Consider the following 57,671-nt stretch of genomic DNA (forward strand, 5'->3'; position numbering starts at 1 on the left):
AAATCTTGATAATTCTAGATAACGCTAGTTACCATAAAAAGAAAACTATATTGGCAGAGATTGAAAAAAACTTACCAAATATTCAACTATATTTTCTGCCTGAGTATAGCCCAGATTTGAATTTAGCCGAACTTGTATGGCATTCGGCGAAAGAATACATATCTCATCGCCTATTTAAATCAGTAGAGGAACTGAAAAACTTATTAAATAGGTTGTTAAATCAGGGAGAGTTAATAATTAGAGGGGGAAGAAAAATTAAAAATAAAGGTAATGCTGCTATTGCAAACTAAATGTGGAACAGCTTAGCAGCAATCCAATCTAAATCTGATACTTGTGTAATACACTTACACAGTTCGCAAACTAGCAAAGAAGTGTTAGGAATCAGTTCCCAGTTATAAGCACTAATGAGGGCGCGGTGGTACTCCCTCTGGGCGATGATGTATAAATCAAAGAGTCAACGATGATCTAATTTAATTTCTGCTGCGTTGATAAAAAAGATTTCAAAAAATCCTTTTGGGGGCTATATAGGCGCTATATATACCTCAACAACATAGTGCTTACAAGCAATTCAAAAAATCTCTGAAAAATATTGAAAAAGATCCACATCAGATCCAAGAAGCGGAAAGCTTGCTAGTTGATCTTCTCTCTATTTTTCTTTCCCTAAAGTAACAAAAGAGGGTTAATAGTGGTTAACTGTCAAATAGCAGAGGTAGAGGTCAATGACTTGGGATTTGATTTAAATGTCGAAGCATATTTTGTCATTGCAGACACAACAGGTCAAAATCATTTTCGGGCTAACAAGATAGTCCTTTGGTCGAATATATGGGGGGATGAACAACGGCTTTTCGATTTAGAAGATGAACTAGGTGACCAATTCTGGACAAACTATCAAATCCAGTTACTTTTTGATGAAAAAAATCAGCAAACAATTGAACTATCAGTATCTCAAACAGATGATTATACAGCGAGGTTAGAATTTTACCCATCCCTGAAAAGGTTTTTACCATCCATAGTTCCCTTTGCGGATAATGACTTTTAAAAATTATTATCCAAACTGATTATGAATTATCAGCCAATCAAGCAGAATGGCAACCCTGACTCTTCGGAGCGCAAGCTATACCATAGTTAACAGTTAATAGTCAAGCAAGAATCATTGGCTATTTTGATAGCCCATAAGAAGCTTATCCACTTGTACTGTTAGCCATCCGGGAAGGTAGAAAACCGGGGTAACATTCTTTTCGACCTTTATTGCGTTGTTCGATGAGTTTTTCTAAACCTTTGAGACGGTCTTGTAAGCCTCTTAGAACACCAATAGCTCGAAAGTCTTGAAAACTATTCACACCGAAATCTGTAAATGCCTTGGGATCTTGCTTGGTGCCAATTACTGCCATGACGTTAACCTGAGCAAACGTTGCCTCAATGCCAGGTAGGAAACTAGTGAGGCTATTCTCGTCCCGGATGATTCCTTTGATAGTTGGAATAGGCTGGTAGATAGCTCCTGGCATATTAGGAATAAAAGCCATGTATTGGTATTGAATCCAGGCAATAGCTGAGTGTTGTGGTCCAGCAGTAAAAATGATTTGTGTCAGTAAATCAATCAATTGGTCACGGTTGGTAAGACGGGGTGGCAGAGAAGCTACACCAAAACCCTGCTCACTAATGGGTCTTTGTAAAGCTTGTATCCAATTTTGAAGTTCAAAATCCTCACGGATATCTCGGTTGGATTTGTAGTAAATTCCCACATATTGACTAACATATTCTTCTAAGGCTTTCCAAATTAACAACCCGTCATCACGATAGGGAAAATCTCTCAGTACAGAACGGTCATCAACACCTCGCTGGCGTAAATTAGTCGGAAGAGCAAAATTACTAAAGTTATTAAAAACTTGACTAACACCTTGATTTGCAAGGTTGCGCGAGCTTTCAAGAGTGCCTCCTAAAATGATATCTACTAATCCTCCAGGATTGATCAGTACCTGATCAGCAACAGCATTGATTGCCATTGTGAACTCAAAGTGGGGTTTTAGTAGCACATTCACGGGATGACGAGATGCTAGTTCACGAACAGTAGCTAGTGCAATGGGTTCTAAAACAAGATGGGTCTGCCCCAAGTGACGTACTAACTGATGGACATAAAAATCAGCCATCTGAGCGATCAGTTTCGCCAAAGTCCAGTCCACTCCATCCATTGGTGTCAAAAGCAGACTTGTTCCGGGAATTTGTCCTAGTTGGATGGCAATAGGGATTAAGCACGAATCCTTGCGACTCCTATCAGTATAATAGAGTGCGATTGGGGCAGCGAGAAATTTATTCTGTTTGGGGGTAACGGTATCGTTATCAAGTAACGCATAATCGGTGACAAAAAGATTTCCATTTTTAATGGCACTTTTGAGAGTTTCTCTAACGTACCCTCTTCTATATACCCTTCTGAGCACAGTTTGAAAAATCTCATCCGTTATTGAGAGTTTTTGAGTCAGACTGTAATTCAGTGCCAACACATTGGTTAATTCCATTGGGTTGGGGCCGGAAAGCCGATGTTGTGCGAATGTGGCATCGCTTCGGAAGGTCTTAGCAACATCTGGTAAAGGTAAAACCGGAAAAACTGCTGCGTAGTCTTCCAACTTGAGAAATGACTGCGGATTCTGCAAAAATGCTTGTTGATTTGCTGCTATTTTTTCTGACAAAGTTGCACGATTATTGTTATACCCTTCAGAAAAAACCTCTTGAGCAGGTAAAGTTGCCACACGAACAGCAGTCGGTAGCCGCAATCCGACCTGATATTGTTGACGTGTTTGTTCTAGCTGCTGCTGACGCTCTTGCTGGCTTATCAGTGCTTCATGTTGCGGTAAAGTTGGGATCTGCGGATTGGCAGGAGGACTTGGCTTTGAAGAGGGAGTATCGCCTTTGACTAAGTTTTCCAAGCCAGGGGTACAGGCTAAACCTAATAGAGCTAGCATAGTACGGCGCGATAGGACGTATTGCTCTATTAATTGTTGGTGTCGTTGCTGTCGAGTTGGTAAGCCCATTACATTATCCTCCACAAAAACCATACTTTTCACCAATAAAAATCATACGGTGTCTGTCGTTTTTTGTGTTAAACATGATACTTATCTTTAAGCTGCAACATAGTTGATATTGCCTTTATTTTTGATTTTTCGATGCCACTTAATCAGTAACTCACCTTGGTTTAACAGTTTATCTAGTAGCAGGGCGGCCGCGTCATGTTAATAAACAAAGTCTATTCTCAATAGAGCTAAAATTAATGTCATTAACTTTTGCTTATTGCGAAAATTTTAGGCGTTGGCGTAGCCCGCCGCAGGCATCGCTTTAGGGCTTAAAAAATAATCAAGCACGAAAGGAAGGATTTTTTCGTTGGTTCTTAACCTTCGTTGTGATCAAGAGTAATTTAGATGCGTTTGCCCTAGACCTGTCCTAAAACTTGAAAACAAGTACACACAAGGCTTTGAGACCAACCCTTGCAGATTATCTGTCAACATAATAATTAGGGTTTGATATCGTTACTGATAGTTTAAACAAGCAAAATACAGTTTTATAATTATAGGCGATCGCTATTATTGTCTAATTTAAGTAACTCCTAAAATCAGACTACCAATTCTCAACCTTACTAATCCACAAACCGTGAGAACTATATCATTGTAAACATCGCTTTTTAGTCGAAATCTGTGTGATACTATTTGAAAAATTTTCACCAATCTTATGAGATGCTCAATATATATCCGATTACTCAAAAATACTTTGTTTTATTGTTTTTGTGCATAACTTAATTCCTGGTTTCTTTTTTTTTGTAAAGAGTCTTTATATTTTTACCGCCTTGATATCCCTTGTCGCCTCCAAATACTTGTTTAATGTGAAATTTTATTGATTACGAAATAAATTTATGTCCGCAGTTAGTACAGGTAAGCCTACTTATACATCGACAATATCTTGAGCTTCTGGAAGACCAAGAAACTGAGTTTTTCTAGTATGTTGTCTAATATTCCTGAATAGTATTTTTTTTGATCTTCTGGCTGTGATGGTCTATTTACAGGCTGTTATACGCTATCAACTAGTAGCTGAAATTTGGTTAAAATCTCTTGAAAAATTTTCAAAGCGCTATCTTTTTTTGAGACTTGTTCGAGTAAGCTAGCCGACAATATATCCCGGATAATTTTCCTCTAATAATGAAAATTATCATTTGCTTCGGTTTTGGAAATACCAAACAGCATTCCTAAAATTTCAAGTGATGGCATTTGTCTGAGGTAAAATAAGCATAATACTATTTTTTCAAAAATTAAATTCGATTCCTATATAACTCCAGGTATTGTATTGCTATTTAAAGCCTATTAAGGTATTTGCTTCTTATCTCCAACGCCGATTTAGCCGCAGGAAACTTTTTATCCTCTGACAAAATCTTTCTACCAGAGGTCTAGGTTTTGATACATATCTAGGCGATCGCGATCTACGCGTACTCCCCGGATTTCTTAATTCTTCTTCTATTTGTGCAGCTTTATTTAAATCTGAAGCGGCTCTATATTCGTATCCCAATTGTGAGCAAACTAGCCCACGATATTTATATGCGTCAATATAGCGAGGATTGAGACGAATCGCGTGGGTAAAATCTGCGATCGCATCTTCATATCTTCCTTGTGTAGCATTCTCTACCCCTAAAGTATAGAAAGTTTCTGCATCCCAACGATTGACAGATATTTTTGGGGGATTTTTAGGCGAAGATGAAGATGGATTCTTAGGAATAGGAGGCTCAGATGGACTTTCAGACTTGAGCTTGTTGTAAGCTGCGTTGATTAATTTAATTTTTTCCTCAGCTTCCTGTTTTTGCTTTTGTTCAATAAAGCGATCGGGATGCCAAATTTTCACCAGTTGACGATAAGTTCGCTTCACCTGTGCTTGAGACGCACCAGGTTCAAGTCCAAAAATTTCATAAGCATCATTGATATCGAAGCGTAGACCCTTTTGTGGCTTGTCGTCAGACATCGCGCATACTGATAAAATGGCAACTATATCTATGTTAACTATTCCCCTAAATTCTCTCCAAACACCCCATTCTGGCTATCACTGGGATGGCAGTAGTCGCCGCTTCTTTGAAGGCTGGTATTATCGCGTCACCTTACCGGAAATTGGGCAAACATTCGCCTTTATGTACTCCATTGAAGACCCCATCGGCGGTAAACCTCACAGTGGCGGTGCAGCACAAATCCTCGGCCCGGATGATGAATATTTATGTCGTACTTTTCCTGATGTCAACAAATTTTGGGGTAGTCGAGATGTCCTGAGTTTAGGTCATTGGGGTAAAACTAATTTGCAAATTTCTCCGCTATATCTCCTCCCAGAAGAATTTGAGCATCATGTTCAAGAAGGATATCAAGCTACTGCGACTTTGAATCAGGGAATAATTCGCGATCGCGCCACCAATAATTATTGCCGTTGGCAGTATGAAATTCAACCAGTATACGGTTGGGGAAATCAAAATAGCAATCAGCAATCAACAGCAGGCTGGCTATCATTCTTGCAGATTTTTGAACCTGGATGGCAAATTTTGATGGCTCACGGTCTCGCCAGTGGAAAAATTGACTGGAATGGCAAAATCTACGAATTCACCAACGCCCCAGCCTACGGCGAGAAAAATTGGGGTGGTGCTTTTCCCCAAAAATGGTTTTGGATAAATTGTAATTGCTTTGAAGGCGAACCCGACTTAGCATTAACTGCTGGCGGTGGACGCCGGGGTGTGCTGTGGTGGATGGAATCTGTGGCGATGATTGGCTTGCACCATCAAGGCAAGTTTTATGAATTCGTTCCCTGGAATTCACAAGTAGAGTGGGAAATCCAGCCTTGGGGCAGATGGCAAATGAAAGCTAGTAACTCCAATTACGAAATAGAATTGACCGGAACCACCCATCTACCCGGTACACCTCTACGTGCGCCCACAGCAGAAGGTTTAATATACTGTTGCCGGGACACCATGCAAGGAAAGCTAAGTTTAGAGTTACGAGAATTAAATGGAAGTAAATCTAAAATCATTCTGAAAGCAGAAAGCCTTCTTTGTGGTTTAGAAGTAGGCGGCGGCTCTTGGGATAATTGTTGGCAGTCTCGGTAAAACTACTGCTATAATTATATATGCTTCGCAGTTGGGGTTGTAGCTCAGTTGGATAGAGCGGACGCCTCCTAAGCGTCAGGTCGTGCGTTCGAATCGCACCAGTCCCGTTGTCTCAAGAGAGTTATACAGCAATTCGTAGGTTAGGACAGATGTGCTAACCTACCTTGTTTGTGCCTAATTGAAACGAGAATCACTATATAAAGTGGCTAGAACCCTTTGATGAATCGTCCGATACAGGTTAGGATAATCCATCAATTAGAGGAAAAAACTCCAGGCACGCTCAATCGCGCTTTAGCGCAGAAATCAAGAAAATTTATATTTGGGCAGATTATCGAGGAGTTTGCTAATCTACTATCAACTGTTGTTTTTCTTTTAATTTAGAGAAAATTTTGGACTGAGTAAATAAAGTTATTGAGCCTTGAATAAGCTACTCTTTACAGGTAAATCTTTTCGTTTTATGGCTTTTGTCCTACCATTAATCACTTGGTGGGGATACAAAGAAGTACAAAACCAATTTGTACAGCCGCAAGCAGTTGTAGTGTTGGGTGGTTCAACGAGACATTTAGAGCGAGAGAAGTTTACAGCAAAATTCGTTCGTGAGCATCCAAATATACCCATTTGGATTACAGGCGGCAGCCCACGTACATTCACCCAACGAGTGTTTACCAAAGCTGGTGTTGATCCCAAACGTTTACACTTGGATTATGAAGCAGTAGATACAGTTACTAATTTTACCACCTTGGTGGATGATTTGAATGCTCGCGGCATCAAGAGCGTTTATTTGATTACTTCAGACTTTCACATGCGCCGGGCTTGTGTCATCGGCGAAATTATTTTGGGTAGTCGGGGTATTTATTTAAAACCGATACCAGTCCCTTCAGAAAAACCGCCTGAATCTATCGAAAAATCTATTCGTGATGGAGCTAGAGCCATAATTTGGTTAGTAACTGGTTACACTGGTGTGGATGCCGCTAAAAATAAGCGGTAAATCATACTCAATTTGGATTTTTAAATTGAAAATCTTTCGACTCAGAAGGTTTATCGATTAGAAACAAGACAAATTATTCCAACTTTATATTGTATGATTTATTGGCATTTGCATATTCGTCAATACAGACAAATTGAGAGAACTAATGCCAATGATCTTGATATTAACTCAGTAACAATAGGCACACCGAAGAATATTGCGAATTAGTGGGACGAACAAAAATTGACGCTCTTAGGGAAATGAAGACAAAACCGTCCTAGAAGTGCGTAGCTCTAAACTTCAAAGCAATTAACAACTTTTCCTCATTTGTTTCCTTAGTACATACTTTGCATCTACCAGAAACTTGAGCGGCGGCTTGGGCTACTCAAATCTATCTCTGTAGTTCCAGAAAAAAACGCCCCAAGTCCTCCCACAATTTGATACCCTAGCTTAAACAGATTTGAGAAAAATTAAAGCGTGGAAATTCAACTTGGGCGGGGAAAAACAGCTCGCAGAGCTTACGGAATAGATGAAATTGCTCTAGCCCCCGGTAACAGAACACTAGACCCCAGTTTGGCAGATACTAAATGGCGAATTGGCAATATTGAGCGAGAAATCCCGATAATTGCCAGTGCAATGGATGGCGTAGTAGATGTTCGCATGGCTGTACGTTTGTCACAGTTAGGAGCATTAGGTGTCCTCAACTTAGAGGGGATTCAAACTCGCTATGCTGATCCAGAGCCAATATTAGATCGGATTACCTCTGTGGGTAAAGATGAATTTGTTGCTCTGATGCAAGAACTCTATGCCGAACCAATAAAACCGGAATTAATTGAACAACGTATTCAGGAAATTAAACAACAAGGTGGCATTGCGGCGGTGAGTGCGACTCCAGCCGGTGCAAGTAAATACGGTGAGGCGGTGGCAAAAGCTGGAGCAGATTTATTTTTTGTGCAGGCTACGGTAGTTTCTACTGCACATCTGTCACCAGAGTCTTTAGTACCACTTGATTTAGCAGAATTTTGCCGTTCCATGCCCATCCCCGTGGTGTTGGGGAATTGCGTAACTTATGAAGTTACTTTGAATTTGTTAAAAGCTGGGGCGGCTGGGGTACTAGTAGGAATTGGGCCTGGTGCTGCTTGTACTTCTCGTGGAGTCTTAGGTGTTGGTGTACCACAGGCGACTGCGATCGCAGATTGTGCAGCAGCACGAGATGATTACTACAAGGAAACTGGTAATTATATCCCTATTATTGCTGATGGCGGTTTAATCACTGGTGGCGACATTTGTAAATGCATCGCCTGTGGTGCTGATGGTGTGATGATTGGTTCCCCCTTTGCCAGAGCCGCAGAAGCCCCAGGACGAGGTTATCATTGGGGTATGGCGACTCCCAGCCCTGTCTTGCCCCGTGGCACCCGCATTCGTGTTGCCACCACTGGCAGCCTAGAGCAAATACTTATTGGCCCAGCAGGGCTAGATGATGGCACTCACAATCTTTTAGGAGCCTTAAAGACGAGCATGGGCACTTTAGGAGCTAAAAATATTAAAGAAATGCAGCAAGTGGAAGTTGTGATTGCGCCTTCGCTATTAACCGAGGGTAAAGTTTACCAAAAAGCTCAACAATTAGGTATGGGGAAATAGAATTGGGGCATGGGGCATGGGTTATTTATTAATTCTTCTCCCTCTGCTTATCCGAACCATATTCTCCCCAATCCCCAATTCTTCAATAAATCTTTCCAGGCCCCTAAACAATTGCTGGAAAAATCCGATATCTCGCTTACAATAGAGATAGCGGAGACGAATGTTTCCGTTCACTCCTCACACCACACTCCGCCCGGACTACTGTTCGGGCGGTTCCTTATGTTTATTTATAAATTTTAGAGCTTCTTTGCAAATGTACACCCTCGCACTGCCAAGCTAAGGTTTTTGCTATGGTAGAATTTTCACCAAGCTCAGATATTATTGGCGAAGGTTTTAGGCATGTCAACAGCCGCACAAGTTACCGATTCTAGTTTCAAGCAAGAAGTACTCGACAGCGATGTACCCGTTTTAGTTGACTTTTGGGCACCCTGGTGCGGACCATGCCGTATGGTAGCTCCTGTTGTCGATGAAATCCACGAACAGTACAAAGGTCAAATTAAGGTCGTCAAAGTCAATACGGATGAAAATCCTAATGTTGCTAGTCAGTACGGCATCCGCAGTATTCCTACATTAATGATTTTTAAAGATGGACAAAAAGTAGATATGGTCGTAGGGGCTGTACCTAAAAGTACATTAGCTTCCACTCTCGAAAAGTATCTTTGAAACTCAATCGGCAATAAAATCCTCTTGAGTTATCCTTGTTGTTCTAACCTTAGGTTAATTTTTATAAACAAGTTTGAGAAACGAGAAATTCGCGCCTCTCAAACTTGTTTACATTTGTATACAGTTTTAGAGTATTTTTAGGAGTTTTCTAGCTCAAAAATAACTCTCTAATTCCCGTACTACCAATTTCCACTGCTAGCGCCGCCAACAGAAAGCCCAAAAGTTGAGTCACAATTACTCCACCTTCTGCACCAATCCACTGGTCAATCAGATTTGCTAAACGCAAAATCAACCAAGTAATCAACATTGCCCCTAAAATACCTACCGCTACAGCAATATGCGGACTCTGTGATTTCGACATCAGCAACATCACCGTCGTCAAAGTCCCCGGCCCCGCTAGTAGTGGTAAAGCTAGTGGAGTAATTGCGACATCGCGTCCTTCCTCAATAATCGGCTGGTCTAATTCTCCCTGTAACATTTTCAAAGCTATTAACAGCAACAATAGTCCTCCTGCTATTCGCAAAGAGCCGATACTGATTTCCAAGTAATTTAAAATTATTTGCCCAGCAAAGGCAAATAGCAAAAGAACTGCGATCGCAACGATAATTGCTTTATCTATAACTTTGTTTCTTTGGTCTGGCATCATGCCCTTAGTCAAAACTAAAACAATCGGTATATTGCCCACGGCATCCGCCAAGACAAACACAGCGATAAATGTTTGAATGAGAATAGAAATATCCACAGTAGACAGCTTTTATCAAGGTTTGATCACAACCTAATCTTTATCTTGCTCAGTTTGCTATAACCCAGAGGAAGATTAAGATCAGTAATAAAACAACTCTGGTAAAGAAAATCTTGGCTGAGGCATTTCTAATTAAGTTCCACAGATGTTGAAGTAGCGATATATTTTGATAATCTCTTTTCCATCAATCAACTGTTCGTTGTTGAATCTATGAAGCCTTATTTAGCCGCCGCTATTCAATTGACCAGTGTGCCTGATCTACAGAAAAATTTGGCACAGGCAGAAGAATTAATAGAGCTTGCCGTGCGTCAAGGTGCTGAATTGGTAGGTTTGCCAGAAAACTTTTCCTATATGGGAGAAGAAAAAGACAAACTCGCGCAAGGTGATGCGATCGCTCTTGAAAGTGAAAAATTTCTCAAAAAAATGGCTCAACGCTTTCAAATTACGATCTTGGGCGGCAGCTTTCCAGTTCCAGTAGACAATACAGGCAAAGTTTATAACACCACTCTACTTATCGACCCAAACGGTCAAGAACTTGCCCGTTACTACAAAGTACACCTATTTGATGTTGATGTCCCCGACGGCAACACCTATCGGGAATCCAGCACGGTTGTAGCTGGTACACAACTACCCCCCGTCCATTTCTCAGAAAAACTCGGTAATTTAGGTCTTTCTATTTGTTATGATGTCCGCTTCCCTGAACTGTATCGACATCTGGCAGATAAGGGAGCTGATATTATCTTTATTCCCGCCGCCTTTACCGCCTTTACTGGCAAAGACCACTGGCAAGTACTACTACAAGCCAGAGCCATCGAAAATACCGCTTACGTCATTGCTCCTGCCCAAACAGGCAATAACTACGGTCGCCGTCTAACCCACGGTCACGCCGTTATTATCGACCCTTGGGGCGTAATTTTAGCCGATGCCGGGGAAAAACCGGGAATTGCGATCGCAGAAATCAAGCCCACTAGGCTCGAACAAGTTCGCCGTCAAATGCCTTCTTTACAACATCGCGTGTTCTAGGGAGTGGGGAGTAGGGAGAAGAGTTTATCCCCTCTGCCCCCCGCACCCTGCCCCTCTGCCTCTTTTCAATGCCCCATTCCCCATGCCCAGCCTTTATGAATAAAACAAAAAACCGGGTAAACACCCGGTTTCTGACAACATTAAAATTCTCAGTTTTTTAGGAGCATAGCAAAACTATGCCCCGATTTATTTGTTGTCAAAATTAAACTTTAGCAGCTGATTTGGTAACAACGTTGAGTTCACCTTTAGCATACTTAGCAGCAAAATCTTCCAGAGAAATTTGCTTAATCTTGCTTGCGTTGCCAGCTGTGCCAAATTGCTGATAGCGTTCAGCACAAACCTTCTGCATGTATGTAATGGAAGGCTTGAGGAAGTGACGGGGGTCAAACTCCTCTGGTTTTTTAGCCAAAGCTTCGCGTACAGCAGCAGTAATAGCCAAACGGTTGTCGGTGTCGATGTTTACTTTACGTACACCACTCTTAATACCTTTTTGGATTTCTTCTACAGGTACGCCGTAGGTTTCAGGAATTGCACCACCATACTGGTTAATCAGTGCAAGCAAATCTTCTGGTACAGAAGAAGAACCGTGCATTACTAAGTGGGTGTTAGGCAGACGGCGGTGAATTTCTTCAATGCGGCTGATTGCCAAAATTTCCCCAGTCGGCTTGCGGGTAAACTTGTAAGCACCGTGGCTTGTGCCAATAGCAACAGCCAAAGCATCTACTTGGGTTGCTTCTACAAATTCAACAGCTTCATCGGGGTCGGTTAGCAGTTGTGAGTGGTCAAGTGTACCTTCAAACCCGTGACCATCTTCAGCTTCACCAGCACCAGTTTCTAGAGAACCCAAACAACCTAGTTCACCTTCAACGCTGACACCCAAAGCATGAGCTACATTTACAACTTCGCGGGTAACATTAACGTTGTACTCGAAGCTAGCGGGAGTTTTAGCATCAGCTTCTAAAGAACCATCCATCATCACGCTGGTGAAGTTGTTCTTAATTGCTGAGTAGCAGGTAGCAGGCGCATTACCATGATCTTGGTGCATGACAATGGGAATGTGAGGATAGGTTTCTACAGCTGCCAAAATCAAGTGGCGTAGAAAGTTTTCTCCTGCATAATTACGAGCGCCGCGTGAAGCTTGTAAAATTACGGGGCTATCTGTCTCTACAGCAGCCTTCAGGATCGCCTGAATCTGCTCCAAATTGTTAACGTTGAAAGCTGGGATCCCGTAACCGTTTTCAGCTGCGTGATCCAGAAGCAGCCGCAGTGGTACAAGCGCCATAGATAGTCCTCCTAATGTGGTTGTCAGCTAGTCGGTCTGAGAAAAGCGTATTTATTACGCTAAATCTTAAGAGTTTTTTCAACTTATAGGAAATTATAACTAGTGTCGTGTGCCTATGCTGAAAAAGTTTACCCCATCGTTATTATAAATGTGTTCTATACTTGCTCTCTACTGCTGTACTATGCCCCATAGTTGCTCTGTGTTGCTGTACATTTAGTTACCCTACAGTTAGTATCTCTGGTAGCCCACTATCCAAAATGGCCATCTCAAAGCGATCGCACTCTTAACTATTTTGGCAAATCTATAAGCGATCGCATCAGGCAAAAGGCTCTAGTCCCTGGACAAATGCTGCGTGTTCAGGAGATTGCAAGCCTGTTTGTAAAACAGTCAACACGGACTGCATATTCCCCGCTAATAACTCTGCAACCCCTAACCACAACCCTGGAAAAATTTGACTTCGCAGAATTCCGTTACTATCAGTAGCCAACTCTAAATACTCACCCTGTTCCAAATAGAACCAGGTCAATTTCTGATCGAGTACTTGCCAGACAATATATTCTTTGACTCCATTGCGACGATAGGCTTGTTTTTTAGCATGGAGGTCGATGGCGACACTACTAGCAGCAATTTCGACAATTAGCTCTGGTGCGCCTTCAATATAATCATCTTCACTCAGCCTTGCTTGACCACCCGCTTCTGGGTTGATTATAAGTACAGCATCTGGTTGGGGTTCGTTATCTAAGTCTAGGCGCACAGTGGGTTCTACTCCCAAAGCTACACCAAGTGTCGCGGCTTCGTAAGTACCGAGCCATGTAAGAATCCAACCGTGCGGTTGACCGTGACTTCTAAAACGTAAAGCAGCAGGCATGATGTAGACAATTCCCTCAATCAATTCCGCTTTTTTCAAGTTAGGCATGGCGTTATAGCGACGCTCAAATTCATAAAGGCTGAGTTTGTCGCCATTTTCCAGAAGGGGAATTGTCCAATGCTGTGGAAGTGTTTTTACCATGACAATGGTGTGTGGGATTTGTCTATGCCTATCCTACCGAATTGCAGAAATTTCTTGGATGCTGCGATCGCCTTCTTTTAATCTAAATATTATGTTGATTTTATGGGTCGCCCGGGATTCGAACCCGGAACTAATCGGTTAAAAGCCGAGTACTCTACCGTTGAGTTAGCGACCCTTTCGCTGCATTTCGCAACTTTGCAATCATAGCATATACATCTATAGATTTGTAAAGGGGTTTAGAAAAAATTAGCAGTCAACCTTATAGATGCTGTATGGCTAGCTCCTGGTGCTAACATAGTCAGGTTATCACCAGTATTGAGAGAGTTACGGGTGGCACTCCACGGTTCTAGACAGTAGAATTCTTTGCCTTTGACTGTCCAAAATACCAGGTAGGTGGAGAAATCATCATAATCCAAGGTGAGTTTTAACTTCCGGCTGCGATCTATTGCATTAGCCGATTTACTCGTTAGCTGTCCAAAGGCAAAATCAATTTCATCACGGCTAAAGTCAAAATTGCCATCAAAAGAGCGAATTTCTTTAGTTTGATTGTCTTGATACTGCTTAGAGGGAATTTCCAGTTCTAATTGAGTTTTATCACCACACAGAAAGTAAGGATGGAAACCAGCCGAAAAGGGCATTGGTGTAGATGACAAGTTTTTATAATGCTGGCGGACTTCTAAAGTATTACCTTGAAGTTCGTAGGTGAAAGCCAACTGAAAATCAAAAGGATAAACTGCCTTAGTTTGCTCATTGCTATCAAGAACGACAGTGAGACTAGCTTTATCTCCAGTTTCTTGTTCTGTTGCTTTCCAGGGCAATTCACGGGCAAAACCGTGTTGTTTAAGAGTATATTTTTGTCCGTTATGAGTGTACGTATTATCTGGTAGATTGCCACAAATAGGAAACAAAATTGGATTTCCACCTCTGACACTCAACTCAGGATGAGTAAAGCGTTCAGTATCCAGATAGAAAATTTCTTGTCCTTGAATACGCCAACGGGTGATGATCCCACCGCGTTCTGGTACAACTTCCAATTGAGAACCAGCGGCTTCGTCAGAAAGAATGTACGTCTTGTACTGTTGCTGTTGAACTGCAATGCTAAACACAAATTTTAGTCCTAATTGGGAATTGGGAATTGGGAATTGGGAATGGGCAATTGGAAATTAGTTATTTCCCTCCTGCCCCCTGCCCGATTCCCCAAAATTTACTCGTCTTCTGCAAACACGAAACGATATAACTCGCTAGGGTCTGGTTCGGGGCTGCTTTCGGCGAATTTAACCGCTTCGTCGATTACATCCTGAATTTTACGATCAATTGCTTTGATTTCTCCCTCATCCGCCAGATTTTGCTCCAGCAAATAAGCTGCCAACTTCTTAATTGGGTCACGGGCAAACCAAAATTCTTTCTCTGCTTTGCTTCGCATTTCATCAGGATCTGCCAAGGAGTGACCCCGGAAGCGGTAAGTAAGCGCCTCAATTAATGTTGGCCCCTCACCTGCACGGGCACGGGCTACAGCTTCTTGAGCCACGGCTCTAACTGCTAGTACATCCATGCCATCTACTTCCACGCCCACCATGTTAAATACACTGGCTTTTTTATAAATCTCTGGCTGAGAAGTGGCTCGTTCGTGAGACATACCAATGGCCCACTTATTATTTTCGACTACAAAAAGAATTGGCAATTTCCATAAAGCTGCCATATTTAGCGTCTCAAAAAACTGACCATTGTTAGCTGCACCGTCGCCAAAAAAGCAAGCTGTCACTTGGTCAGCATTTTTATCTCCCAGCACTTCTCGGCGGTATTTGCTTTGAAAAGCCGCCCCAGCTGCTACAGGAATTCCCTCAGCCACAAAAGCGTAGCCACCTAGCAAACGGTGTTCAGCAGAAAACATGTGCATGGAACCACCGCGCCCTTTGCTGCAACCTGTGGCTTTGCCAAATAATTCTGCCATTACCTCTCTTGCTGGTACTCCCGCACTGAGAGCATGAACGTGGTCACGGTAAGTACTACAAACGTAATCTTCACCCGGTCGCATTGACTGCACAACACCACTGCAAACGGCTTCTTGACCGTTGTACAAATGGACAAAACCAAACATTTTGCCTCTGTAGTACATTTCAGCGCACTTGTCTTCGAACAAGCGCCCTAACACCATGTCCTCATACAACCGTAACCCTTCTTCCTTAGTAATGTGCGTAGTAGCAGGATTAAAAGTGGGTAAAGTACGCTCTTGAACCATTATTTTTGAGTATCCCTGTTGTACAAGTTAAAAGTTACGGTCTTAAATAAGTTGGTCTGATAACACCTCAGCTTGTTAACAGGCTAGCGCTTGCAAGACTCAACAATCAAACTTTATTTATGCACCAAAAAAGGGTCTTAGGGAATAGCTGAATTTTTAATTGCTGATTTTTAGCTTTTCAGCCCATGCCCCATGAGGATTTGACTCTAACAACAATATCTGCCGTTTTGAGTGTTTCTCTCACTATTCCTCTTCATAGACTACCAATCAAGATAGATTGCTTTCTGCATATCCATTAACAATTTAAAAAAAAGGAGGCAAAAATCCATATTACCTAAATAGGTAATTGTAATTAAAGGTTAATTATGATATGATTTTTTTCTCTAGTTATCATGGTCAATCCCCAATAGTAGTATTTTTGTTACTTCCTGGTGGGAAAGTCCCAAAAAAATCATCAATAGATTTTTCCAACCACAACAATTATGCCGTAATTAAAAACGGTAGTTGTGGTTTGTGCTATCGAAGGCTGATAATAGTTGTGTTAAACAAAAATACTAAGAATTAAGACAAAAAATTGAGTATTTCTAGGCGAAAGCAAAAAATTAATACTAGAATGTGACTCAAAATTTCGGGAAGGTACAAAACAAGTTGTTGCAATATACACTTGTAGAGTAAATTCTATACGGTATTGTTATGGCACGGTTTTACAGGCCTGGAACGCTCTAGGTGAATTATGTTGATCACGGTGCAGGGGAAGTAGGCTGTGCGAATTCCGCTAGATTACTACCGAATTTTAGGACTACCGTTGGCGGCAAGTGATGAACAATTGCGACAGGCATACAGCGATCGCATTGTACAATTGCCTCGACGTGAGTATTCTCAGGCAGCAATTTCTTCTCGTAAACAACTCATAGAAGAAGCTTACGTGGTTTTATCAGATCCAAAACAACGCAGTACCTACGATCATCTCTATCTTGCCCACGCCTATGACCTAGATAACCTTGCTGCTGCCGCAGTAGCAAAGGAAAATCGTCCAGAAAGCACCAAAAGGGGTAGTGACATTCAGAGTCTAGGTATCGAAATTACCCAAGACGAATTAGTTGGTGCTTTATTGATTTTGCAAGAGTTGGGGGAATACGAACTTGTATTGAAACTAGGTCGTCCCTATCTGGTAAATAAAAATGGTGCTACAAGTGCAAGAAAGGGCAATAATTTAGCAGACGAAGAAATACACGAAAGTGCTGAACATCCAGATGTTGTTCTCACTGTTGCCCTTGCCTGTCTAGAATTAGGTCGTGAACAGTGGCAGCAAGGTCACTATGAAAATGCCGCCATATCCCTAGAAACTGGTCAAGAACTGCTAGTACGCGAAGGGTTGTTTTCCACTGTACAGGCTGAAATTCAGGCGGATCTTTACAAATTGCGACCATACCGAATATTGGAGTTGCTGGCACTACCTCAAGAAAAGACTGCCGAACGAAACCAAGGCTTGGAATTATTGCAAAATCTGTTAGAAGATCGTGGCGGGATTGATGGCACGAACAATGATGATTCTGGTTTAAACATAGATGACTTTCTGCGATTTATCCAGCAGTTACGCAACCACTTAACAGTTGCAGAACAGCACAAGTTATTTGAAGCCCAAAGCAAACGTCCTTCTGCTGTTGCCACTTACTTAGCTGTTTATGCCTTGATAGCACGCGGATTTGCTCAACGTCAACCTGCTTTAATTCGTCAAGCAAGGCAAATGCTTATGCGTCTGGGCAAGCGCCAAGATGTACATTTAGAACAGTCGCTATGTGCATTACTCTTGGGACAAACTGAAGAAGCAACTCGTGTTTTAGAACTTAGTCAAGAATACGAAGCTTTAGCTTTTATTCGGGAAAAATCTCAAGACTCTCCAGATTTGTTACCAGGGCTGTGTCTATATGCAGAACAGTGGTTGCAACACGAAGTATTTCCCCATTTTCGAGATTTAGCAAACCAACAAGCCTTTCTAAAAGATTACTTTGCTAACCAACAGGTGCAAGCTTATTTAGAAGCACTGCCAACGGACGCAGAAACAACTAATGAATGGGCTGTAGTTAATCCCCAATATTTTCCGCAGGCGAAGACAAAGAATTCTCCTTTCCTTAACAATTCAGCTAGAACTCCAAGGCAATCTAACTACAGCAGAACATCTGACCTAGATTTGCCAGAAACACCCGAATATTCAAACTTCTCACCACCAATATGGAATTCATCTGAGAGTGTAAAATCAGATGTTCCTGCTGCCGAACGGATGAGCAGAGGTACTAATCAGCATTTAAATGGTTCAGGTAAGACGGCAGCACCTGGCCATAACCAAAAGCGTCGGCGGAGAAAACCTACTCCATCTGCTAGCCGAGAGCGTATACCAGATAATCGTCCTCATTCTCGTCGTCCTCGGCGGCGGCGAACTTTTGCTAACACCATCGAAGGGAAAACACGGCTGGTATGGAGAGTGTTTATTTCTTTGGTGAGTATATTAGTTTTCTGGGTGTTAGCGACAACAACTTTTGGATGGTTAAAAAATCTGTTTTTTCCTCCACCCTCTCTGCGTGGTATAGAGTTGTTTGTACAGATAAATCAACCACCAATATCTATTCCTGATCCAAATAGTAAACCACAAGCAACAGATGGGCCTTTAACAAATGCAACGGCAGAGGAAGTTATTCGGACTTGGTTCTCGACCAAAGCCGCAGCTTTAGGGCCCAATCATGAGATTAATAATTTAGATCAGATTTTAACTGGTTCAGCTTTATTTCAATGGCGGCTGATTGCTCAACAGTATCGGTCAGACAATCGCTACGGCAAGTATGACCATAGCTTGAAGATAGAATCTGTTGAGAAAATTGATTTATTTGCAGATCGTGCCGCAGTGGAAGCCACGGTTAAGGAAGTGGCACAGTTCTATGAAAATGGTCAGTTTAAAAGGTCTTCTAACGATAATTTGCGAGTTCGGTATGATTTGATTAGAGAACGAGGTAAATGGCGTATTCAGAGTACATCTGTTGTGAATCAGATAATCTAATCAGATAAAGTTGAATTATTAAAACCCTTAGCTGCTACGCAGCGTAAATAGTTTTGATTTTCCTTTTAAAAATGGTTTAGGACTGCTATAATTACGCGAATTTAATATTACCTAGAACTTTCCAATACGCCTAACAAACTCTTCAACATTAAATAAGCAGAAGTTCCTCCCGGATCTGGATGTCCAATACTCCGTTCCCCCAGGTAGCTAGCCCGTCCCCTTTTCGCCTGCATCGGTATTGTTTCTTGTAACCCCGTTTGGGCTGCTGCTACAGCCTGTTGCATGGCTTCGAGTGTTGCCTTACTTTCTCTTACAGCCTGTCTAAAAGCGGCTACAGCCGGAGATAGCACGTCAACCATTGTTTTGTCTCCTAGTTGCGCTTTGCCACGTTGTAGCACGCCGTCTAAGCCTGCTTGGAGTAGCCCTAAAACATCTTGTTTTGTTAATTCTTGCTTACCAACTACTGCTGTACTTGCTCGTAAAAACCAAGTGCCATAAAGAGGGCCACTCGCACCGCCAATGGAAGAAATTAAGGTCATACTCACAGCTTTGAGAATGTTGCTGATGTCCTTATCTGTAAGAGTTGGTAACTGAGCGCTTACCTTTTTGAAGCCGCGATCCATATTGATCCCATGATCTGCATCTCCGATCGCAGCATCTAATTCTGTCAAATATGCTTTATTCTGCTCTATATCCGTTGCATAAGCCTGCAACCATTGCAATATCTGCGGCTGACTCAACATAATTCGTAATTAGTTAAATTCCCCAGCGCCAACTTGGTGTTTTTACTGGTGCATCCCATAGCCGGATTATCTCATCATCTAATTTCAGCAGGGTAATGGAGCAACCTTGCATTTCCAGAGATGTGATGTAAGGTCCTATTAAGTTTCGCACAATTTGCAATCCTTGCTGTTCGCAGATTTGGGCGAGTTTGCGGTAAACAATATACAGTTCAGAAATTGGAGTTCCACCCATACTATTGACGAAAGCTAACAAGCGATCGCCTTTGGCAAATGGTAGGTTTGTTAGTTCTACATTTACCCATTCTCCTTTGTCTTCATCCCACTCGCGCAGTGTGCGGCTGTATGCTGCATCTTCAAGGAGCGATCGCGTCAATATTTCGGTAATCTCATCTACTGGTTTGATGGCTGTACGTTCTGTCCCTGGTTCCCCGTGAATACCGATACCTAATTCAATTTCGCTATCGCTCAACTCAAATGTCGGCGTTCCATTCGCGGGCACTGTACAAGATGTTAGAGCAATTCCCATACTCCGCCCATTCAGATTTACTCGGCGACATAAATTTGCTATTTGTGGCAAATCATACCCAGCCTCAGCCGCCGCACCACAAATTTTTTCTGCCAGTATTGTTGTTCCCACACCCCGCCGTCCTTGGGTATAGAGGCTATCCTTCACTGCTACATCGTCATCAATCAAAATATTTAGCGATCGAATGCCCTCACTACGGGCTAACTCCGTTGCCATTTCAAAGTTCATCACATCGCCACTGTAATTTTTGACGATATAAAGGATACCTGAACCTCCATCTACAAGCTTTGCGGCTTCTAGCATTTGGTCAGGAGTTGGTGAAGTGAAAACCTCACCTGGACAAGCTGCATCAAGCATTCCTTTGCCCACGAAGCCAGCGTGCATTGGTTCATGTCCACTGCCACCACCAGAAATAATTGCTACTTTACCCGGAATAGGTGCATTGGCGCGATAGACAAAAGCGGGATCATAGTTCAGTTTAATTAAATCGGAATGAGCCGCCGCCATACCTTCTAGACTTTCCCGCACAAAGTCTTCCGGCTTGTTGATCAGCTTTTTCATAATCCGTGTTTGGTAAAAAGGGTGCTAAAACCCAGGTTATAGCGCTTCTGGTTTGTATGCAATATAATCTGACCTCTCTCTAAATCTCTCTACTAAAAAGCTACGGTGTAGACACAAACCCACAGTCATATTTTTATTAATAAATCTTTCACAGTGTTTCTATCCCGCCTCGGAATGAATTCCGAGTTTCATAGCTTAAGTCCACTCAAGTGGACTAAATGATCAATTCAGTCCACTTGAGTGGACTTTCGCTATCAGCCCTGAACTTCAGTTCTGGGCGAGATGTCGGTGAATATGACAGTTTCACTCAATTCAAAGATTCCATCCACTCAATACACTTGTGCATCTGCTGGTGCATGGTTTCCTTATCAGCATGAAATCTTCGCCCATGACCTGGTAGCACCCACTCAAAAGAGTAATTAGCCAAGTTACGCATTGATTTAATCTGTTTTGACCAAGAACACCAGCAGGCATTGTGGAATGCAGCCAGTTGGTGCAAAGTTTCTGACCAAGCGAGATGATCGCCAGTGAATAGAAACTTATTTTTGTAGAGTAAAACAGTTTGTCCTTTGGTGTGACCGGGAACTGGGATAATTAATAAATCTGGTGTCAAAGTAAATGCTTCAGAACCAGTTAACTGTATTTCTACATTGCGAGTATCCGCAGTAATATCATCAACGTGGAGGATGCGATCGCACTGAAAATGCTCGGCAAACTTTTGATGATCGGCCACATCATCCTTATGAGTTAGGTACATATAACGAATTGGCCCCAGTTCTTCTAAACGTTTGACTAAAGGCGCCGTAAAACGGGGAGAATCCACCAAAATATTACCTTCTGGAAGTTGAATTAAATAGCTAGCAGCACCGTAAGATTTTTCAGAATGATAGCCGCAGTGGTAAACATTTTCCGCTACTAATATTGGAAACTTTTCTTGAGCAACTTTGATATCTTTTGGTTTCTCAACAGTGCCAATAGAACTAGTAGGACATGCCAAAAGTGCTTCAAGCGCTGCCAATCTTTCCGCCTCATTCGATGGTTGATGATAAACAGCCGATTGATCATCAACATCATAAAATACTTCAGGAGCCATCCAGCGACAGGTATCACAATCAATACAGGTAGTATCTACATAAAAATCGCCGTTGACATTTTGGGGACGACGCTGATTTAAATGAGCCATATTAATCCTTTTGCTTCCAGGCGCTTACTGGGGAGCGATAAACCTTATATGACTACGCTAGCAAAAGTAACTTGAGACTGTAGACTTCTGAAGGTTAGATATAGGCTATCTTAGAAAAGACAGCCTATCTAGACTTGAAGTTAAAGATTGATCGCACCTCTAGCCAACGGCTGGAATAATATAAGCGCAATCGCTCTATTTCAGGAAAAAATAAACTTCGTCTAGATTACTGACAAAATTCAATTGGGTTTACCATAAAAGGAAGTTCTTTGGTATCATCCACAGCCATTTTTCTTACCCAACTCTTAAGTTCAGGAATCCATTTAAACCCAGCCTTTTTTGCAAGTTCCCTATTGTCATAGGTTACAAGAGCTTTAAACCAAGCTTTGGGTCTTAACGCCATTTGAAACATGACGTTTAGGTTCTCCATCCGATCAAAAAGATATGCGATCAATTGACAGTCTGTTAATGCCCTATGATTTCCAAAAATACCAACATCATGCGCTGCTGCTAATTCAATAAGAGACTGACCAGATCGGATTTGACGAGGCCATTCAAATTCAGTACAGGTACAAACCCAACGAAGTGGTTCATTTTTAGAGTTCAATAAAACAGGTAGTAGACTCTTCCCATTATTTGAAGAACCAAACCACTTCTGATCAAACTCAGCATTGTGTGCGACAATAACCTGCGCCTTCTTTGCCATCTCAGTTATCATCCACACACTTTCAGCCACTTGTTCTTCTGTTATTTCCATTAACGGTGCTGGTTTAATCCGGTTTATATGCTCTGCCGGATTATTCTGTGCTGGCAGAAGAGCTGAATATTGTTTGATAGTGGTTTGGTGTTTCACCGAATACAGAATAGCTCCTAACTCTATAACCTGCCCTGTCTTAATGTCTAAGCCTGTGGTTTCTGTATCAAGAATTAGAACCTGATCGGGTATAGGAAACTGAGCATTGGATGAAACGAAGGAATTTTGGGTCATAATAGAAGTAGAAATAAATAATTGAAAACATGCCTACCAAGTTGGAAGCTTGGGGGCATTTTTTTGGCTTTTTACAGCCCAATATATACACGTTACTTTGCCGATGTTACTTTGTCAACACTAGCGTGATTAGTTTAATTAGTGTTAATACGGTAGTGGACTTACTATTCACTAGCGCTATATTGTTATAGACTTCTTAATTAACGTTGTAGAGAATTTATGAGAAAAATTTGCTGTAAGTTAAAGCATTTTATGGAAAAACAGGATTTATCCCAATATCAACTAGCTAAAGTGACTGGTATTAGTGTTAATGCTATTGGCAGGCTTTACAAGGAGGAGTTTGACCGGATTGACTGTAACACGGCTGCGGTTTTATGCGAGTACTTCCACTGTGACTTAGGCGAATTGTTTCCACTTGTAGCTGGCTCCTCAGCACGAGTTAAAAAGGATGAAATTCTACACAAATATCAAGCTGGAGAGAGAGATTTTTCTGGAGTAGACCTGACAGAGGCAAATCTCAGTAGTGTAAACTTAAGCGGCGTAAACCTAACTAGAGCTATTCTTGCTAGAGCTATCTTACAAAAGGCTAATTTAAGTAAGGCAAATTTGGATCAAGCAGACTTGGGAGAAGCAGATATGAAAGAGGTAAACCTAAATTCTGCGAACCTAAGAGCAGCAAAGCTTAGTTCAACTAAATTAGTTTCTGCAAACCTGATCTATGCCGAATTGAGTGAGGCTGATCTCAGCGAGGCTGATTTAGAGAAAGCAGATATGAGATGGGCAAACCTTAGTAGAGCAATCTTAAAAGGAGCAAAATTAGATAATACAAATATAGTCAGAGCTAATTTAAGACAAGCAGACTTGACGAATGCCAAACTTAAGAAGGCAAATCTAAGTTGGGTAGACTTACGTGAAGTCAAGCTTATCAATGCTGATCTTAGTGATGCGACGCTAGAAGGTGGCAGCCTAACTGATACTGATCTCAGTAGAGTAAATCTTAGTAGAGCCAATCTTAATCAGGCTGATCTTAGCAGGGCCAACCTCAACAATGCTGACCTTACTAATGCCAATCTAACTAGAGTAAATATCAATGGAGCTAATCTTAGCCAAGCTAACCTGACTCAAGCCAATCTTAGTGAAGCCAACTTCAAAGACGCTGATGTAAGTAATATCATTTTGACTGGTGCTAATTTGAGCTACACAAACTTGAGCGGCTTTAACCTAAATAGCATTAATTTAAGTGGGGCAAACTTAAAATGCACTAATCTTAGTAATGCCTCTCTAAAGGGTGCGAACCTTAGTCACGTTAAATTTGATGATACAGATATAAAATGTGCTGACTTAACTAATGCTGACCTTGCTGAGACTCAACTTTCTGCTTATGACCAGTATGGTGTGATACAGATGAAAGCGGATATAAGGGGAACAATATCGCCTTCAGGAGATGTTTACAATGATGATACTACTAATGGTATAGATAATGAGCGCAGTCCTGAAGACGAGTTATCTGAAAATTTCTAGTTGTTAGGCTTCAATTGATTTTTGCTGAGAGAGTGATTGCAATAATTTTTGATCAAGTTTCTAGAATTAGGTAACTTCGTCATCAAGTATTGATAGAGTATGACCCAAACGCAATCCTAAAATAATCCATCCTTCAAGAGCATCTTGCAAATCTTCCTGGCAGCCTTCTAGTGTTGCAGCGTTTGCCCAAACTCCTTGACATTCTGGAATTTCACTATAAAAAGTTCCATCCTCAAGTAACTCGTAGGTTGCTTTGTGCAATGCTGTACGAATGTAATTTGTCAACATTTAGATTCTTACAACTTCATTTAGCTTTTTGATCGATTTGCCTATGACTAAAATTTTACTTTTAATCGCAAATCAGCGAAACTCTAATTATTATGTATATTTTTTAATTTCCAAAAATGCGATCGCGCCCCTTTACCAAACGCGATCGCTAAATTTTCCATCCCCTAACCAATAAAATGCAGATGATTACTCACCACACTAATTAAATTATGGGTAACGGGAAGACTATCAACTACCATCCCCAGACACAACAGCATCATGTATGAGATGGAGAAGAGAAACAACTCTTTAGCTACAGCGCGATCCTCTGGATTTTGCAACAAACGCCAAGATTTGTGGATAAATAATCCTCCCAGAATTAGGGCGATCGCAGCATAAAGAATTCCACTTGCGCCCAAGGGATAAACCAATAACACGGTTGCAAATACTGTTACCAGCGTATAGTACCAAATCTGCTTTACAGTTACCGTAGTACCTTCAATCACAGGTAACATTGGTATCCCAACTTTTGCGTAGTCATCTTTAATCATCAGAGCTAGCGCCCAGAAATGGGGTGGTGTCCATAAAAAGACGATGGCAAAAATCAGCCATGCTGACCAGCTTAATGTCCCTGTGACAGCAGCCCAACCCACTAAAGCCGGAATTGCCCCAGCCGCACCACCAACAACGATATTCTGAGGGGTGTGTCGTTTCAGCCAGTGGGTATAAACCAAAATATAAAAGACGATGCCAGAGAAAGCTAGCAGCGCGGCTAATAGATTGGCAAATACTGCCAAGAGTGTAAAGGAAATTGTCGCCAGTGCGATCGCAAAAATTAGAGCATCACGCGGCTGAACCTTACCCGAAGGCATCGGACGATGGCGCGTCCGCTCCATGTCATAATCAATATCCCGGTCATAGACACAGTTAATCGTCTGGGCGCTTGCAGCAGCCAAAGTGCCACCAGTGAGAGTTACTAGCAACAGCAATGGGTCTACTTCTCCCTTAGCAGCAATCCACATACTCCCAGCCGTGGTAATCAAAAGCAACGGAATAATCCGAGGCTTCGTTAGCTGGTAGTAACTTTGAACTACCTGTAAAAATGTTTGGTGGTGGCGAGAGACATTAGTCTCAATCATTTTGGCTCTGGTTCCTTATTTTTCAACAACTTATATACAGCCCCCGCTCAAGGTGGCTCTTTCAGGCAAATGAAACACAGATTTTCTGCACCTGCGTGGGTCGCAATACTCGCCGTTGCGGCCATAGTTTAGTAGAGACGCGATTAATCGCGTCTGTACAGGAGTTAGGAGTTAGAAATTTTTCCTTCCGTTACTCCCCCTGTTCCCTCACTCCATACTCAGCAGTCATTGCTCAACACTGTGATGTCGCGGCTAGTAGCCCAGTCACGCAGTGCGAGAACTGTGAAAGCCACCAAAGTACCCAGCAAAGCAGCTCCTATAACTTGATGAGAGACGGTGAGAGGCTCAACTTGGAGGTGTAATTTGAAAGTGGCGAATCCCAACAAGATTTGTAAGGTTAACAACCCACCAGCTATATTTGCCAGTCGCCGTAAGGCTGGATGTAGTGCTGGTGTCCGCCAACAGATAAATACCATTGCCAAGGTTGCCACTGTCGGCGGCACCAAACCAGCAATATGGCTGTACATTACAGTACAAAGTTGAGAACCGCCGAGGCATTGGTGTAGCGCCCAGCGAGAGCCTACCAAAGCACCTAGCAAACTTTGCAGGTAAACCAGAATAGCGGCAGTTAAACCGACCCAAGGCAACTTACCAACGGTTCCATTTCCCTGATATGGCGTGAGCGCTGTGCCGATAATCAGGAGGGTGCTAAAAAATAACAGCGCCGTTCCTAAGTGGGCGGTAACGATATCAAACCGCAATAGTTCGGTGACGGTGAGTCCACCCAAGATGCCTTGGAAGACAATTAAAAATAGGGCGAATGTTGATGCCCAAGGCAGCCATTTGGGTAAGAAACGCCGATGCCACCAGGACAAACCAAAGAGTGCGATCGCGCTTACACCAATTAAAGCTGCATCCAATCTGTGAAACCACTCCAAAAAAACTTGGAGATTCATTTGCTTGGCTGGTACCAGTTCGCCATAGCATAAGGGCCAGTCTGGGCAAGCAAGTCCAGCATTCATCACGCGGGTGGCGCTGCCTATTGCCATCAAAATTAAGGTGGCTATGCATATTTTCCACACCAAGCGACGAATCATTTCCTTGGGTTTTTGCTGCTCAACTGCCGCTTCATTTTGTTGTTGTAGGACAAATTCGCTCATGAAGGATACCTTCTGCCCGCTCTTGGTGGATCTCTTAAAATTTTCAATTTTCTTTTAGTGTCCCATCTCCACCCTAGCGTATAGGCTAAGGGTTTATAGATTAGCACTCACTTATACTTTGAATCACTCCAGAAAGGTTTTGCCTGAAGCTTTAGGTATTTTTCAAGATGTGAAAAATTGATTAATCACAATTAATTTAAACATTCTAAATTTTTCCTTAAGTTTTTCCACTGATTTTAGGAGAAGGCAGCAGGAAATAATTATGAATGAAAACTTTAGTTTTGGGTATAAAACCCAGTCGTTAAATCCCATACTTTTAAATGCATCTGGGTTACTCCTACCTTCTACCTCCTGCCTCCCGATAGTCACCTTGTACCCAAAATTAGTAAAATAGTTAAAAAAATTAATAAAAATTTCAGACCTTTGTACTCCATGCCTTCTAGCCTAGACTACCTTAGTAAGTGAGCAGCTTTAAGATAACGTAGTAAATTCAATTAAGTAAGCCGTGAAGATTCCAAGTTCAATCTGGACATTACTGATTGGCATCGTGCTAACGCTAGTCAGCCTTTGGTACGGTCAAAATCACGGACTGTTGCCAGCAGCAGCAAGTGATGAAGCGGTATTAGTGGATGGTCTATTCAACGCGATGATGATCATTTCTACAGGTATATTCCTGCTCGTAGAAGGTATTTTAATTTACTCTGCATTTAAATACCGTCGGCGTGCAGGTGACAATGAAGACGGCCCACCAGTTGAGGGCAATGTACCTCTAGAAATTCTCTGGACGGCGATCCCAGCAATTATCGTTATCGGCATTTCTGTTTATAGCTTTGATGTGTACAACGAAATCGGTGGCTTTGATCCCCATGCCATTCATGAAGCGCCGATGATGAATCAGGAGTCAATGGCAATGCCTGGAAGTGCGATGGCGGCAACTTTAAGCGATACTCCTCCCAGCACCGAACCCAACCTCAATCAAGAAAAATCTGATGAGGCAATGCAAGACCCAGCTACCGCAGAAGTCCGCAATGCTGACCAAATTCCCCAAAAGCGGAATGCTCCTGGTGTCGGTAGTGTTGCTCCGACAATTGGGGGAACTCCTGATAAAGCAGGCAAACCAGCAGGATTACAAGTCAATGTCACAGGCCTACAATATGCGTGGATTTTCACTTATCCTGAAACTGGTATAACTACAGGTGAAATGCACGTACCCATCGGGCGAGAAGTGGAAATCAATATGACAGCCAACGATGTCATCCATGCCTTTTGGGTTCCAGAGTTCCGCCTGAAACAAGATGCGATCCCCGGTAGGCAAAGCGAGATTCGCTTCACCCCCAATAAAGCAGGAGATTATGTCCTAATCTGTGCTGAACTTTGTGGCCCCTACCACGGTGCAATGAGAGCGCCAATAGTCGTTGAGCCAGAAGAAGCTTTTGACAAATGGATGCAAGAACAGCTAGTTGCCAGCAAAGAAACACTAAATCAAGCCGTTGCTGTTAACCCTGCGAATCTATCCCCAAATGAATTTCTCGCTCCTTACACCAAGGACATGGGAATTAAGCCAGAAATCCTCCATCAAGTTCACCATTAGTCATTGGTCATTGGTCATTAGTCATTAGTCATTGGCTTAAATAAATGACAAATGACGAAGGACAACTGACAAAGGACAAATGACAAAAGATAACTAACGACTATGACCCAAGCTCAAGTGCAAGAAACTGCCAACGCCCCTGCTCTTGTTGAGGAGCAAGGGATCAGAAAATGGCAAGACTACTTTAGTTTCAACACCGACCATAAGGTGATTGGGATTCAATACCTAGTCACTACATTCATTTTTTACTGTATCGGTGGGGTGATGGCTGACTTGGTTCGTACAGAACTGCGAACGCCAGAAGTCGATTTCGTCACCCCTGAAGTCTACAACAGCTTATTTACGCTGCACGCCACGATCATGATTTTCTTGTGGATCGTGCCAGCTGGTGCGGGTTTTGCTAACTTCCTTATCCCATTGATGATTGGGGCAAAGGATATGGCATTCCCACGCTTGAATGCTGTTGCCTTTTGGATGATTCCCCCTGCGGGTATATTGTTGATCGCTAGTTTAGTGGTAGGCGATGCACCGGATGCGGGTTGGACTTCCTACCCTCCCCTGAGCTTGGTAACAGGTCAAGTAGGTGAGGGAATTTGGATTATGAGCGTCCTCCTACTAGGTACGTCATCGATTTTAGGGGCAATCAATTTCCTCGTCACATTGCTCAAGATGCGTATCCCTGGTATGGGAGTTCATCAAATGCCTTTGTTCTGCTGGGCGATGTTTGCTACCTCGGCGCTGACTTTGGTATCTACACCAGTGCTAGCAGCTGGTCTAATTCTGCTGGCTTTTGACTTATTGGCAGGAACGACATTTTTTAACCCGACTGGCGGTGGCGACCCAGTTGTGTACCAGCACATGTTCTGGTTTTACTCCCACCCAGCCGTTTACATCATGATTTTGCCCTTCTTTGGGGCAATTTCAGAAATTATCCCGGTGCATTCCCGCAAGCCGATTTTTGGCTATAAAGCGATCGCTTATTCGTCTCTTGCCATCAGCTTTTTGGGGCTAATTGTTTGGGCGCACCACATGTTTACCAGTGGTATTCCCGGTTGGTTGCGGATGTTCTTTATGATCACCACCATGATCATTGCCGTACCCACAGGAATTAAAATTTTCAGCTGGTTAGGAACCATGTGGGGTGGAAAAATCCGGCTTAACACTGCCATGCTGTTCGCAATGGGTTTTGTTGGCACCTTTGTGATTGGCGGGATCAGTGGCGTGATGTTGGCAGCAGTGCCCTTTGATATTCACGTTCACGACACCTATTTTGTGGTGGCACACTTGCACTACGTTCTTTTTGGTGGTAGTGTTCTCGGTATTTATGCAGCGATTTACCACTGGTTCCCGAAAATGACGGGACGGATGGTAAACGAATTTTGGGGTAAGGTTCACTTTGCCTTAACAATAGTTGGTCTAAACATGACCTTCTTACCCATGCACAAGCTGGGATTAATGGGCATGAACCGCCGCATTGCCCAGTATGACCCCAAATTTACCTTTCTCAACGAAATCTGCACTTATGGCGCTTACATCCTAGCAGTTTCGACATTCCCCTTCATCATCAATGCGATTTGGAGTTGGTTATACGGCGAGAAAGCTGGTAATAATCCTTGGAAGGCACTGACCTTAGAGTGGATGACAACCTCGCCACCTGCGATCGAGAATTTTGATCAAACTCCAGTACTAGCTACAGGCCCCTACGATTACGGTTTGGAAAAGGCTGACGAAGGTGTACCTTTATCTGATCCCGATCCAGTCTTGTCTGGCGGTCCAAACTCAGTATTGAGAGCAAAACCCGATCCAGCCGTTGCTGCTAATCCCGAAGACCGTAAATAGAGTTATGAGTCAAAAGTGAAGAGTTATGAGTTATGAATGATGAGTTATGACAATTTCTAACTCCTAACTCCCACTCCCCATTCCCTATTCCCCATTCCCCACTTATAAAAATTCATGCAAAGTCAAACTATTGACCCAGCTAAAACCGAACTAAATCATCACCACGCGGCGGAAGCGTCCGTCGGCCATCACGAAGAACATCCAGACCATCGTATGTTTGGGCTAATTGTCTTTCTGATTGCTGAAGGGATGATTTTTATGGGGTTGTTCGGAGCCTACTTGGCTTTCCGTGCTACCTTACCCGCATGGCCGCCAGCAGGTACTCCAGAATTAGAACTATTGTTACCTGGAGTCAACACCATCAATCTAATTTCTAGTAGTTTTGTCATGCACAATGCCGACACTGCTATCAAAAAGAATGATGCGCGGGGTGCCCAGATTTGGTTAGCAATTACGGCTGCAATGGGTGCTATCTTCTTAGTGGGTCAAGTATATGAATATACCCATTTAGAATTTGGTTTAACTACCAATTTATTTGCTAGTGCATTTTACGTTTTGACTGGTTTCCACGGATTGCACGTTACTATCGGCGTTTTGGCAATTGTTGCCGTGTTATGGCGATCGCGCGTTCCGGGTCACTACAGTAACGAAAAGCACTTTGGCATTGAAGCAGCCGAAATCTACTGGCACTTCGTTGATGTAATTTGGATTATTCTGTTCGGATTACTGTATCTACTGTGAGTATTAATTATTAGTTGTTCATTCAATGCGGACAACTGAATAGGCCCCCACTAGGGGGCTTTTTTCATTAATAGAATGCTGTCGTTGCAGTTAGCTGCGCTGATATGAAATTATTATTTTATCTATCGGCTGGGAGCAAAATCTAAATTAGGACTGTTTCTAGAAGATTAAATATCTGGAAAGTTATCTAAAACGTTTTTTACTTTCTATAAAACAGTTTTCTCCTTTACCTAGTAAGAGTTGCAGAAAATATATTAAAATCAGCGTAGACTTTTTACACTATGAGTTTTGCTAAATGCAACTGATACAGCCACGAGTAAAAGGTGGGAAATGTTGGAAAAGTTGGATGTTTTGTAGAAACTATTGAATAAAGCTAGAGGATTGACAAATTACACCTATTTACCTCAAAATTCACCATTAGATATTTACCTCAAAGCCTTATCTGCTGTTTTTTCTATTTATCGAACGTTACGTTGATATTCCAGCGCGATCAGGGTTAGTAATGACTAAAATTTGGTGACAAAATTATGGCGGATGCTGTAAGGATATTTGTGCCTTTAAATGCCACTGTTTAAGGTTTTGTCAGCAATCAGACCCAACATTTAAAATAAATCTTCTAACTTTTGAAGCTTGTCTTCTGCCGAAAGTAATAAATACGTTTGACTAGTGTTAGATTTACTGAAATAATAAAATTATTTAACTATTCCAGAAATAAATTTTTATATTAAGATACCTATAAAGGTATTAAATGAATCAATCAGGCGGCTAACCATAAACATAAAACTGCTCAAAAGCATAGGTTGCCTGAGAAGTTGACTGCCTTAAATACTAACAAATCTCGCCACAAGTATTGATAATCTTACCCAAGCTCTGAATGGTCAACAAATTAACAAGTAGTATACGCCACATGAGCCAGAACCCTCTAGTCAGAAAAACACTCCGAAGCCGCTTTGAAACTGTCAAACTGGTGGGAAGCGAAGAATCTGGTGATACTTACTTGTTAGGAAGTGGTATACGTAATAGACATGGATACTCTTTCGCCAGAAAAACACTTCGGAATCGCTTTGAGATTGTCAAACACTTAGGAAGCGGAGGATCTGGTGATACCTACTTAGCCATAGACTTAGATTTACCAGGGCAACCCCATTGCGTCGTTAAACATTTTCACCCAAAAGATCCTAACCCTGCGGTTGTAGCGATCGCTAAAAGCTTATTTGATCGGGAAGCAGAGGTTTTATACCAGTTAGGTAACGACCACGACCAAATTCCTAGATTATTTGCTCATTTTAATGAAGATGGGGATTTTTATTTAGTCCAGGAATTTATTGACGGTCATGCCTTGACTCAAGAAATTGTACCAGGTCAGCATCTTAGCGAGAATGCAGTCTTAAATTTATTAAAAGACATTTTGGAAGTTCTAGCCTTCGTCCACCAAAACGATATTATTCACCGAGATATTAAGCCTCAAAACTTAATGCGGCGGTACTCCGATCAGAAGATTGTATTAATTGACTTTGGGAGTATTAAAAAAATTGGTGCTTTAGGAGCAGGCTTAACAATTGCTGTTGGCACTCCTGGCTATATGCCAAGCGAACAAGCTAAGGGAAAGCCAAAACTTTGCAGCGATATCTATGCAGTAGGTATGATTTGCATTCAAGCTTTGACAGGTTTAGTACCTGAGCAACTACAAGAAGATCCCAATACTGGAGAAGTTATCTGGCGCGATCAGGCACAGGTAAGCGACGCTCTAGCAGATATTTTAGATACAATGGTTCGCGATCGCTACAATCAGCGTTACCAATCTGCCACAGAAGCTTTGCAAGCGCTAAATTTTGCTTTGGAATTGTCACCATCCTTACAATCTTCTAGCATAAATCAAAAGGCTGATGATAGCTATTTCCTAAGTTATAAAAACTTTATTTTGTTGTTGGGAATAGGGCTTGGCGCGACCACGAGCTTGATAGTACTAGTTTTAATCTATACATTTATTAATACAGGTACATCGCCTCCAAACCAACCAACTCAATTAAATAATTTTAGAGAAAAATTGGTTGAGCCACGGATTACTAATGTTAATGTCAATAGTCTAGTAGCCAAATCAGTTTCTAACAGGGGAGCCTATAAAAATAGTTCCACTATTATAAAGACTACCAAAAAGAAAATTGAGCTTTACTACAATTAGAAATAGTTAATCATTTATTAGCAATCATAAAACTCGTTGTTAAATTGCTGATTCCAAGTTTGCTTTTAACCTAAATTTTTATAAATTCCTGTAGGATAAATAGAATAAACAACATTTAAAAATATGGACAATACAAATCAAAAAAAAGCTTTGATTAACGGTGAAATCGCCCTTTTCCTGAGAGGTTTGATTATTGGTAAAGTGCTGACGCTTATGGTTATTGGCGGGTTGCTTTGGTGGTTACTGAAGCCAAATTTAGCGTCTCGCACGAGCGTTAGCTCTTCCTCTAATCAGAATCTCAACGCCCTCTCTAGTAATGCATCAACTTTTCAGACAGTTGCTGATGTCCCCAATGCCTCATTTAACTATGGAGGCAGTACAGCTTGGGCATCTATCCGACAATTGGTAGATTCTCAGATCCAGAGCGATCGCCCTGAATTACAATTACGCTATGTAAACCCTGTTAGTGGTAGCCCTGGTTCTAGCTCCGGCATTCGGATGTTACTTGATGGGAAAATAGACTTTGCTCAGTCTTCCCGTCCTCTGACAGATGAAGAACAAGCTATGGCCAAAGAGCGAGGCTTCACCCTTGAGCAACGTCAAGTGGGTAGGGATGGAATAGCAGTGGTAGTCAACCCATCACTCAATGTACCTGGTTTAACTGTTGATCAATTACAGCAGATTTATTTGGGGAAAATTACTAACTGGAATCAAGTAGGTGGGCCAAATCTACCCATTACACCTTTGTCTCAACGACCAGAGAACGCAGATACAGTAATATTTCCTAGCAACACCAACTTAAAAGGGCAAACACTTGGCTCTAATGTGGAGTACGTCTACTCTACTACAGAGGCAGTGCGCCAACTCAGTAAAACTCCTGGTAGTGTCTATTACGCTTCTGCCCGTTCAGTATTACCTCAATGTAGTGTGAAGGCTTTGCCATTGGGTAGCACTTCTGTTCAGCTAATTCCCCCCTACCGCGAACCCCTGGTGTCACCTGAGCAATGTCTACGTCAGCGCAACCAGCTAAATACTCAGGCTATTAAAGATGGTAGCTATCCCCTAATCGCTAATTTGTTTGTGATTATTAAGCAGAATAAAAATCGGGAACAGCAGATTGGAGATGCATACACTAAGCTTTTATTAACTGATGAAGGGCAAAGGGCAATTGAGCAAGCTGGTTTTGTTGGAGTTCGTTAGTACAGCGATGTCTACGACGGGCTACGCCTACGCACTTTCCACTACAGATTATTCAGATCCCCGACTTCTTTAAGAAGTCGGGGATCTTTAGTTAGGGAGGATCTTTAGTTAGGCTAATCATCCAGTAGCAGTCTTTTGAAACCAGCGCTATCAGGTAGGTTATGATCCGTTAAAAATTGCTGATAAGCTAATTCTGACTCAATTTGCATCTTGATATACTCTGTTTTGGCTAGTGTTCCTCCTCGTAATCCTGCATATTCCAAATAGCTGGAAAACTCCCATTCTTCAGGTTGCTGCACCAGTTCTGCTTTCACCGGATTTAAATGAATATAACGTGAGAGGTTGAGAAGATAGTCAGTTTGTAAAATATGAATACTTTGAAACCTTCCCTGAAATAGCACCCCAGAACGATTAAAACGCTTATTAATTGCCTTTGTGTAAGAAAGAGAGAGGGATTTCATTGCATCAGACAGAGTTTCATCTCTCAGATAGACCAAAAAGTGATAGTGATTGGGCATTAAACAATAAGCAACAATATCTACTGCATAAGTTATGAGATGTTCCCTTATCAACTGGAGAAAATAAATATAGTTCTCACGCTCAAAGAAAATCTTTTGGCGATTGTTCCCCCGATTATAGACATGGTAAAAGTTGCCAGTTTGCAGAGGGGTTTGTCGTCGCGGCATAGGCAAGAATATGAGATTTTGCTTTAGTATGCCCTTCTAACCCAATCAGATCCCTAATCTAATCAGATCCCCGACTTCTTAAAGAAGTCGGGGATCTTGGGGAAGCGATGCCTACGGCTGTAAACTACGCACCATTAACTATTTATGTATTTATCATCTGAGTTGAAACTATTTACATTCACTCGACAGCATAAGAAGTAAATTGGCTGCTTTTTTAACCTGTTGATGGAATACGTCTTTAGCCATTTTGCTATCTCTACATTGGAGTCAGCTTAACCCAAAATAATGTTTTTGCTCTATGTAATGCGTTCCTCGAAGGGGTTGTCGTTCGCGCAGCGTGTTTTAGACAAGACATCGCACTCTCCATTATTCTGCATTGCGACGGCGAGCTTTTCTAGATTTTGGCGAACCGTCACACTACGGAGATGATCTACACCCCAGACTCGCTCACAAATATCTAAAGCTTGCAAATAAAGCGGTTCTGCTTCGCTGTAACGTCCAGTTTCACGATAAATTTCTGCCAGATTATTGAGACTTTCAGCAACATTGGGATGATTTTCTCCCAACAGGTGCTTATCAAGTTCTAAGGCTTTTATACATAAGGGTTCCGCTTCATTGTAACGCCCTTGCTCCCTGTACATAAAACCAAGAGCATAAATAGTATCTGCCAAAAGCGGATGCGCCTTTTGCAATAGACGTTCCTTGAGTTCCAACGATTCCAAAAACAAAGATTCCGCTTGATCGTAGCGTCCTTGAGCGCGATATATCAATCCTAAATTGTGTAAATCTGTTGCAACATCGGGATTCTCTTCTCCCAAAAATTGCTTATCTAGTTCTATTGCTTGTAGCGACAACGGTTCAGCTTCACTGTAACGTCCTTGATGATAATAAAGTAGCGCTAAATTATTCAGTATAAAAGTGAAAGAAAGATGATTTTCGCCAACCAAACGTTTTTCAAGTTCTAATGATTGCAGATACAGAGGTTCTGCTTCTTCATAACGTCCTTGTTCATCATATAGTAATGCCAAATTGTTAAGACTGGCGACAACATCGGCATGGTTTTCTCCTAACAGGTGTTTCCTCAGTTCCAAAGCATCCTGATATAAAAGTTCTGCTTTAGTATATTGTCCAGTAGATTTGTAGAGTCCTGCCAAATTATTCAGGCTAGTAGCGAAAGAAGGATGGTTGTCTCCTAGCAGGCGTTTCCTCAATTCTAAAGCTTGTTGATATAATGGTTCGGCTTCGCTGTAGTTTCCTGTTGCACGATAGATTCCTGCTAAATTGTCGAGGCTAGTAGCTAAATCTATCTGCAAACCCGATTCATTTTGTAGCTCAATTGCCTTACGCCAATACTTTATTACTAGTTCTTGTTCTTCTTGATAATTTTGAGACTCACCCCGCTCTAATCTGCTGCGGTAAATATCACCTAATCTTGAGTATAAAGTAGCCAAACTGCGATCTTTACTTCCCTGTTCCTGTTCTACTTTCTCAATTAACCCTTGTAAATCTTGGATGGGCAAGAAAAAGGAGTTATCTTCATTAGTATCTGTGCTAGCTAATTCTGTGTCTCTAAAAACAAAACGTATATGTTCTAATTCTTTACCAGGAATAGCATTCGTCTTTTTAGATTCAAACCGAAATACACCATTACGCCAACTCCAAAAATCAGGAGCTTTTTTAATCAAGTTGACTAAAATTTGGTTAGTTACCCAAAGTACGATCGCAAACGGAAACTCGCGCAATCCTTCCCTTGTCCATTGTAAGTAACCAAAAAATTTCTCCTGTTCCGATTGCTCGTTTCCCAATCTGAGAAAATAAAGTTGTTCAGCACCCGTTACAGTAATCACCGCCGGGTTATGCTGACGAAGATATTCTTCTTGTTGTAGCAGTTGGTTAAGCGCAGCTTTTAGGCTCGGTTCGTGACGTGCTAAAGTCTCTCGATATGCACGAAAAGCGGGTTGCAGTTCAGCTTCATACTGGGTAATAATCTCATCACGAAAGCTAGCATCATCGCAAACTGCAATCAATAAATTTAATCCTCGCTTTTGGGCTTCAATAGAAACAATTAAATCATCATAGGCATCTTGATTTTCTCCCTCATCAAATAATTCTTCATTTAACATTAATAGCTCCCTGTCTTTTCAAGCTCTCGATAATAATTGGATGAACATCGTACCAAGTTTCATCAGTGCGATATTCTAGAACGTACAGCCCATGTAGCAAATCTAAAAACTCTGCTTGTTTAGGATCATTAGGCATAAATTGTTCATAAACACTCTGCAAAATATCTGTATCAGCTTTTCCTAAACGTATAGAAAAGTCATTGCGTATTTTATTGATTGCCTGAAGGAGAATTTTATCATCAATAATAACTTCGGCTGTCGGATTTCGCCGGATCATTCGCAAACAAATGCGGCAACATTCCTTAGAAATCCGAATTAACTCTCGCAATACGCCACCACTGTAAATTACGATTTTCTCAGCAGTTTCTGCCGTGATCAATTCACTGGAAATTCGCTTTTGTAAAACTTCACCAAGAATCTTTGTTGCTTCCGGGCGAGGTTGAGCATTGGGGAAGCGATTTTTACCTTTATCAAAAATTTTTAATACAGGCATTGCCACAACTTGATCGTTGGTTTCAGTGGCAATTATTGTGCTGATAAATGTTTCTCGAAGGACTGCGATCGGGATTGTGTAGATAATTTGAAAGTTAGGTTGACAAAGAGCTTTAATGTTATCTCGATAGATTTCGTTAACTCTGCCTAAATCAAGCTTATCTAAATCATCAATAATTACTAAAACATTTTGTTTAGTTGCAGCTTGAATTAAAGCAGCTATTTCGTTAATTCTGGCAACTAAATCTGATAACTTGCGTTCAAACTCTTGCTTAATTTCATCCCGAACACTAGCATCAGCTTTTAATTTAGAGCTAATTAACTTTAAGAGGTCAAAACCTACACTAACTTCTGCTTGCAAATTTGATTCTTCAGTGCGAGTACGGGTAGCAAACCACTTATAAAGAGCTTCTTTAGTCGATTGCGGAATATCAACTTTGCGTGCTTCTGCCTCTGTCATTAAATTAACTGCGATCGCAAACAGTATATTAATATGATTAACTGCCGACATTTCAATTTTGTCAGCAATAGAAAACAGAACTACAAAATATTTATCTTGAATTTGTCGGCTAAACTCAGCTAACAAAGTAGACTTACCACATCCCCGATGTCCTGTAAAGACAATTTTGCCATCTCCATTAGGACTATCTTCCACTAATTGGTTCAGGTCTGCAATCAAATCATCACCATATTCGACTCGAAATTTTTCCATTTCGTTCCGTTCCATCAACGGAAACAGTTCGAGATTACTGTATGCTTCTTGAAAGGAGTTTAATAAGTCTTCAGACATAGAGAGTGCCATAAATGTGCTAACTATTCATATAATGGCTCATGATTTTTAAAGCACAAGTTCAGGCAATGTCTAGGATAGAGTATGCCTACATAACTTCTCAAATTTAATTAATAAATAACTACTAGGTGAGTAGTATGTTATGTCTTAAAAAGAGATGTCTTAATACCCAAATTTCAACCTATCAATAAGTAACAGAGGTCAATAATCAATAAAACTGAATGATAGATTATACATTCGATAATTCAGACTGAATGATAGATTATACAGATAACATCCTGAAAGCTACTTAACACATAAATAAAATAAAATTTTCAGTTATAAAAATAAATTTTTAGCGTGCTTCGTCTCATCCTCCTTTAGCCGATGCGATGGTAGCTGTTGTTACTATTGGTTTACTAGGCAGGTATCTCACTTTTGGAAATATAGCGCTTCTCGTTTGTGTGAGGTACACCCGTAGGGGCACGGCACTGCCGTGCCCCTACACCACGCGATATAATGTTGTACCACACCTCAATGGAACCGCTATATACCCAGTACCGCAAGGCGGAAGCTAAAAGTCAAAAAGCTTAAAAGACAGGCTTTTGAACGATTTGAAATAGTTGTTTTATTTACGCCGTGCTGTACTAGCGATTTTTATTGGCTAGGGTTAGGGTGGGGTTGTTCTGTTGAGCCAATTAAGCGTTATGAATTATTTGAACAACTTTCATCAAACCAGCTTTTGCGACATCAAAACTAGCTTTTGCGACATCAAAACCAGCTTTTGCGACATCAAAACCAGCTTTTGCGACATCAAAACCAGCTTTTGCGACATTAAAACCAGCTTTTGCGACATTAAAACCAGCTTTTGCGACATCAAAACTAGCTTTTCTCAACAAATTTCAGCAAATATACCCGCATCTATCTAGTTGCCTAATGCTATCCAATGCTCTTAAAATTCTGTAACTTCACTGTGGCTGGTGCATCTGGTTATTGCGTATTTTGATGATATATAAATAACTCAGTGTGTAAGATCAGGGTTATTTATAAATTAATTAATCCAAACAGGAAAACTATATGACGCAACGCAAACGAAACTCCATGTCACTCACCAAAGCTGAACGACGGATTGAAGGAATGGAGACAATTAACCCTAAGTTAGACTTTAATAATGGGTTTTCAATTGCTACTTACAACATTAAAGTAATTGAGTTACGAGAAAAGCTAGCCGCTTATAATCAAGCACAAACAATAGTAGATAAAACACACAATGCATTAATAGAAGCAGAACGTGAGTTGAATACTTATTCTGAGCAAATGCTACTGAATGTTGCATCTCGCTATGGCAAAAATAGTGATGAATATGGAATGGCTGGTGGAACGCGCAGGTCAGACCGCAAAAAACCACGCCCAGTAGTAAAACAAACAGTCCTAAATCAGTCGTGAACAATAAGATCCCCGACTTCTCAAAGAAGTCGGGGATCTGAGTCTCTCGATTTTCACAACTCATTTAGGATTGCTATAGATGGTTTGATATTTTCTTCCCCTTACCTGCTATTCTGATTCCAAGCTATGCGGTTATGAGATCTACAAATCTTGCCAACTGCTGAACAAGGCATCAGGTGTGTCATACTATGTCAATCTTTGACCAATACATTCATTCCTATTTACATTTTCCGCCTTGATGAACAAACAGGTAATGTGCTTATTTTGGCAGGAGATAACATAGAGATAGAAATCTATCGCAATGGTCTTTTGAGGTTCTTGTGATTGAGCCAGAATTTAGCAGCATGAGCAAAACCGAGTTAAGAGCCTTCGTCATTGCTCACTCCGACAACAAAGCAGCGTTTCGTGCTTTTGTTGACCGCTTTACATCTGAAGCGTCTCCAGAGACTTTTGACATCCCAAAATCGAATGCTGAGATTGAAGAAGTTGAAATTTTGATTAAACAAAAATTAGAACAATTAAATAATTCGTAATTCGCAATGACGCTCCTACGTCGCTACCGCTACGCTAACGCGATCGCCCAATTTTTTGCCATCTCACTGTGATTCTTGGCGCTTGAACTTCAGCTTAATCGCTCCTTTACTCCCAGCTTTGACACCACTACCAATTAATTTAACTTCCCCATCTGCATTAATTTCTACCGATAGCTCAATTTCATCTAGCTTCATCTTGGAGTTGACTTTTGCTTGCTGTTCAGCCTGACTAAACAAACTTCCCACGACTTTGAGGAAGTGAGTCATATTTTGCTCTAATGTTTGAGCGCTAACCTTAACGGCATCTCCTACCCCTTTGCTACCAATACTTTCCCTGATAGTTTCGTCTCCCCAACTGCGTGTATTATTACTCCCGCCTTTAGCACCATCAGGAATCGATATTTGAGGGGTATCATCCGTCACAATCCAAATACCGTCGTTTTGGGGTGTTTCTGACATATTATTTTAAATATTTACATTAAATCTTCCCACTAATATAGATACAACGCTAGAGATAGGGATTCCGATTACTAGGAAATCTTACTGAGCATTTTAGCGATCGCACTCAAATTATCTCAGATTGAGTGCGATGTCTACGACGGGCTTTGCCTACGCTTTCCCTAAATAGTCCAATCAAAAATCTAAATATCTGTAATCCAGTATTAAGTACAATTATTTGATAACTTTCAGTGCATTTACAACCCCATGATAAAACCCGCCGATGTCAGCACCAAACGCTTAATCAGCCTTGCACCTGATAACTGGGTAAAATGGGTAACGCAAATTCCTGATATTGTTGCTGGCGAAATTCTCAACTCAGAATTTCAGTGGATAAGTCGAGAAAGTGATGTTTTAATCCGTGTCGAAAGTCCTCAGCATGGAAAATTTCTCGTTCTTAACGAATTACAACTGCGCTATAAATCCGAAATGCCGCGCAGGATGCGTGCTTATGCAGCACTTGCAGAAGAAAAATATAATTTGCCAACATATCCAGTACTAATTAATATCCTCAAGGCAAGTGACGCTGAAATACCGACAAGTTATGAATTAAATATTGCTGGTTTACGTGCTATTCAAGATTATCGTGTCATTAACCTGTGGGAAGTTGATGTAAATATTGCCTTTGCACAACCATTACCATCACTACTGCCATTTGTACCCATCCTCAAAGGAGGTGATAACGAGTCTACGATTCGGGACGCATTGCGAATCTTACGTGCAGATGAACAATTGAATCAACTAGAAACAGTATTAGGATTTTTTGCTACGTTTGTATTAGATAGTGCAATAGTTCAACAGATTTTGATGGGATATGGCACTTTTAGAACAGTCGCCTTGGTATCAAGAAATTTTTAGCAAAGGGGAAGAACTAGGAGAACTGCGAGGAAGAAAAGAAGAGTTATATTCAGGAATTGAATTAGCATTAGAAATTAAGTTTGGCAATCAAGGTTTAGAATTGATGCCGATAATTTCTCAAATTACAGATTTGCAAAAATTAAAAGCAATTCAGCAGGCAATTAAAACTGTAAATACAGTCAATGAATTACAGCAAATTCTGTCAACCAACTTGACATGAAACACCAAAAACATAACCCCTCTCCGCCACCGGAAAGGGGTTAATCACTACTGCTAAAATTCAGCAATCTCTAATAAGCGTCTTGCAACTCGTAGAAATCAGGCGAGATGTAATCCTTCCGCAAAGGCCAACCTATCCAATCTTCCGGCATCAAAAGCCGTTTGAGATTTGGGTGTCCTTCGTAGATAATGCCAAACATATCGTAAGATTCGCGCTCTTGCCAATCTGCGGTCTTCCAAATCCAGTACAGAGAAGGGACTACGGGGTTTTCCCGTGGTAAGAACACCTTAACTCGAACTTCTTCGGGGCGATCGCTATTATCACCGACTTTAATCAAGTGATACACACTCACCAAGTCCTGTCCTGGCCCAAGGTCAACGCCACCTTGGAACTGGAGATAATTAAACCCATAAGCATAAAGGGCTGTAGCGGTAGGAAGCAAGAAATCTGCCCCCACTTTAATTATCTCTACACCATTCTTATCCGGTGTTAAAAACTCATGGTCAAAGCCATTTTCCGTTAACCACTGGGAAATTTTACCCGCTTGTACCAATGCCTCTTCTTTGGCTGCTGGTACTGGTTTAGATTCTTCTTCAGCCACGGGTTTGTTCCTCCTTTTGCGCCTTTTCTGTCAGCAGTGCAGGTGGTATTGGCATACCTATCGCTTCCGCCAATTCCTTCGGTGGTGCATAGCGAGTTTCTGACTGCAAATACTTACCAGTTAAGATTTCATCTACTGGCTTCAGGTTATGAGTCGTGCTGTAGTAGCGGTGAGTTTGCTTAATTTTATCCCGCTCTTGCATCGATTCATTGGAGATTTTCTTCCGCAGCTTAATGATTGCGTCAATAATTGCTTCGGGACGGGGAGGACAACCAGGCAAATACACATCCACAGGAATCAGTTTATCGACTCCGCGTACTGCCGTGGGGGAATCAACACTGAACATCCCGCCAGTAATTGTGCAAGCACCCATCGCAATTACATACTTCGGCTCTGGCATTTGTTCATAAAGACGCACCAATTGCGGAGCCATCTTCATCGTAATAGTCCCTGCCGTAATAATTAAATCGGCTTGGCGGGGACTAGAACGGGGAATTAGTCCAAAACGGTCAAAGTCGAATCGGGAGCCAATTAAAGCTGCAAACTCAATAAAGCAGCAAGCAGTACCAAACAGTAACGGCCACAGACTAGAAAGTCGCGCCCAGTCGTAGAGGTCATCAACCGTCGTCAAAATGACGTTTTCTGAAAGGTCTTGAGTGATTGTAGTCCGCTCAATGGGGTTGATGATTCGTTCTTTGCCCTGGGTTGTTAAATTAGAATTCAAGACCATTCCAAAGCTCCTTTACGCCACGCGTAAACTAAAGCGACTACAAGAATTGCAATAAAGACTAGCGCTTCAATAAATGCTAATAGCCCCAAACGGTGGAAAGCTACCGCCCAAGGATACAAGAATACAGTCTCCACATCAAAGACGACGAAGACCAGAGCAAACATGTAGTAGCGGATATTGAATTGAATCCAGGCTCCCCCGATGGGTTCCATACCAGATTCATAAGTGGTGTGCCGTTCTGGGCTGTAACCACTGGGTCGTAGAAGCTTGGAAGCTGAGAGCGCTAAGGCAGGAACTAGGCTACAGACTATGAAGAAGCCTAGAAGGTACTCGTAACCGCTGAGGACAAACACAATGAGTATCTACCGCTTATGGAGTGTTTTAAGTAGTGGCTGGGGATTGGGAACTGGGGATTGGGGGCTAGAGACTGGAGGACTAGGGAGATAAAAAAGACAAGGAGGATAATTAATGCCCAGTACCCAGACCCCAGTACCAAATCCCAAATCTCTACCCAATCCCTCAACTGCGTAACTTTCTTTTACATTATATCTATTTGGTTTTTCTGAAATCTGGGAAACAGACGCACTTCAGGTATTTGATTCGTTTTTGGTAGTGATAGAAAAGCCTAACAATTATGTCATAATTTTTAACGTATATTTAAGAATTCTCCTCTGCGAGGCCCTAGCCATGAGCGAACCAGTTGTTGAGACTCCGGTGTTAGACCACTACGAGTGTCGCGCCTGCGGTTATGTTTACGAACCTGAGAAGGGAGACGACACGCATGATATTCCTTCCGGGACACTCTTTGCAGAACTGCCCACAAATTGGCGTTGTCCAGTTTGTAGTGCCAAGAAGACCGCTTTTGCCAACATCGGCCCTGCGGGTACTGCATCCGGCTTCAAAGAAAATCTCGGTTACGGTTTAGGTGTCAACAACCTAACGCCAACCCAAAAAAATATCCTGATTTTTGGCGCTTTGGCTCTTGGCTTTTTGTTTTTTATTAGTCTCTACGGCTTACAGTAAGAGCCGTTAAGTAATTTAAAATGACGCTCACGGACTCGCTCTAAGCGAAGCCATGCCGTTGGCGCAGCCTCTCGTAGAGAAGGCTTTACGCTGCACTAACAAAATGAAGAACTCAGGATTGCCCAGCATCCTGACTGACGACTCCTACAAAAATTTAGAAACAATTAAGAAATACTGATGCATTCATTTGTGAAAAGTTGGCAACGAATAGCTGCCTTGTTGATAGTAGTCGTCATGTGCATAGGTTGTAGCAAAATTCCCTCTGTTAGTTACAACCCTTGGAAAGTCATTTCTGTGCCAACAAACTCGAATTTATTGGATATTGCTTTTACTGATAACCCTGAACATGGCTACTTAGTAGGTAGCAATGCCACCTTGTTGGAAACTAATGACGGTGGTGATACGTGGAAACCAATAACACTGCAACTGGATGAGCAAAAGTATCGTTTTGACTCAGTAAGTTTTGCAGGTAAAGAAGGCTGGATTGCCGGAGAACCTGGACTGTTGCTGCACACTACTGATGAAGGTGCTTCTTGGTCGCGTATTCCCCTAAGCGAAAAGCTACCAGGTAGCCCGATCGCAGTTAAGGCAGTAGCAAAAAACACAGCGGAAATGGCTACTAATGTCGGAGCCATTTATAAAACCACAGACGGCGGCAAAAACTGGAAAGCCCAGGTGGAATCAGCAGTGGGTGTGGTGCGTAACTTAGAGCGTTCTGCTGATGGTAAGTATATTGCTGTTTCCGCTAAGGGTAGTTTCTACTCGACTTGGGAACCAGGCCAAGATGCTTGGGTTCCCCATAACCGCAATAGTTCTCGGCGAGTAGAAAACATGGGCTTTGGTGACAATGGGCAATTGTGGTTGCTAGCTAGAGGAGGTCAAGTTCAGTTTAGTGACCCAACTAAACCTGAAGAATGGCAAGAGGCAAAATATCCAGAGTTATCCACCAGCTGGGGTTTACTAGATTTGGCATATCGCACACCTGATGAAATTTGGATAGGTGGCGGTAGCGGTAATTTGCTACGGAGTCCCGATGGTGGTAAAACGTGGGAAAAAGACCGTGAGGTAGAAGAAGTTGCTGCTAATTTGTACAAAATTGTGTTCTTAGAGCCAGAACGGGGATTTATAATAGGCGATCGCGGCGTATTGCTCAAATATTTACCAAACCCGGAAACAACTTCTCCAGAAGCAGCTTAATGGGGAATGAGGGCTGGGAATTGGGGACTAGGTAAGAGTTTTCCCAATAGCCTAATTTCCAATAGCTAATACCCAATCCCTAGTACTATTTCTGAGAAGAACGTTGCAACTTGTAACTCTTTCTTAACTTTGTAGGATAATAAACTCTATAACATTCTTTGTGAAGGCAGGAATCTAAATGTCAGGTACCACTGGAGAACGTCCGTTTTCGGACATCATTACCAGCGTTCGTTACTGGGTAATTCACAGCATCACCATTCCGGCATTGTTTATTGCTGGTTGGTTATTTGTCAGCACCGGACTGGCTTATGATGCTTTTGGCACACCCCGCCCCAATGAGTATTTCACACCAGCGCGGCAAGAAGTGCCCATTGTGAAGAACCGTTTTGAAGCTAAAAAACAAGTTGACCAATTTATCGGAAAGTAATTTGAGATCATGACTAGCGGCAATAACATCAATCAACCAGTTACCTATCCAATTTTTACCGTTAGATGGCTGGCAGTTCACACCTTAGGTGTACCAACTGTATTCTTTTTAGGCGCGATCGCCGCAATGCAATTTATTCAACGTTAGGAGTAATTATGGTAGAAAGATCGCCTAATCCCAATAATCAACCGGTTGAACTAAACCGGACTTCGCTATACCTGGGACTACTACTAGTTTTCGTTCTGGGAATTCTGTTTTCCAGTTACTTCTTTAACTAACTGGAAGTTCTGCTGTTAGTCTTTGTTTGTTGAACCTGTGTTGATTTGTTGTTAAGGGAGGAAAGAAGCTGTGTCTGGAAGTGGGAGAATTCCCCTGTGGGTCGTCGCTACGATCGCAGGTTTAGGTATAATTACAGTCCTGGGCATTTTCTTTTATGGTGCCTACGCCGGACTAGGTTCTTCGATTTAACATTAGTTAGTTTGAACCGAACACTATAAGTCAGAATTTTCTAGCATTTGTTGAGAAATCAACGTTAAAAAAACCGCCTGTCTCCATAAGATAGGCGGTATTAATTTTGGTCAATAGTCTAGAAACATATCCGACAGAATTGATGGCAATACGGTTCGGATAAGATCCTCCCGCCTGTGGCGACCCCCTTCAAAAGGGGGTACAGGAGGAAAATAGCCTCTCTTTTGAAGGGGAGCCACTGCAATCTTGGGGTCTCCTAAAGTGGAGCAATTGGCGTGGGTTAGGGGGATCTCCGCAGGGTAAACAAGCTAACTGAACTGTATTGGAATTAATAGCACTTGCTTATCCGAAAACTTGACTAATGACTAATGGCTCGTGACTAGATCAACCAATATCGTCTCTTTCAATGTATAAAAAGAAAAACGCGAAGGTAACAGCGGGAAAAACCAAACCAGTGAGCGGAACTAAGATAGAAGGCAAAAAGGAAGCTGCCATAGTAAAGGTTCCTGTTAAATAACACTACAATTCAAAATGAGCTTACTGCAAATGCTGCCAAGATTTTTGAAATTCTAAAGATTTTTAACACAGGGAATGTGGGGAGTGGGGAGTGGGGGCAAGGGGGAGAATAAAAATTAGCTCTCTCCCCTCTGCTCTCAGCAAGAACTGCTCCTCTGCCTCTTCTCCATGCCCCATGCGCCTCAAACCTGAGTTACATACCGAGGAGTTCATCTAGCTGCAAGCTTGGCAAGTCTGGAGGAATTACAGTCTTTACGATTGTAACTTTGTGACTCTCCTGTTGTGTTGTCAAATCAAGTGCGATCGCTTCTAAGCGAATTTCCAAACAGCCAAAGGGAATGTTTAATTGTGTTATCACCTCCAAACCTCCCGATACATTAGGTAGTAAATCTGTCAATAGATGAGGCCCATCTAGTAACCAGCGAGTTTGATAATCTTTTAGCCATAACTTGACAACAACTTGCGGAGGTACTTCAGGCAATACTACGCGCACCATTACAGGCTTGCCAGAGATTAGTTCGCCTTCTGGCAGATGCAACTGTGGAATTGGTAAAGACTCAATGGCCGCCGCAATTCTAGGCAAGGAAGCAGATAAATCTAATAGTGGTTGCTCCTCTTCTTCAAAAGGGTAACTTCTTTTTGTATCGGCTTCCAGTTCACTATATGTATCATCTACAACGATTTCTTGCGCCAACCAAGCCGAAGCTATATTTATTTTTATCGGAGGAGGAGGTGGCGGTAGTTGTCTCGACAGAGCCGATGATAGCGTTGGTTCTAATACTTTTTCTATTTCCGTATTTTCTTCTATCCCCAGATCCGCTTCCTTGGCTGTATCTACATCTTCCCCTAAGTTACCCAGATCAGAAACTAACCGTTGGACTTCTTGCCATGTATCTTGTTCGTGTAACATATCCGTGTTGACATCTAGGTTTAACGGCAAATTGATATCAACATTCGCAGTTTCTGCATCTAGAGAAACGGGCATCAGCTGCGCTGGAACATAGTTATCGTAGTCTTGAGGTTGCAGATCATTGGTGGATTCAGGCAAAGAGTAACCTTGGCTCTGCATCCACTTCCTGAGCAGAGGAGATGAGTAAAGATTGCCTGTTGTAATGAATTGTGCATTTTGCTGGGCTTCTATTTCCGCAACAGATTCTTCCTGGAATTGTTCATTTTGCTGAGTTTCTATTTCAACAACAGATTCTTCCTGGAATTGTTCATTTTGCTGAGTTTTTATTTCAACAACAGATTCTTCCTGGAATTGTGCATCGCCTACTACTAATTCAGGCGTATTTTCATCTACCGCTACAATTCCATCCAACTGCGGGAAGTCTTCAGCCGCTTTAACTTCCAATGCATCTGGGGAAACATTGTTTTTTACTTCTTCTTCTGCATCATTTGGTAAAGCTTGTAGCCGTTTCAAATATGGCAAAGTAGTGGCGAGTATTGGCATTCGACGTTGCCTGATGACCAACTGCTCCAAATTGATCACAGTGATAGTAACATCCTTTTCTAGAAGTTCTTTCTGTGCAGGGGGTTCTGTAACAACATCTGTGGGAGTGTTGGCATCGATTTGAACAGGAGGTAATTTTGGCAATTGAGGCAATTGAGGCGAAGTGGCTGAATTCTTTAGCTTAGATGTTGTCCGCAAGGTAGTTTCTCGCAGAACTTGCAGGTTAATTTGCGCTGGTAGGGATGTATTTGGGGATGGATCGAGTATCTGAGGCTGCTCTGTTTTTGGAATCTTGACCAGATTGAATAGTTTCAAGTCGAGCCTAACAGGTGCTTCTGCCTCTGCGAAAGCAGCAGATGAGTCTGATGGTGCTATCGAGTCATTTAACGATGTACTAGGTTTTGCTGCGGCAGTGATTGCCAGTAATTGTGTTACATCTGCTGTAATGGTGAAAGACTGGCTGGCTAACCGCATGATTTCACTATCATCGGTGAATTTACCATACAAACTGATATCTGCCAAAATTAATTTGGATTCACAGTCAGCAGGAATATCAATTGAGGTATTGATGGTGAAGGGCAACTGTTGATTTGGTAACGGTTGCCGTACCTGAGTCAAAATTTTCGAGTTATTGGGCGATCGCAGTTCAATTTCTAGTTCAAGTGCCCGTAGGCTTTTTGAGGATAATGTTTCAGCCTGATCTAAATTTATCTTTTCTTTGAGTTCTATGTGTCCGTTGATTGTCAGACGTTTTCCCCAACGGGCAATGTAAGTATCTTGACCTAAAGTTAGCAGTAATGGTGGCGGTAGTTGTGTTGCTGAAGAATCTGTAACCTTTTCATTTTTGGATAAAGGTTCAGAAGTGGGTAAATCTAAATCTATTAAATTTTGTAAAATTTCTTCTGCCGTTTCACCTTTGAGCCACACAGGACTCGCAGGCTCATCGATAACTATATCTTCTTCCGTTTCATTTAGCAGAATAGTATTAGTTGCCAGTTCTGCGGAAACAGCGATCGCATCATCTAAGGTAATTGTCGGTTCTTCTGGAGCAATGTATTCTAAGTTGCCTTCATCTGGCACAACAATGGTGGCAGAGTTGCTGTCTGTAGTAGCTGCCAATTCTGTGGAAACAGCGATCGCATCATCTAAGGTAATTGTCGGTTCTGCTGGAGCAATGTATTCTAAGTTGCCTTCATCTGGCACAACAATGGTGGCAGGGTTGCTGTCTGTAGTTGTTGCCAATTCTGTGGAAACAGCGATCGCATCATCTAAGATAATTGTCGGTTCTGCTGGAGCAATGTATTCTAAGTTGCCTTCATCTGGCACAACAATGGTGGCAGGGTTGCTGTCTGTATTAGCTGCCAATTCTGCGGAAACAGCGATCGCATTATTATCTAGTGCGGTTTCTGCTAGTGCGGGTGAATTTGATTCTACATTTTCCCCTTCTGCCACTTGTGACAAGACTTGCAGCTGCACTCTGTATTGCCAAGATTTACCGAGCAGCTCCGCCATCAAATCGCCGGAACAGCGCAACTCCCACACACCCGGCTGGAAGTAGGTAAAAGGAATTACCGCCATTAAGCCTTCTGAGTTAGTACGACGCGATCGCTTAAAAATTCGCCGCGTTGGTTGAACTTCCTCGGTTGAAGAGTGAGTTACCCGTACTTCCACATCTGTATTAGGAAGGTTAGAACGAGCTAAAACTCTATACTGTCCTTCCAAAAGTTCCAAATTTGGCGATTCTAGGACATGCCACGAGCGATCGCCTTGTTTCTGTATCAGAAATTGCCAGTGTTCCATTGTGAGTGATGCCCAGACCGACGAGCCGCTGAGTAATATTGTGATTAACTTGCTTGCAAGTTTACCTCAGTATTTTGTAAATGCATCACTTGAATAGCTATCAAGTTAACTAAGTTTTACTTACTTGACTTTTCTCACTTTAACTAGTCATGTCAAGGGAATTCCAACAGGTCGCCCTGTTGCTTGTGGGTAAAGCTTTTGTTATTTTCTGAATATTAAGTTTGACAAACTCCAGTGCTAAATTAACAGATATGCAATGGATCTCTTTAGTTGCCTTTGCTCAACCTAGTGCAAAAATTTTTGTATTATTTTTTACCAAAATTTCCAATTTGCAGTAGACACAACGTAGAATAAGTTAAGATTCACTTGAGAATTGTTATTGAATCGTAAATACCCACATTTTTGCTACAAAAAGGTAGGATGTGGCTCTTAAGTGTCCTCTGCGATCGCTGACTCTGGGTGCAAAGTGCGATCGCAAATCACAACACTTACGTATCCAATCTACCTGAAGCGGCTCGAACCGCTACAAAGCGTGTCCTCCCCTGAGTGAAATGTGGGTGAAAACGAGGATTTACAGGAGGATTCGATGCTAGTCATTTTAATGGACGATCAAATCCTTGCCCCTGGGCAAGTTTGCCAGTCTTGTTTACTCGCTGACGGAAGCGGTCAACCCCGTTGGCGTGGGGGTCAACTGCGTTGTGGTCAAGCCATTCGCAAACTTACTCAACAGCAGCCAGACCAGTATGAGTGCATGATGGGCTTTCGCATCGCCCATATAGAATAGTTGAATTTCTCAGCAAGACCAAGCAACTGCGTTATCCTAAGCTCAAGTAACTATAGAAATTTAACCACAGGAGAACGCATAATGTCTTGGCGTGGGTCTACAACAGTTTCAGATCGGATTTTTGCTTCCTTGCCTTATTTGCTTCCTCTAGTTGAGGTTTTTGTATTTGGTAGATACTTACTCACAGAGTTTCCACCACTACAACTGCTGTTTCTACCGCTTGTGCCGTTGTTAAATATTTACTACGGTGTGCGTTATGCAGGAATGATTATTTTCTTTGCTTTATTTTTGTTAGTAGTGAGAAACGAAAAAATTAGTCACTTTATTCGTTTCAACACTATGCAAGCAATTCTTTTGGATATAATTATTTTCTTGTTTGGCATCCTGACTGATGTTGTGGGGCTAGTTCCCTCTGGTGGTTTTGCCATCCAAACCCTATCCACAACAATTTTTATTGGCATAGTAGGAGCAGCCGTCTATTCAGTCATCCAGTCTGTGAGCGGACGCTATGCGGAAATTCCGGCGATTTCCGATGCAGTGTATATGCAAGTGCGTTAGAAGTTAACGGGATGCTACGGTGTTTTCCAGGCGACCAATACCTTCAATTTCTACGCGGACGCGATCGCCTGGATGCAATGGACTGACACCCTCTGGTGTACCTGTCAGCACTAAATCACCTGGTAATAATGTCATCACCTGACTGATATAGGAAACTAAAACATCGGGGGAAAACACCATCTGATCGATACAGGCAGATTGGACTGGATTAACGTTGTCATTTACAAAAGTCTGCAATTTCGCCCCTGGATTTAATTCCCGCACAATCCAAGGCCCCAAGGGACAGAAAGTATCAAAACCTTTGGCTCGCGTCCATTGACCATCGCGTTTTTGTAAATCCCGCGCTGTTACGTCATTGGCGATGGTGTAGCCCCAGATTTTGGTTTGGGCTACCTCTGGTGTACATTCAAAGGCATAATCGCCAATCACTAATGCTAGCTCTCCTTCGTAGTCAACTCTTTGTGAATGGGGAGGATACTTAATTTGACTTTCAGATGGAATGATCGACGTGGGTGGCTTCAGAAATATCAATGGCTCAGAAGGTACTGAAGTTCCCATTTCGGCTGCATGATCTGCATAATTCTTACCTACCGCCACAATTTTTGAGGGGGCGCAAGGAGCCAAAATTTGGTAATTTTCTGGTGTCAAAGTTAAATCAGTGGGTTGCCCATGTAACCAGGGCGGAGCATCTAGCACCTGTACATTAAGGGATAGCTGTAGTAAGCCATAGTAAATCTGTCCTTCTTGATTTTGAATTCGCACATAGCGCTGCGCCATAACCTTGATGAATATCCTTTTATCTGCTTTTTCGTTGCTGTGAGTGGGTAACAATCCTCAGTTAGCTCTTTAACAAACCGATTGAGTCTTGAGCAAAAGCTATAGATACCCTTAGAGAAAGATACCCCTTGGCGAAGCTGATAGTTAGATCAATCTTGCTAAAGAAATATCAGGGTTGCCCCCCGACCTAGTTTTCATTATGGACATCCAAAAAATCCAAACTTCGGCGGTTTGGCTAATGATTCAAATAGAAAACTGGTAAGATTATAATTCCTTGTTGCTTCAGATGTTGATCAATACTGGCATTTTCAATAAAAAAGAGGTATAAATTAACATCGGCAGCCACTTTTGTCCATGAGGAAACTGAAAAATATGACTACAAATTACGAAACAATGTACATCCTCCGTCCTGATCTGGGAGAGGAACAGGTAGAGCAAGCAATTACTAAATATCAGAATTTGCTTCGCGATCAAGGCGCTGAGGATATGCAAATTCAAAATCGTGGTAAGCGTCGTCTGGCTTATGAAATCAAAAAACACCGCGATGGCATTTACATCCAGTTAAACTACAGTGCGCCTGCAACTGCGATCGCTCCTTTTGAACGTGCCATGCGCTTGAGTGAAGAAGTGATTCGTTATTTGACAGTTAAGCAGGAAATTGGAGAGGAAAAACCCCCTAAAGAGGAAAAGGAAAAGCCTACTAAAGTAGTTGCAACTACAACAGCAACAGCGTAAGGAATCAGGAATAGGGAGATGAGGGAGATAAGGGAGAAATAATTAATGCCCTAATCCCCAATCCCCAATCCCTAATCCCATTCAATAAAATTTTGTCTTTTTCTGATCTCGTGGCTTGTTTGGGAATGCTAAATTAACAAATACTTGCCAAAGGTAGTACTCGCGCAGTTATACCTAAGAGTGGACAAGATTCTGAATGGGAGCTTTAAGCTACTGTGAGCCAATCTGATACACCTAATATTCAAGTTCTCTCTACGGAAGTATCGCAACTGCGCCAAGAGTTGCAACTTCGCGATCAATTAGTGCAACAGCTATCTCAAGAACTCTTCCGGCTGGTAAAGGGTAATACTAGTTTTATGCCCCAGCAGCCGGAGCCTGAGCGCGATCTAAGCCACTTACACGCTTTACAAGAACAACTCCAAGCTGTAGAGCAGCAGGTGGCGTTCTACCAAGAGCAAATTACAACTCGTGACTCCGAAATTTACCAATTGCGACAGTCAGTTCAAGAACTCACCGATCGCACTCGGATGTTGGAGCAAGTAGTACAAGAGCTACCTCAAATTTACCGCAGGAAGTTTGAGGAGCGGATGACACCAGTGAGAGAAAAAATAGCAATGCTACAACGGGAAAATCGGCAACTACAAGCAGAATTGCAAAGTGTAAGTTACCGTTTAGCACTCAAAACTCGCAATGCTAGTCACGGCGGAATTGATTTGCCAAATTTCCCCCGCCCAGCATCCGAAGAAACTAATATTTCGACTCCCCAGAATGCCTAAAGTTATCATTATGATGGAGTTTAAGAGGTAAGAAATTGGTGTGGCAATGGATCTTGGAGACATCCAAGTAGTACATCAAAGCAAAAATAACTATAGAGTTAGAAATAACGCAAACGCTAATCTTGTGACCTTTCTTACCTCTTGCTTCCTTGCATTACATCTAAATATAGAACAATTAGCTATTGGCATCTCCCACGGCTAAAAAAAAGCCAGCTGATGGGACTTGAAAGGCTGGGGAGTATCACAAACAATTGCAATCACTTTGACCAATTTCTGGTCATTTTCTACTTTATCGCTTTAGTGTAGATGGTTTTCAACAAGCACATTCATCTACCGTAAATGTTACCTAGTTAAAAACCATCAGTTTTTCTGAACATTCTTCTCTAGACAAAAAAGAAAATCAGTTTGCTAGCACCAAACTGTTATCTTAAGAGAGAGAATGTGAAAAAATGCAAATATTGCTTGACTCCACCATCCATCTAAAGGTAGATTTATTAACTAGCCTGCTAGCACCAGACTGTTGTTTTTGTCGGTAGTGAAAATGTCTTGGTAAGTTTGAAAAATTTCAAACACTGTATCTAGTTGAGTAAGTTCTAAAATTAACCGTACAGGAGCTTGTACGTTGCATAGAACCAAGCGGCAACCACTTTGACGTGCAGCTTTTAAAGCTTTTACTAAAGGAACTAACCCAGAACTGTCCATAAAATTAACTTCTGCTAAATCGATAACCCACAGTTGATGAGGTTGGGGGACGATCGCAGTCATCTGCTCACTTAAAGCCTTACCGCCTTCCAAATCTATGATTCCTTGGGGTTTAAACAAAATTACTTGAAATTCTTGTGTGAAAGCCATAAATTTAACAGGGTAGTTGGAACACTTGGCAAAAAATTGAAAAAAGACATTAATACATCTTCTCTTTCAACGGTAAAACAACCACTCTACCTAGATATCTGGGTAATTGCAGTCGTATAGTTGAGAGAGATGATTTCAGTATTCATGCCGTATAATTTGTGATAACTTTCATCAATATAGGCATAACCGCCTAACAATTTCGGTATCAACCGTATCTTTTACAAAATTTTTATCATTTAACTCGACTTTTATAAAGTTTATATAAATTTTTTATTTTTTTAAAAATAAACATAAAATTATGGTAATTACACCATAGTTTGCGTAATTAATAGTCAAAAAGTAGTAGCAACCATAGACTGTAAGTTATGGATTATCCAGAATTAAATTAATGGCTTAATGATTGAATGTAGCGGTTTGATTGACACCCTACCCAAAAACAAGCAAAGATATAGTAAAAGTAAAAATTTGTAAAGACGGCGGTGCGGGATGTCTTTAGAGCTGATTTCACTAGAAAACATCCAGGAAGTCGCCCATACATACGGGTATTGGGCAATCTTTTTGGGAATTTTGCTAGAAAATTTAGGCATTCCCCTTCCTGGTGAAACCGTGACCTTAGTAGGCGGGTTTTTAGCTGGCAGCGATGAACTAAATTTCTGGCTGGTTCTCAGTGACGCAATTATAGGTGCTGTAATTGGTGGCACTTGTGGCTACTGGATTGGTAGAGTTAGCGGTTGGCCTTTTTTGGTAAAAGTTGGTAGCATCTTTCGGATTTCGGAAGTGCGACTAATGAGTATTAAAGATCAATTTAGTCAGAATGCTGCTAAAGCAGTCTTTTTTGGACGTTTTCTTGCATTGTTACGAGTTTTTGCTGCACCACTAGCTGGTATAGCCGAAATGCCCTTCGGAAAATTCTTTTTATACAACTTTTTAGGAGCAGTTGCTTGGGCTAGTTTGATGGTGACATTAGCTTTTTTTGCTGGCAAAATTGTCTCTTTAGAACAATTGGTTGCTTGGGTGGGTCAATTTGCGATCGCAGCGTTACTGATCCTCGCTGCCTTAATTGTTGTACCCCTGTGGATAGAGTCTCGCCAAGTTAAAAAAGTGAGTGGTGAGGAGTAAAAAATCAGGGGTGAGGAGTGAGGAATAAAGTTAAAAATTGTTTCTTTTAACTTTCATTTCTTCTGTTTTATCGAACAGAATTCAGGAGTCAGGAATCAGGAGTCAGGAGTCAGAATTCAGAATGAATTCTGTATGACTGGCGGATAGCGCCGATGGCAAGCGAGTCCGCGAACGTCTGAATAATCGGCGTTTTTGCACTCCCACAAATTGAAAATTTGGTGGTCAACAAGAAAGTCGCGGGTTTGAATCCCCGACTGATTTATTCTGACTCCTGAATTCTGACTTCTGAATTCTTCTTCAAATTTTTAACTCCTAACCCCTAACTCTTAACTGCTAACCTCTTACTTGCTGCGACCAAATGCGAGTTGGTAATCCCCAAACGTAAATAAAGCCTTCAGCTGCTTTGTGATCAAATTGGTCTTCTGCACCGTAGGTTGCCAAATCGGGAGTATAGAGTGAATTATCACTCGAACGCCCAACTATCGTAGAGTTGCCCTTGAACAACTTCACTCGCACAGTTCCAGAGACTCGCTCTTGTGTCTTTTGAATAAAGGCATCAAGTGCAACTTTGAGTGGACTGTACCATAAACCGTTGTAAACGATTTGGCTGTAAGTTTCTTCAATGCCACGCTTATAATGGGTAACATCTGCCGTTAAAGTCAAGCTTTCTAAATCTCTATGTGCCTGAATTAGCACTAACATTGCGGGTGATTCGTAGATTTCCCGCGATTTGATGCCTACCAAACGGTTTTCAATCATATCAATCCGACCGATGCCGTGATTTCCTACCACCTGATTGAGTTCTTCAATTAGCTCAACTGGCTCCTTCGCTGTACCGTTGAGGGTGGTGGGAATACCGCCAGAGAAACCAATTTCGATGTATTCTGGCTGATTGGGAGTGTCAGCGATCGCTTTGGTCATCTCATAAATTTCTTCTGGTGGCTCAAATGATGGATCTTCGAGTAAACCAGCTTCAATACTACGACCAAGCAAATTTTTATCAATGCTGTAGGGAGAAGATTTTTTGACTGGTGAAGGGATACCAAACTTTTCACCATAAGCGATCGTTTCCTCACGGCTCATTCCCCATTCTCTAGCTGGTGCGAGAATTTTCAGGTTGGGGTTCAAGGCGGTTACAGAGACATCAAAACGAACCTGATCGTTACCTTTGCCAGTGCAACCATGAGCGATCGCATCAGCACCATATTTTTCGGCTGTTTCTACTAATGCTTTGGCAATCAGTGGACGGGCAAGAGCAGTTCCTAGAGGATAACGATTTTCATAAAGGGCGTTGGCTTGAATCGCTCCAAAGGCGTAATCTTTAACGAAACTGTCTTTGACATCCGCCACGAGGGATTCACTTGCACCGGATTTGAGAGCTTTTTCTCGAACTGGCTCTAATTCATCTCCCTGACCTAAATCTGCTGCTAGGGTAATCACCTCTTCCACACCCCACTCCTGTTTGAGGTAGGGAATGCAAACGGAGGTATCCACTCCGCCAGAATATGCCAGGACAACCTTTTTGGCGCGACCCATTAATTTCTCCAGTTAGGACAACAAAGAATGAGTCATTATTATATCTGAACTAATCCAGGTATATTTTCTTCATCTCAATCTCCCAGGAGACGACCACTTACCCGTAGCTGCAACACCTAATCTCGGTTAGTTGACTCAGAGCCTGGAGTTTCCACTTCAAAGTTGTCTCCCCGCTTCTTTACTGAAAAGTCCGGCTCATTTTTGCTATTTTGAGCTAATCCAGCAGCACCTGCGATCGCTGTTCCGGCAAGTCCAAGTCCAGCAGACCATTTGGCATCAGTGATATTTGGCGAGACTAAAACAGCAACACCAATAACCGCTCC

At 41.9% G+C, this 57,671-nt stretch carries 58 protein-coding genes, 2 tRNA genes and 1 pseudogene (1 of these 61 running past the window's edge); 30 read left to right on the forward strand and 31 right to left on the reverse strand.

The window, feature by feature from the left end; translation table 11 throughout:
• Positions 1-290: transposase (locus H6G97_RS08790; RefSeq protein WP_190940255.1), on the forward strand; the 290-nt coding region annotated here is incomplete at its 5' end.
• Positions 291-685: 395 nt separating this feature from the next.
• Complete coding sequence (locus H6G97_RS08795; RefSeq protein ID WP_199349316.1) at positions 686-1,039, forward strand: hypothetical protein; 354 nt, start codon at positions 686-688, stop codon at positions 1,037-1,039.
• Positions 1,040-1,181: 142 nt separating this feature from the next.
• On the opposite strand, the gene H6G97_RS08800 is transcribed toward H6G97_RS08795, so the two are convergent.
• From H6G97_RS08800 to H6G97_RS08810, 4 genes are all read right to left on the reverse strand, one after another.
• Positions 1,182-3,026, reverse strand: a complete 1,845-nt coding sequence (locus H6G97_RS08800; protein WP_190940256.1) for a lipoxygenase family protein — start codon at positions 3,024-3,026, stop codon at positions 1,182-1,184.
• Between the two features lie 558 nt (positions 3,027-3,584).
• A complete protein-coding gene (locus H6G97_RS55345) occupies positions 3,585-3,749 on the reverse strand; it encodes a hypothetical protein (protein WP_338421637.1) in 165 nt (54 codons plus the stop codon).
• Positions 3,750-4,175: 426 nt separating this feature from the next.
• Positions 4,176-4,292 carry a transposase family protein gene (locus H6G97_RS52300; RefSeq protein ID WP_190940349.1) on the reverse strand — a complete coding sequence of 39 codons (117 nt, stop codon included), beginning with the start codon at positions 4,290-4,292 and terminating at the stop codon, positions 4,176-4,178.
• A 67-nt stretch (positions 4,293-4,359) separates the two neighbouring features.
• Positions 4,360-4,992, reverse strand: coding sequence for a DnaJ domain-containing protein (locus tag H6G97_RS08810; protein WP_190940257.1), 633 nt, complete (start codon positions 4,990-4,992; stop codon positions 4,360-4,362).
• 31 nt (positions 4,993-5,023) lie between these two features.
• On the opposite strand from H6G97_RS08810, the gene H6G97_RS08815 reads away from it, so the two are divergent.
• From H6G97_RS08815 to trxA, 5 genes are all read left to right on the forward strand, one after another.
• Entirely contained in the window at positions 5,024-6,112 is a 1,089-nt protein-coding gene (locus tag H6G97_RS08815) for a tocopherol cyclase family protein (protein ID WP_190940350.1), read from the forward strand.
• Positions 6,113-6,145: 33 nt separating this feature from the next.
• Positions 6,146-6,219, forward strand: a tRNA-Arg gene (locus H6G97_RS08820).
• A gap of 350 nt (positions 6,220-6,569) precedes the next feature.
• The gene (locus H6G97_RS08825; protein WP_190940351.1) at positions 6,570-7,100 is read left to right on the forward strand and encodes a YdcF family protein; all 531 of its coding nucleotides are present in this window, start codon (positions 6,570-6,572) and stop codon (positions 7,098-7,100) included.
• A gap of 456 nt (positions 7,101-7,556) precedes the next feature.
• Positions 7,557-8,720 carry a GuaB3 family IMP dehydrogenase-related protein gene (locus H6G97_RS08830; RefSeq protein WP_190940258.1) on the forward strand — a complete coding sequence of 388 codons (1,164 nt, stop codon included), beginning with the start codon at positions 7,557-7,559 and terminating at the stop codon, positions 8,718-8,720.
• Between the two features lie 339 nt (positions 8,721-9,059).
• Positions 9,060-9,383, forward strand: coding sequence for a thioredoxin (gene trxA, locus H6G97_RS08835; protein ID WP_190940259.1), 324 nt, complete (start codon positions 9,060-9,062; stop codon positions 9,381-9,383).
• A 148-nt stretch (positions 9,384-9,531) separates the two neighbouring features.
• Here the strand turns inward: trxA and H6G97_RS08840 are convergent, their stop codons facing one another.
• The gene (locus H6G97_RS08840) at positions 9,532-10,125 is read right to left on the reverse strand and encodes a MarC family protein (protein ID WP_190940260.1); all 594 of its coding nucleotides are present in this window, start codon (positions 10,123-10,125) and stop codon (positions 9,532-9,534) included.
• A gap of 210 nt (positions 10,126-10,335) precedes the next feature.
• Between H6G97_RS08840 and H6G97_RS08845 the strand changes: the two genes are divergently transcribed.
• Entirely contained in the window at positions 10,336-11,148 is an 813-nt protein-coding gene (locus tag H6G97_RS08845) for a carbon-nitrogen hydrolase family protein (protein WP_190940261.1), read from the forward strand.
• A gap of 202 nt (positions 11,149-11,350) precedes the next feature.
• Here H6G97_RS08845 and fba read toward each other — a convergent pair whose 3' ends face one another.
• The 5 genes from fba to pdhA form a co-directional block, all read right to left on the reverse strand.
• A complete protein-coding gene (gene fba / locus H6G97_RS08850; protein WP_190940262.1) occupies positions 11,351-12,430 on the reverse strand; it encodes a class II fructose-bisphosphate aldolase in 1,080 nt (359 codons plus the stop codon).
• Positions 12,431-12,746: 316 nt separating this feature from the next.
• Positions 12,747-13,439 carry a Uma2 family endonuclease gene (locus H6G97_RS08855; protein WP_190940263.1) on the reverse strand — a complete coding sequence of 231 codons (693 nt, stop codon included), beginning with the start codon at positions 13,437-13,439 and terminating at the stop codon, positions 12,747-12,749.
• 103 nt (positions 13,440-13,542) lie between these two features.
• Positions 13,543-13,614: transfer RNA gene (locus H6G97_RS08860), tRNA-Lys, on the reverse strand.
• Positions 13,615-13,675: 61 nt separating this feature from the next.
• Positions 13,676-14,545, reverse strand: coding sequence for an aldose epimerase family protein (locus H6G97_RS08865; protein WP_190940264.1), 870 nt, complete (start codon positions 14,543-14,545; stop codon positions 13,676-13,678).
• A 98-nt stretch (positions 14,546-14,643) separates the two neighbouring features.
• Positions 14,644-15,678 (reverse strand): pyruvate dehydrogenase (acetyl-transferring) E1 component subunit alpha, encoded by a 1,035-nt coding sequence (gene pdhA, locus H6G97_RS08870; protein ID WP_190940265.1) that lies wholly within the window; start codon positions 15,676-15,678, stop codon positions 14,644-14,646.
• 763 nt (positions 15,679-16,441) lie between these two features.
• Between pdhA and H6G97_RS08875 the strand changes: the two genes are divergently transcribed.
• Positions 16,442-18,730, forward strand: a complete 2,289-nt coding sequence (locus tag H6G97_RS08875; protein ID WP_190940266.1) for an IMS domain-containing protein — start codon at positions 16,442-16,444, stop codon at positions 18,728-18,730.
• 107 nt (positions 18,731-18,837) lie between these two features.
• On the opposite strand, the gene dhaL is transcribed toward H6G97_RS08875, so the two are convergent.
• From dhaL to H6G97_RS08895, 4 genes are all read right to left on the reverse strand, one after another.
• Entirely contained in the window at positions 18,838-19,473 is a 636-nt protein-coding gene (gene dhaL, locus H6G97_RS08880) for a dihydroxyacetone kinase subunit DhaL (RefSeq protein ID WP_190940267.1), read from the reverse strand.
• A gap of 13 nt (positions 19,474-19,486) precedes the next feature.
• The gene (gene dhaK, locus H6G97_RS08885; RefSeq protein ID WP_190940268.1) at positions 19,487-20,560 is read right to left on the reverse strand and encodes a dihydroxyacetone kinase subunit DhaK; all 1,074 of its coding nucleotides are present in this window, start codon (positions 20,558-20,560) and stop codon (positions 19,487-19,489) included.
• A 307-nt stretch (positions 20,561-20,867) separates the two neighbouring features.
• On the reverse strand, positions 20,868-21,743 hold the full coding sequence (locus tag H6G97_RS08890) for an MBL fold metallo-hydrolase (protein WP_190940269.1): 876 nt from the start codon (positions 21,741-21,743) through the stop codon (positions 20,868-20,870).
• 226 nt (positions 21,744-21,969) lie between these two features.
• Entirely contained in the window at positions 21,970-22,731 is a 762-nt protein-coding gene (locus tag H6G97_RS08895; protein ID WP_190940270.1) for a 3'-5' exonuclease, read from the reverse strand.
• 219 nt (positions 22,732-22,950) lie between these two features.
• Here H6G97_RS08895 and H6G97_RS08900 point away from each other — a divergent pair, with 219 nt between their 5' ends.
• Positions 22,951-24,252 (forward strand): pentapeptide repeat-containing protein, encoded by a 1,302-nt coding sequence (locus H6G97_RS08900; protein WP_277883271.1) that lies wholly within the window; start codon positions 22,951-22,953, stop codon positions 24,250-24,252.
• A gap of 66 nt (positions 24,253-24,318) precedes the next feature.
• Here the strand turns inward: H6G97_RS08900 and H6G97_RS08905 are convergent, their stop codons facing one another.
• The 3 genes from H6G97_RS08905 to H6G97_RS08915 all read right to left on the reverse strand — a co-directional run bounded on the left by H6G97_RS08905 (position 24,319) and on the right by H6G97_RS08915 (position 26,818).
• Complete coding sequence (locus H6G97_RS08905; RefSeq protein WP_190940272.1) at positions 24,319-24,540, reverse strand: type II toxin-antitoxin system HicB family antitoxin; 222 nt, start codon at positions 24,538-24,540, stop codon at positions 24,319-24,321.
• 164 nt (positions 24,541-24,704) lie between these two features.
• Positions 24,705-25,658 carry a heme o synthase gene (locus H6G97_RS08910; RefSeq protein WP_190940273.1) on the reverse strand — a complete coding sequence of 318 codons (954 nt, stop codon included), beginning with the start codon at positions 25,656-25,658 and terminating at the stop codon, positions 24,705-24,707.
• 218 nt (positions 25,659-25,876) lie between these two features.
• Positions 25,877-26,818: a COX15/CtaA family protein gene (locus tag H6G97_RS08915; protein ID WP_190940274.1), complete on the reverse strand. Its 942-nt coding sequence runs from the start codon at positions 26,816-26,818 to the stop codon at positions 25,877-25,879.
• Between the two features lie 505 nt (positions 26,819-27,323).
• Here H6G97_RS08915 and H6G97_RS08920 point away from each other — a divergent pair.
• The 5 genes from H6G97_RS08920 to H6G97_RS08940 all read left to right on the forward strand — a co-directional run bounded on the left by H6G97_RS08920 (position 27,324) and on the right by H6G97_RS08940 (position 34,371).
• Positions 27,324-28,409, forward strand: a complete 1,086-nt coding sequence (locus H6G97_RS08920) for a cytochrome c oxidase subunit II (protein WP_190940275.1) — start codon at positions 27,324-27,326, stop codon at positions 28,407-28,409.
• Between the two features lie 102 nt (positions 28,410-28,511).
• A complete protein-coding gene (gene ctaD / locus H6G97_RS08925; protein ID WP_190940276.1) occupies positions 28,512-30,248 on the forward strand; it encodes a cytochrome c oxidase subunit I in 1,737 nt (578 codons plus the stop codon).
• A gap of 114 nt (positions 30,249-30,362) precedes the next feature.
• Entirely contained in the window at positions 30,363-30,989 is a 627-nt protein-coding gene (locus tag H6G97_RS08930; RefSeq protein WP_100898841.1) for a cytochrome c oxidase subunit 3, read from the forward strand.
• A gap of 907 nt (positions 30,990-31,896) precedes the next feature.
• On the forward strand, positions 31,897-33,171 hold the full coding sequence (locus tag H6G97_RS08935) for a serine/threonine-protein kinase (protein WP_242054860.1): 1,275 nt from the start codon (positions 31,897-31,899) through the stop codon (positions 33,169-33,171).
• A gap of 123 nt (positions 33,172-33,294) precedes the next feature.
• Complete coding sequence (locus H6G97_RS08940) at positions 33,295-34,371, forward strand: PstS family phosphate ABC transporter substrate-binding protein (RefSeq protein WP_190940278.1); 1,077 nt, start codon at positions 33,295-33,297, stop codon at positions 34,369-34,371.
• A 113-nt stretch (positions 34,372-34,484) separates the two neighbouring features.
• On the opposite strand, the gene H6G97_RS08945 is transcribed toward H6G97_RS08940, so the two are convergent.
• From H6G97_RS08945 to H6G97_RS08960, 4 genes are all read right to left on the reverse strand, one after another.
• Positions 34,485-35,057: an REP-associated tyrosine transposase gene (locus tag H6G97_RS08945; RefSeq protein WP_190940279.1), complete on the reverse strand. Its 573-nt coding sequence runs from the start codon at positions 35,055-35,057 to the stop codon at positions 34,485-34,487.
• 296 nt (positions 35,058-35,353) lie between these two features.
• Positions 35,354-37,180: a tetratricopeptide repeat protein gene (locus tag H6G97_RS08950; RefSeq protein ID WP_190940280.1), complete on the reverse strand. Its 1,827-nt coding sequence runs from the start codon at positions 37,178-37,180 to the stop codon at positions 35,354-35,356.
• Positions 37,170-38,462 carry an ATP-binding protein gene (locus tag H6G97_RS08955; RefSeq protein WP_190940281.1) on the reverse strand — a complete coding sequence of 431 codons (1,293 nt, stop codon included), beginning with the start codon at positions 38,460-38,462 and terminating at the stop codon, positions 37,170-37,172. Before H6G97_RS08955 ends, H6G97_RS08950 begins: the two co-directional genes overlap by 11 nt.
• Before the next feature lie 677 nt (positions 38,463-39,139).
• The gene (locus H6G97_RS08960) at positions 39,140-39,337 is read right to left on the reverse strand and encodes a hypothetical protein (RefSeq protein ID WP_190940282.1); all 198 of its coding nucleotides are present in this window, start codon (positions 39,335-39,337) and stop codon (positions 39,140-39,142) included.
• A gap of 181 nt (positions 39,338-39,518) precedes the next feature.
• On the opposite strand from H6G97_RS08960, the gene H6G97_RS08965 reads away from it, so the two are divergent.
• The 3 genes from H6G97_RS08965 (at position 39,519) to H6G97_RS08970 (ending at position 40,420) form a co-directional block, all read left to right on the forward strand.
• Positions 39,519-39,887 (forward strand): hypothetical protein, encoded by a 369-nt coding sequence (locus H6G97_RS08965; RefSeq protein WP_190940283.1) that lies wholly within the window; start codon positions 39,519-39,521, stop codon positions 39,885-39,887.
• Positions 39,888-40,037: 150 nt separating this feature from the next.
• The gene (locus tag H6G97_RS55890; RefSeq protein WP_422394173.1) at positions 40,038-40,211 is read left to right on the forward strand and encodes a DUF6888 family protein; all 174 of its coding nucleotides are present in this window, start codon (positions 40,038-40,040) and stop codon (positions 40,209-40,211) included.
• Entirely contained in the window at positions 40,208-40,420 is a 213-nt protein-coding gene (locus tag H6G97_RS08970; protein WP_190940284.1) for a DUF6887 family protein, read from the forward strand. Before H6G97_RS55890 ends, H6G97_RS08970 begins: the two co-directional genes overlap by 4 nt.
• Positions 40,421-40,483: 63 nt before the next feature.
• Here H6G97_RS08970 and H6G97_RS08975 read toward each other — a convergent pair whose 3' ends face one another.
• Entirely contained in the window at positions 40,484-40,879 is a 396-nt protein-coding gene (locus tag H6G97_RS08975) for a Pepco domain-containing protein (protein ID WP_190940285.1), read from the reverse strand.
• 246 nt (positions 40,880-41,125) lie between these two features.
• On the opposite strand from H6G97_RS08975, the pseudogene H6G97_RS08980 reads away from it, so the two are divergent.
• Positions 41,126-41,996 (forward strand): annotated as a pseudogene (locus tag H6G97_RS08980) (Rpn family recombination-promoting nuclease/putative transposase).
• 70 nt (positions 41,997-42,066) lie between these two features.
• Here H6G97_RS08980 and H6G97_RS08985 read toward each other — a convergent pair.
• Genes H6G97_RS08985 through ndhC form a run of 3 tightly spaced genes read right to left on the reverse strand, consistent with a single transcriptional unit; the run spans position 42,067 to position 43,680 of the window.
• Complete coding sequence (locus H6G97_RS08985) at positions 42,067-42,597, reverse strand: NAD(P)H-quinone oxidoreductase subunit J (RefSeq protein WP_190940286.1); 531 nt, start codon at positions 42,595-42,597, stop codon at positions 42,067-42,069.
• The gene (gene ndhK / locus H6G97_RS08990) at positions 42,590-43,327 is read right to left on the reverse strand and encodes a photosynthetic/respiratory NAD(P)H-quinone oxidoreductase subunit K (protein ID WP_190940287.1); all 738 of its coding nucleotides are present in this window, start codon (positions 43,325-43,327) and stop codon (positions 42,590-42,592) included. Before ndhK ends, H6G97_RS08985 begins: the two co-directional genes overlap by 8 nt.
• Entirely contained in the window at positions 43,318-43,680 is a 363-nt protein-coding gene (gene ndhC / locus H6G97_RS08995) for a photosynthetic/respiratory NAD(P)H-quinone oxidoreductase subunit C (protein WP_100899269.1), read from the reverse strand. The genes ndhK and ndhC overlap by 10 nt, the downstream gene beginning before the upstream one ends.
• 334 nt (positions 43,681-44,014) lie before the next feature.
• On the opposite strand from ndhC, the gene H6G97_RS09000 reads away from it, so the two are divergent.
• The 6 genes from H6G97_RS09000 (at position 44,015) to H6G97_RS09025 (ending at position 46,442) form a co-directional block, all read left to right on the forward strand.
• Positions 44,015-44,350 carry a rubredoxin gene (locus H6G97_RS09000; RefSeq protein ID WP_190940288.1) on the forward strand — a complete coding sequence of 112 codons (336 nt, stop codon included), beginning with the start codon at positions 44,015-44,017 and terminating at the stop codon, positions 44,348-44,350.
• 177 nt (positions 44,351-44,527) lie between these two features.
• Positions 44,528-45,547: a photosynthesis system II assembly factor Ycf48 gene (locus H6G97_RS09005; protein WP_190940289.1), complete on the forward strand. Its 1,020-nt coding sequence runs from the start codon at positions 44,528-44,530 to the stop codon at positions 45,545-45,547.
• Positions 45,548-45,725: 178 nt separating this feature from the next.
• Entirely contained in the window at positions 45,726-45,974 is a 249-nt protein-coding gene (gene psbE / locus H6G97_RS09010; protein WP_190940290.1) for a cytochrome b559 subunit alpha, read from the forward strand.
• A 9-nt stretch (positions 45,975-45,983) separates the two neighbouring features.
• Positions 45,984-46,121, forward strand: coding sequence for a cytochrome b559 subunit beta (gene psbF, locus H6G97_RS09015; protein ID WP_015115279.1), 138 nt, complete (start codon positions 45,984-45,986; stop codon positions 46,119-46,121).
• A gap of 8 nt (positions 46,122-46,129) precedes the next feature.
• Entirely contained in the window at positions 46,130-46,252 is a 123-nt protein-coding gene (locus tag H6G97_RS09020; RefSeq protein ID WP_012411802.1) for a photosystem II reaction center protein PsbL, read from the forward strand.
• Between the two features lie 70 nt (positions 46,253-46,322).
• Entirely contained in the window at positions 46,323-46,442 is a 120-nt protein-coding gene (locus H6G97_RS09025) for a photosystem II reaction center protein J (protein ID WP_012411803.1), read from the forward strand.
• 384 nt (positions 46,443-46,826) lie between these two features.
• Here H6G97_RS09025 and psaI read toward each other — a convergent pair whose 3' ends face one another.
• Both psaI and H6G97_RS52305 read right to left on the reverse strand, forming a co-directional pair.
• Positions 46,827-46,937, reverse strand: a complete 111-nt coding sequence (psaI, locus tag H6G97_RS09030) for a photosystem I reaction center subunit VIII (protein WP_100899265.1) — start codon at positions 46,935-46,937, stop codon at positions 46,827-46,829.
• Positions 46,938-47,151: 214 nt separating this feature from the next.
• Positions 47,152-50,211 carry a hypothetical protein gene (locus tag H6G97_RS52305; protein ID WP_242054861.1) on the reverse strand — a complete coding sequence of 1,020 codons (3,060 nt, stop codon included), beginning with the start codon at positions 50,209-50,211 and terminating at the stop codon, positions 47,152-47,154.
• Positions 50,212-50,797: 586 nt separating this feature from the next.
• On the opposite strand from H6G97_RS52305, the gene H6G97_RS09040 reads away from it, so the two are divergent.
• Together H6G97_RS09040 and H6G97_RS09045 are read left to right on the forward strand one after the other, a co-directional pair.
• Complete coding sequence (locus tag H6G97_RS09040) at positions 50,798-50,995, forward strand: hypothetical protein (protein ID WP_190940291.1); 198 nt, start codon at positions 50,798-50,800, stop codon at positions 50,993-50,995.
• Positions 50,996-51,076: 81 nt separating this feature from the next.
• Positions 51,077-51,553 (forward strand): Tic20 family protein, encoded by a 477-nt coding sequence (locus H6G97_RS09045; protein ID WP_190940292.1) that lies wholly within the window; start codon positions 51,077-51,079, stop codon positions 51,551-51,553.
• A 3-nt stretch (positions 51,554-51,556) separates the two neighbouring features.
• On the opposite strand, the gene H6G97_RS09050 is transcribed toward H6G97_RS09045, so the two are convergent.
• Positions 51,557-52,330: a fumarylacetoacetate hydrolase family protein gene (locus H6G97_RS09050; RefSeq protein ID WP_190940293.1), complete on the reverse strand. Its 774-nt coding sequence runs from the start codon at positions 52,328-52,330 to the stop codon at positions 51,557-51,559.
• A 372-nt stretch (positions 52,331-52,702) separates the two neighbouring features.
• Between H6G97_RS09050 and rpsF the strand changes: the two genes are divergently transcribed.
• Complete coding sequence (rpsF, locus tag H6G97_RS09055; protein WP_190940294.1) at positions 52,703-53,065, forward strand: 30S ribosomal protein S6; 363 nt, start codon at positions 52,703-52,705, stop codon at positions 53,063-53,065.
• A gap of 215 nt (positions 53,066-53,280) precedes the next feature.
• Positions 53,281-53,841: an Npun_F5560 family protein gene (locus H6G97_RS09060; RefSeq protein WP_190940295.1), complete on the forward strand. Its 561-nt coding sequence runs from the start codon at positions 53,281-53,283 to the stop codon at positions 53,839-53,841.
• Positions 53,842-54,339: 498 nt separating this feature from the next.
• Here H6G97_RS09060 and H6G97_RS09065 read toward each other — a convergent pair whose 3' ends face one another.
• A complete protein-coding gene (locus tag H6G97_RS09065) occupies positions 54,340-54,693 on the reverse strand; it encodes an STAS domain-containing protein (protein WP_190940296.1) in 354 nt (117 codons plus the stop codon).
• A 486-nt stretch (positions 54,694-55,179) separates the two neighbouring features.
• On the opposite strand from H6G97_RS09065, the gene H6G97_RS09070 reads away from it, so the two are divergent.
• Positions 55,180-55,812 carry a DedA family protein gene (locus H6G97_RS09070; RefSeq protein ID WP_190940297.1) on the forward strand — a complete coding sequence of 211 codons (633 nt, stop codon included), beginning with the start codon at positions 55,180-55,182 and terminating at the stop codon, positions 55,810-55,812.
• Positions 55,813-56,145: 333 nt separating this feature from the next.
• Here H6G97_RS09070 and H6G97_RS09075 read toward each other — a convergent pair whose 3' ends face one another.
• Positions 56,146-57,348, reverse strand: a complete 1,203-nt coding sequence (locus H6G97_RS09075; RefSeq protein WP_190940298.1) for an argininosuccinate synthase — start codon at positions 57,346-57,348, stop codon at positions 56,146-56,148.
• 116 nt (positions 57,349-57,464) lie between these two features.
• Positions 57,465-57,671, reverse strand: partial view of a hypothetical protein gene (locus tag H6G97_RS09080; RefSeq protein ID WP_190940299.1) — the 3' portion only. It continues 60 nt past the right edge of the window; the window shows 207 of its 267 coding nt (coding positions 61-267); its start codon lies off the right edge, out of view; the stop codon is at positions 57,465-57,467.

Source organism: Nostoc flagelliforme FACHB-838 (assembly GCF_014698065.1).
Taxonomy (GTDB): domain Bacteria; phylum Cyanobacteriota; class Cyanobacteriia; order Cyanobacteriales; family Nostocaceae; genus Nostoc; species Nostoc flagelliforme_B.

Bases quoted from the DNA above. Each gene is read 5' to 3' on its own strand.
- H6G97_RS08800 (WP_190940256.1), bottom strand. From the start codon at position 3,026: ATGGGCTTACCAACTCGACAGCAACGACACCAACAATTAATAGAGCAA.
- H6G97_RS08810 (WP_190940257.1), bottom strand. From the start codon at position 4,992: ATGTCTGACGACAAGCCACAAAAGGGTCTACGCTTCGATATCAATGAT.
- H6G97_RS08815 (WP_190940350.1), top strand. From the start codon at position 5,024: ATGTTAACTATTCCCCTAAATTCTCTCCAAACACCCCATTCTGGCTAT.
- H6G97_RS08825 (WP_190940351.1), top strand. From the start codon at position 6,570: ATGGCTTTTGTCCTACCATTAATCACTTGGTGGGGATACAAAGAAGTA.
- trxA (WP_190940259.1), top strand. From the start codon at position 9,060: ATGTCAACAGCCGCACAAGTTACCGATTCTAGTTTCAAGCAAGAAGTA.
- H6G97_RS08845 (WP_190940261.1), top strand. From the start codon at position 10,336: ATGAAGCCTTATTTAGCCGCCGCTATTCAATTGACCAGTGTGCCTGAT.
- fba (WP_190940262.1), bottom strand. From the start codon at position 12,430: ATGGCGCTTGTACCACTGCGGCTGCTTCTGGATCACGCAGCTGAAAAC.
- H6G97_RS08855 (WP_190940263.1), bottom strand. From the start codon at position 13,439: ATGGTAAAAACACTTCCACAGCATTGGACAATTCCCCTTCTGGAAAAT.
- pdhA (WP_190940265.1), bottom strand. From the start codon at position 15,678: ATGGTTCAAGAGCGTACTTTACCCACTTTTAATCCTGCTACTACGCAC.
- dhaL (WP_190940267.1), bottom strand. From the start codon at position 19,473: ATGTTGAGTCAGCCGCAGATATTGCAATGGTTGCAGGCTTATGCAACG.
- dhaK (WP_190940268.1), bottom strand. From the start codon at position 20,560: ATGAAAAAGCTGATCAACAAGCCGGAAGACTTTGTGCGGGAAAGTCTA.
- H6G97_RS08890 (WP_190940269.1), bottom strand. From the start codon at position 21,743: ATGGCTCATTTAAATCAGCGTCGTCCCCAAAATGTCAACGGCGATTTT.
- H6G97_RS08895 (WP_190940270.1), bottom strand. From the start codon at position 22,731: ATGACCCAAAATTCCTTCGTTTCATCCAATGCTCAGTTTCCTATACCC.
- H6G97_RS08900 (WP_277883271.1), top strand. From the start codon at position 22,951: ATGAGAAAAATTTGCTGTAAGTTAAAGCATTTTATGGAAAAACAGGAT.
- H6G97_RS08905 (WP_190940272.1), bottom strand. From the start codon at position 24,540: ATGTTGACAAATTACATTCGTACAGCATTGCACAAAGCAACCTACGAG.
- H6G97_RS08910 (WP_190940273.1), bottom strand. From the start codon at position 25,658: ATGATTGAGACTAATGTCTCTCGCCACCACCAAACATTTTTACAGGTA.
- H6G97_RS08915 (WP_190940274.1), bottom strand. From the start codon at position 26,818: ATGAGCGAATTTGTCCTACAACAACAAAATGAAGCGGCAGTTGAGCAG.
- ctaD (WP_190940276.1), top strand. From the start codon at position 28,512: ATGACCCAAGCTCAAGTGCAAGAAACTGCCAACGCCCCTGCTCTTGTT.
- H6G97_RS08930 (WP_100898841.1), top strand. From the start codon at position 30,363: ATGCAAAGTCAAACTATTGACCCAGCTAAAACCGAACTAAATCATCAC.
- H6G97_RS08935 (WP_242054860.1), top strand. From the start codon at position 31,897: ATGAGCCAGAACCCTCTAGTCAGAAAAACACTCCGAAGCCGCTTTGAA.
- H6G97_RS08940 (WP_190940278.1), top strand. From the start codon at position 33,295: ATGGACAATACAAATCAAAAAAAAGCTTTGATTAACGGTGAAATCGCC.
- H6G97_RS08945 (WP_190940279.1), bottom strand. From the start codon at position 35,057: ATGCCGCGACGACAAACCCCTCTGCAAACTGGCAACTTTTACCATGTC.
- H6G97_RS08950 (WP_190940280.1), bottom strand. From the start codon at position 37,180: ATGTTAAATGAAGAATTATTTGATGAGGGAGAAAATCAAGATGCCTAT.
- H6G97_RS08955 (WP_190940281.1), bottom strand. From the start codon at position 38,462: ATGTCTGAAGACTTATTAAACTCCTTTCAAGAAGCATACAGTAATCTC.
- H6G97_RS08965 (WP_190940283.1), top strand. From the start codon at position 39,519: ATGACGCAACGCAAACGAAACTCCATGTCACTCACCAAAGCTGAACGA.
- H6G97_RS08975 (WP_190940285.1), bottom strand. From the start codon at position 40,879: ATGTCAGAAACACCCCAAAACGACGGTATTTGGATTGTGACGGATGAT.
- ndhK (WP_190940287.1), bottom strand. From the start codon at position 43,327: ATGGTCTTGAATTCTAATTTAACAACCCAGGGCAAAGAACGAATCATC.
- H6G97_RS09000 (WP_190940288.1), top strand. From the start codon at position 44,015: ATGAGCGAACCAGTTGTTGAGACTCCGGTGTTAGACCACTACGAGTGT.
- H6G97_RS09005 (WP_190940289.1), top strand. From the start codon at position 44,528: ATGCATTCATTTGTGAAAAGTTGGCAACGAATAGCTGCCTTGTTGATA.
- psbE (WP_190940290.1), top strand. From the start codon at position 45,726: ATGTCAGGTACCACTGGAGAACGTCCGTTTTCGGACATCATTACCAGC.
- psbF (WP_015115279.1), top strand. From the start codon at position 45,984: ATGACTAGCGGCAATAACATCAATCAACCAGTTACCTATCCAATTTTT.
- H6G97_RS09020 (WP_012411802.1), top strand. From the start codon at position 46,130: ATGGTAGAAAGATCGCCTAATCCCAATAATCAACCGGTTGAACTAAAC.
- psaI (WP_100899265.1), bottom strand. From the start codon at position 46,937: ATGGCAGCTTCCTTTTTGCCTTCTATCTTAGTTCCGCTCACTGGTTTG.
- H6G97_RS52305 (WP_242054861.1), bottom strand. From the start codon at position 50,211: ATGGAACACTGGCAATTTCTGATACAGAAACAAGGCGATCGCTCGTGG.
- H6G97_RS09040 (WP_190940291.1), top strand. From the start codon at position 50,798: ATGCTAGTCATTTTAATGGACGATCAAATCCTTGCCCCTGGGCAAGTT.
- H6G97_RS09045 (WP_190940292.1), top strand. From the start codon at position 51,077: ATGTCTTGGCGTGGGTCTACAACAGTTTCAGATCGGATTTTTGCTTCC.
- H6G97_RS09050 (WP_190940293.1), bottom strand. From the start codon at position 52,330: ATGGCGCAGCGCTATGTGCGAATTCAAAATCAAGAAGGACAGATTTAC.
- rpsF (WP_190940294.1), top strand. From the start codon at position 52,703: ATGACTACAAATTACGAAACAATGTACATCCTCCGTCCTGATCTGGGA.
- H6G97_RS09065 (WP_190940296.1), bottom strand. From the start codon at position 54,693: ATGGCTTTCACACAAGAATTTCAAGTAATTTTGTTTAAACCCCAAGGA.
- H6G97_RS09070 (WP_190940297.1), top strand. From the start codon at position 55,180: ATGTCTTTAGAGCTGATTTCACTAGAAAACATCCAGGAAGTCGCCCAT.
- H6G97_RS09075 (WP_190940298.1), bottom strand. From the start codon at position 57,348: ATGGGTCGCGCCAAAAAGGTTGTCCTGGCATATTCTGGCGGAGTGGAT.